Origin of the sequence: Streptomyces sp. F001 (assembly GCF_004187715.1) — a bacterium.
In the GTDB taxonomy this organism is placed as follows: domain Bacteria; phylum Actinomycetota; class Actinomycetes; order Streptomycetales; family Streptomycetaceae; genus Streptomyces; species Streptomyces flavusporus.
The window spans coordinates 54,686-112,356 of record NZ_QZWF01000017.1 but is presented as its reverse complement, the minus strand read 5'-3'; the positions used below and the strand labels follow the sequence as shown (position 1 = coordinate 112,356).

Below are 57,671 nucleotides of genomic sequence, written 5' to 3'. Positions count from 1 at the left end.
AAATCGTCTCGCGGATCGGAACGGGTGTCTCGGAATGAAAAAGGCCGTGGCAGTGTTACGGGGAGAACAATTGTAGTGATTGACCGACCAACGGAGTCCCCGTGTCGCTGCCACCCCTGGTCGAGCCGGCTTCCGAGCTCACCGTAGACGAGGTTCGCAGGTACTCCCGCCACCTGATCATCCCCGACGTCGGGATGGACGGGCAGAAGCGGCTGAAGAACGCCAAGGTGCTGTGTGTGGGCGCCGGCGGCCTGGGCTCGCCGGCCCTCATGTACCTGGCCGCGGCGGGCGTCGGCACCCTCGGCATCGTGGAGTTCGACGAGGTCGACGAGTCGAACCTGCAGCGCCAGATCATCCACAGCCAGGCGGACATCGGCCGCTCCAAGGCGGAGTCGGCCCGCGACAGCGTGCTCGGCATCAACCCGTACGTGAACGTGATCCTTCACGAGGAGCGGCTCGAGGCCGACAACGTGATGGACATCTTCAGCCAGTACGACCTGATCGTCGACGGCACCGACAACTTCGCGACCCGCTACCTCGTCAATGACGCGTGCGTGCTGCTGAACAAGCCGTACGTGTGGGGTTCGATCTACCGCTTCGACGGCCAGGCCTCGGTGTTCTGGTCCGAGCACGGCCCCTGCTACCGCTGCCTCTACCCGGAGCCCCCGCCCCCCGGCATGGTTCCCTCCTGCGCCGAGGGCGGCGTCCTGGGCGTGCTGTGCGCGTCGATCGGTTCCATCCAGGTCACCGAGGCCATCAAGGTCCTCACCGGCACGGGTGAGCCGCTGGTCGGCCGCCTGATGATCTACGACGCCCTGGAGATGCAGTACCGCCAGGTCAAGGTCCGCAAGGACCCGAACTGCGCGGTCTGCGGCGAGAACCCGACCGTCACCGAGCTCATCGACTACGAGGCCTTCTGCGGCGTCGTTTCCGAGGAGGCCCAGGCGGCGGCCGCCGACTCGACGATCACTCCCAAGCAGCTCAAGGAGTGGATCGACGACGGCGAGAACATCGACATCATCGACGTCCGTGAGATCAACGAGTACGAGATCGTCTCGATCCCGGGCGCCAGGCTCATCCCGAAGAACGAGTTCCTCATGGGCACCGCCCTGGAGAGCCTCCCGCAGGACAAGAAGATCGTCCTGCATTGCAAGACGGGTGTCCGCAGTGCGGAAGTCCTCGCGGTCCTGAAGTCCGCGGGCTTCTCCGACGCCGTCCACGTCGGCGGCGGCGTCATCGGCTGGGTCAACCAGATCGAGCCGCACAAGCCGGTCTACTGACCCGGCCCTGCTTCCCGTCCGGCGGGGGCTTCGCGCACCACGGGTGCCCGGAGCCCCCGCCGACGTCATGAGCAGACCTTGCCGTCCTTCGGTGCCGTTCCGTTCAGCACGTAGGCGTTCACCGTGGAGTCGACGCAGTCGCTCCCGCTCCCGTAGGCACCGTGCCCCTCGCCCTTCCAGGTGAGCACCACGCCGACCCCCTTGCCCAGCTCGTCCGCCATCCTGCGGGCGCCCTCGTAGGGAGTCGCCGGGTCGCCGGTGTTGCCCACCACGAGGATCGGCGCCGCACCCGGCGCGCTCACCTCCGGGCTGTCGAACTGCCCAGCCACCGGCCAGTCGTGGCACCAGCCCGCCGTGTCCCAGCCCAGGAACGTCCCGAACACCGGCGAGATCTTCTCGAACTCCGCGAGCAGCCCCTCCGCCTCGTCGGGCGTCGGCCGCTGCTTGTCGTCCAAGCACGATATGACCCGTTGTGAGTGGGTCGTCGTGGTGTAGCGGCCCGACGCGTCCCGCTCGTTGTAGGCGTCGGCGAGTGCGAGCAGCTCGGATCCGTTGCCCTGCTCGGCCGCCTCCAGGGCGCTGGTCAGAGCGGGCCAGCTGGACTTGCTGTACAGCGGGAGGATGATGCCGGTGAGCGCGAGTGCCTGGGTCAGCTTCCGATCGGTCGATGTCGGCAGCGGCTCCGCGTCGATCCGCTCCAGCAAGTCGGCGATCTTCTGCGAGCCCTGCTGTGGGTCCTGGCCCGTCGACTCGAGGTAGTCGTCGAGCGCGCGCTGGAATCCCAGGGTCTGGTTCCTGGCGTGGCCCACCGCGTCGGCGCTGGGGTCGACGACCGCGTCCAGGACCAGTCGTCCCACGTTCTTCGGGAACAGGTGGGCGTAGACGCCGCCGAGTTCGGTGCCGTACGAGATACCGAAGTAGTGCATCTTCCGGTCGCCGAGGACTTGCCGCATCAGGTCCATGTCGCGGGCGGTGTCGGTGGTGGACACATGCGACATCAGCTTCCCGGCGGACTCTTCGCAGCCCTTGCCGAAGTCAGCGGCGTCCTGGAAGTACGCCGTCTTCTCGGCCGGGGTGTCCGGGGTGGGGTCCACCGCCTCGGCGGCTTGGATCTCCTTGTCGCCGCGACAGCGGATGCCCTCGCTGCCGCCCACGCCGCGCGGGTCCCAGCTCACCAGGTCGTACCGCTCGTGGAGCACCGAGACGGTGGAGGAGTACGCCGGCAACGTCGATACGCCCGAGCCGCCGGGGCCGCCGAAGTTGAACAGGAGGGAGCCGATGCGGTCGTCACCGGTCGCCTCGGCACGGATCAGCGCCAGATCGATCGTCGTGCCCTCCGGCTTCGACCAGTCCAGGGGCACTTCGAGCGTCGCGCACTGCCAGTCGTCGCCCGGCGGAGGGGCGTCGGCGGTGGCCTTGCAGTCGCCCCAGTCGAGTTCCTGCGCGGTGAGGGACGAGGGCAGCCCGGACGTGGATTCGCCCGACGAACCGGTGGGTGAGGCGGCCGTCCCCTTTCCGTCGTCGGACGAGCCGCTGCTGCAGCCCGCCGCGAGCAGCGCGGCGGCGGCCGTCAGAGCCGTCCACCGTACGAAGCGTGCCATGAACACATCCCCCCTCCAGGGCCGCCCGCACTTCGGTCGCGAACGGCAGTCCCGCCATGGTAGGCCGACCGCGCCGCGCCCGCCGCGGCCTGTGGATAACCTTTTGACCTGCGGCTTTCCCGGGATCCGGGGCCAGGTTCAGGAGCAGACGGTCCCGGCTGCCGGCACCTTCCCGTCCAGCAGATAGGCGTTCACGGCGCCCTGCACGCATTTGTTCTTGCTGTCGTACGCACCGTGTCCCTGCCCCCGGTACGTCAGCTCCACGCCGACGCCGTTGCCCAGCGCCTGGACCATCTTCCGCGCCCCCTCGTAGGGAGTGGCCGGGTCACCGGTGTTGCCCACGACGAGGATCGGCGCCGCCCCGGACGCACTGACGTCGGGATGGTCGGCGGCGCCCTGCACCGCCCAGTCGGTGCAGCTGAGCATGCTCCAGGCCAGGAAGTCGCCGAACAGGGCGGAGGCGGCCCGGAACTCGGGCAGTTTCCGTTCCACGTACTCGGTGGTGTACCGCGGCTTGTCGTCGGCGCAGTTGATGGCGGCGTTGGCCGCGGTGAGATTGCTGTACTCGCCGTTCTGGCTGCGCCCGTTCAAGGAGTCCGACAGCCGAAGCAGGATCTGGCCGTCCCCGTCGTACGCCTGCTCGAGGCCCTCGGTGAGGTACTCCCAGAAGTCCTGCGAGTACAGCGCCTGGGCGATGCCGCTGGTCGCGGCGGTCTGGGTCAGCTCGCGGGGGAAGATGCCCGGGATCGGCTTGCTGTCCAGGTCCTTGAGCAGCTTCGCGATGCGGGCTTTGACGTCCTGGGCGCTGTTCCCGACCGGGCAGTCCTCGACCTGTGACACGCAGTGCTCGGCGAAGTTGTCGAGCGCGAGCTGGAAGCCCTCGGCCTGCCCGAGGGAGCCCTGTTCGGGGGTCTCGGTCGGATCGACGACCGCGTCGAAGACGGCCCGGCCCACGTTCTCCGGGAACAGGTGGGCGTAGACGCCGCCGAGTTCGGTGCCGTAGGAGATGCCGAAGTAGTGCAGCTTGTCGTCGCCGAGGACCTGGCGCAAGAGGTCCATGTCGCGGGCCGCGTCCGTGGTGCGCACGTGCGGCAGTATCCGCTCGGAGTTCTTCTCGCAGGCAGCGTTGAACTCCTTGACGTTGTCGACGTATTCGGTGCGCTCCGTGGCGTCGTCGGGGGTCGCGTCCTGCTGGAAGTAGACGTCGAGCTGCTGGTCGTCCTGGCACCACACCGGGGCGCTGCGGCCGACCCCGCGCGGGTCGAAGCTCACCAGGTCGTAGCGGGTGCGCAACGTCGCATAGTCCGCGCCGAACGCGGGCAGCGTGGTGACGCCCGAGCCGCCGGGGCCGCCGAAGTTGAAGATCAGTGAGCCGATGCGCCGGCTCTCCGCGCCGCTGGTCTGCGCCCGGATCAGCGCGATGTCGATGGTGTCGCCTTCTGGGTCGTCCCAGTCGAGGGGCGCCTTCATGGTCGCGCACTGCCAGTCGCCGCCGTCCGGCAGAGGCGAGGGGGCCTCGCCTCCGCCCTGGGCCTGGGCGGGCGCCGGGCAGGCCTTCCAGCTCAGCTCCTGGGCGGTGAGGTCCTCGTCCTGGGAGCCGTCGTCGCTGCATCCCGCCAGCCCCGAGGACAGCAGCACGGCGGTGGCAGTCAGAGCGGCGGCGCGCAGACGGGAAAGGTTCGGCATGCATCCATCGTGCGGTCGCGCGGGGCCGGGCGCTCGGGACGTGGGCCGAACGAGGTACGCGCGCGTGCGGATGCGTTGTGGTTCAGGTGCGTCGTTGCGGTGAGGGACGTATGCGGGTACGTCCAGTGCGATGAGGGGACCGTGCTGAGTGGGCGTTGTGGCGTACGTGCGCGTGCAGGGTCCTGCCGCGCGGACCCGCGATCTGACCTACAGCGCGCCTTTGCGTGTCAGGTGGTTGAAGGCCAGCCAGCCCGGCAGCACCGGCAGCCACAGGGTCAGCAGGCGGAACAGCAGCACGGCCGGGGCGGCGACCTCGCTGGGCAGGCCGACGGCGATCAGACCGACGGTCAGGGTCGCCTCGACGGCGCCCACACCGCCGGGTGTCGGGGCCGCGGAGCCGAGCGCGTTGCCGGCGAGGAAGACCACGGCGACGCTGGCGATGCTGAGGGACGTGGTCTCGTCGCCGAAGGCGCGGATCGACGCGTCCAGGCACATCACGAAGCACGCGGTGAGCAGCAGCATGCCGCCGATGCCGGTGACCAGCTTCTGCGGCCGCTGGAGCACGTCCAGCATGCGCGGCACGACACCGGCGAAAAGCGACCGCACGCGCGTGACGACGAATTTCCGCATGAACGGCACCGACGTCGCCACGAGCACCAGCACCGCGACCGTCAGCAGACCCGCGATGACCGTCCGGGACGGCGACAGGGACGGTGTCTTCTCGGTACCGGTCAGATAACCGAAGGCCAACAGCATGAGGATGTGACAGCCCAGCCCGAACAGCTGCGACGCGCCGACGCTGGCCACCGCCAGACCGGGCCGCACCCCCGCGCGCTGGAGGAAGCGCGTGTTGAGCGCGACACCGCCCACCGCGGCCGGCGCCACGATCTTCACGAACGACCCGGCGACCTGGGCCGCCACGGTCCGTGGGAACGGCACCCGTTCGGGCACGAACCCCAGCAGGCTCATCGCGGCGGCGACGTAGCTGAGTGCCGAGAACAACACGGCCGCGATGACCCAGCCCCACTCGGCGTTGGCCACGAGCGGCCCGAACTCGATGTGCGTGAGCTGCGTCAGCAGGAAGTACGCACCGATGGCTCCGGCGATGAAACTGATCAGCGTGCGCGGTCGCACCCGCTCCAGCCGGGCCGGCTCGACCGGTGCCTGCGGCCTGATCCGCAGCACCTCGTGCCGGATCTGGGTGAGCAGATCGTCCTCGCGCGCCTCCTCCACGGCCTCGTCCATGGCCCGCTTCTCTGCCCTGGTCTGCGCGCGTACGGCCTTCTTGTCGGGCTTTGCCGGTACGACCGCGCTGTCCTCCGCGGCCGCCCCCGCACGGGCCTGCTTGGACTGCCGCGACGCCTCCAGCACCGCCTCCCGCTCGCGCTCGGCGCGCTCCCGGGCCAGTCGCCGCAGGGTCGCGCGTGTGGAGCGGGTGAGCGCGATGGGCTGGAGCATCGGCAGGCAGTCGGCCACGGCGTCGGGGCCGAGCACCGCGACGGCGGAGGCCACTGCCCGCTCGGCGCCGACCTGCAGGGCGAGCGTCGTCATCAGTTGTGCGACGTCCATGCGCAGCAGCAGGTCCCCGGCCGCGATCTCGCCACCGCGCAGATCGGTGAGGATGACCGTGCCGGAACGATCCACCAGGATGGCGTCACCCGCGAGCCTGCGGTGTGCGATGCGCCGGGACTGCAGCGCCCGCACCTGGTGCCAGGTGCTGCGCAGCAGCTCGTCGGAGATCTCCTCCTCAGCCAGCGAGTCGAGGGTGTGGCCGCCGGTGTGCTCGTAGACGAGCATCACGGCGTCGGGGCCCAGTTCGGAGGTGGCGATCAGCTTGGGCGCGTTGGCGCCCGCCGCGATGGCCGCGTACGCCAGCAGTGCCTCCTGCTCCAGCGCCTGCCGCAGCGACTGGAGGCTGCGGCGGGTGGCGAAACCGCGCAGCGTCAGGTTGCGCCACACCCGGTAGAAGAAGCCCTGTGCCTGTTGCTCCCGGTCGACCACTGTGACGTCCAGTGGTGGCCCGGTTTCCAGGGTGACGAAATAGCGCCGGCCGCGGTCGCCGTTGTCCGCGGCATCCGGGGTCTCCTCGCGCGATGCGCTCACCGGGTGGAAGCCGACCGTCCGCAGGCCCGCCATCAGGGTCCGACCGGTGGGCCGGACGTTGGGCGAGCCGACCGCGTACAGCGTGCCGTACGCGACGGTCCAGCCGATCAACACCGTCAGGATGATCGAGAACGGTGTGGTGTAGCCGGTGACGAGCATGGAGAAGGCGTCGAGGAGCAGCACGATCCACAGCACGGCCCGCCAGCGCGGTCTGCGGGACATGCCGACGGCCGTCATGTATGCGATGACCGGGGCGAGATAGCCGTGCACCGGGTCGGTCAGGGCGTTGATGTCCCCGGGGGAGGGCTGGGTGAGCGCATCCTGGATCGAGTCGGGGGCGGCCCGGGCGACCCACAGGTCGGTGGCGAGCGTCACCCCGTGTGCGAGGACTGCCGCGAGCACGCCGTCGGCGATACGCAGTCCGTCCCGCTTGATCAGCCGTTCGATGGCGAACGCGACCGGAACCAGGAGGATCGCGATGCTGGACGCCAGTCCCGCGATCTTGATGAGCAGGTCGGGTGCCTGACCGGTGCCCTTGTTGATGTCCTGTTCGAGGCCCGAGGTGGTGCCGTGCGCGAACGCGGCGATGGCGATCAGCACAACGATGGCGAGCACGCCGACCAGGAGTCGCATCAGGTCGGAGGGGCGGTGCACGCGCGCGGGGAGCAGCGGTTCGTCGCCCTCGACCTCGTCGATCGGGGCCTCGTCGGCGCGGGCCGCGCCCTTCCCGCTCGGTGGATCGGCCTTCGTCACCGGCTTCTCGTTCGCGTCGGCGGTGTCCGGGCGCGATGACGCATCAGAGGTGCTCTCCGCGTCCTCGGGCCGCACACCCTGCTGCTTCATCGTCTCTTCTTGATCTCGTATCACCAGTCACCGCCCGCACGATGGTGGCATGCCCCACCGACACACGGGGGCATCAGGGTGCAAATGCGGGAGCGCACAGTCTGCCCGACGGGCCGCTCCACGGCGAGGGTCACGCACAGTGGCGAGCAGGTCACCTTGTCGGTGCCGTGGGGCAGGATGGGGCGAATGAGCGAGGAGAGTCTTCCTGGGGACGCCCGCCCGGAGTACACCGACGCCCTGCCGGAGTACGCCGAGCGGGTCCTCGAGGTCGCCGAACTGATCCCGGCCGGGCACGTCATGACGTACGGCGACGTTGCGGAGTGGCTGGAGCATGAGGGGGGTGAGCGCGAAGCGCTCTCCGGCAAGGGTGGTGGTGGGAGACGGGTGGGAGGCCCTCGTCAGGTCGGCCGCGTCATGGCTCTCTACGGGGGAGCTGTTCCGTGGTGGCGCGTCGTCCGCGCGGACGGCGTCCTGCTTCCCGGGCACGAGCTGGAGGCGCTCGGCCACTACCGCGCGGAGGGCACACCGCTGAAGGAGGCGAGCCGGGCCGCGGAGGGTCACCTGCCGCGCCTCGACATGAGACGCGCGCGATGGGACGGCGGCGAACGCGCGGAGGGTCACACCTGACAGCTTCCGCCATCGGACGCGTCCGCGTGTGACCCGTGATCCGTATGAGCGAAACAGGGCACATCCGTGGCATGACGTACGTTCGAGAGAGATGAGACAGGCGGGCCACGTGAGTCCCGAGGGAAGAAGCGGAAGTCCTGCTTCCGTCCCTTTCGTCGGCGTAGCGTCGGCTGCGCGTGTCTCCCTCATCCCGCGGTCACCGCCTGCCTCGCGCGGCGGACGGCCCACCCGTCACCCGACCGCCACCCCCGACGACGGCGCTCCGCGCCGACACCGAGACTGCACACCCACCAGGACCGGCGAACCACGTGAGCTCCTCTTCCTCCATCCAGCGCCCGTCGCACCCACAGGTGCGACAGGGGAGCCGTGGCGCTTACCGACTGGTGCGTACCCCGCCGGTCCGAACGGGTCCCCCTCGTCTGGACGCGGCACAGCGCGCGGTGGTTGACCATGAGGCGGGACCTCTGCTCGTCCTCGCAGGCCCGGGAACCGGCAAGACCACCACGCTCGTGGAGTCCGTCGCGGCCCGCATCGCGCGCGGAGGGGACCCCGAGCGGATCCTGGTGCTGACGTTCAGCCGCAAGGCCGCCGTGGAACTACGCGACCGCATGGCGCTGCGGATAGGAGCGGCCCGCGCGCCCCAGGCGACCACCTTCCACTCGTTCTGCTACGCCCTCGTGCGCGCCCACCAGGACAGCGACCTGTTCGTCGAGCCGCTGCGGCTGCTGTCCGGGCCCGAGCAGGACGTGACCGTCCGCGAGCTGCTCGCCGGCCAGCCGGACCTTGAGCGGCTCGGTCTCGCGCACGTGCGCTGGCCGGACGAGCTGCGCGCCTGCCTGACCACCCGCGGCTTCGCCGACGAGGTCCGTGCGGTGCTCGCCCGCAGCCGTGAGCTGGGCCTGGGACCGGACGCCCTGGACGCTTTCGCGCGGCACATCGGCCGCCCCGACTGGCGCGCCGCGGCAGCCTTCCTTGCCGAGTACCTCGATGTGCTCGACCTGCAGGGCGTGCTCGACTACGCCGAACTGGTCCACCGCGCGGTGCTCCTCGCCCGCCGCCCCGAGGTCGCCCAGCGGCTCACCGCGCAGTACGACGCCGTGTTCGTGGACGAGTACCAGGACACCGACCCCGCCCAGGTCCGTCTCCTGCACGCCCTGGCCGGCGAGGGGCGCACCCTGGTCGCCTTCGGCGATCCCGACCAGTCGATCTACGCCTTCCGGGGCGCGGACGTGAACGGCATCCTGGACTTTCCGCGCGCCTTTCCACGCGCGGACGGCCGCCCGGCCCCCGTCGAGGTGCTGCGGACCTCCCGCCGCTGCGCTGCCACCCTGCTCGCCGCGACCCGGCTGCTGACCCAACGCATGCCGCTGACCCGCCTCCCCGCGGACAAGGTGCGCGCCCACCGCGAGCCGGCTCCGGTGCGCGACGGCGGCCGCGTCGAGGTCTACATGTACCCGACGCCCGGCACCGAGCTGGACAACATCGCCGACATCCTCCGCAGGGCCCATCTCGAGGACGGCGTCCCCTGGAGCGACATGGCCGTCCTGGTGCGCGCCGGATCGCGCACCATCCCCACGGTCCGCCGCGCCCTCACAGCCGCCGGCGTGCCCCTCGACATCGACGGCGACGACATGCCGCTGCGCCACGAGCCGGCGGTGGCCCCGCTGCTGACGGCGCTCCGGGCGGTCGCCACGGCGGAGTCTGGCCGGGCAGGCAACGACCTGCGCGCCCCGGAGCGGGCGGAAACCGCGGAGCCGGCGGATCCCGAAGAACCCGAACAGCACACTCCCTGGCTCGATACCGAAACCGCCCTCACTCTCCTCACCTCCCCCCTCGCCGGCATGGACGCCGCCGATCTGCGCCGCCTCGGCCGTGCCCTGCGTGAGGAGGAGCGGGCCGCGGGCAATCCGGTGCCGCCGCCGTCGAACGAACTGCTCGCGCGAGCGCTCGCCGAACCCGAACGGCTGGTGGCACACGACCCGGCGTACGCGCGCGGTGCCCAGCGCCTCGGCGCGCTGCTGCGCACGGCGCGCGAGCGCCTCGCGGGCGGCGGTACGGCCGAGGAGGCGCTGTGGGACCTGTGGCAGGGCACGCCCTGGCCCACGCGCCTGGAGCGGGCCGCCCGGCGCGGCGGTGCCGCCGGACGCAACGCGGACCGCGACCTGGACGCCGTGTGTGCGCTGTTCGCGACCGCCGCCCGCGCCGAGGAACGCTCCGGCGGCCGCGGCGCCCTCAACTTCCTGGAGGAGCTGGAGGCCGAGGACATCGCCGCCGATACCCTCACGCGGCGTGCCGTACGCCCCGACGCCGTGCGGCTGATGACCGCGCACCGCTCCAAGGGGCTCCAGTGGCGTCTGGTCGTCGTCGCGGGCGTCCAGGAGGGCCTGTGGCCGGATCTGCGCCGCCGCGGTTCCCTCCTGGAGGCCGACCGCATCGGACGCGACGGACTTGCCGAACCACTCACCCCGGGTGCACTGCTCGCCGAGGAGCGCCGCCTGTTCTACGTCGCCGCCACACGCGCGCGTGAACGCCTCGTCGTCACCGCGGTGAAGGCCCCCGCCGACGACGGCGACCAACCCTCCCGCTTCCTGACCGAACTCGGTGTCGAACCCAAGGACGTCACGGGCCGCCCGCGTCGCCCGCTGTCCGTGGCCGCGCTCGTCGCCGAACTGCGCGCCACGACGGTCGACCCGCGAGTCTCCGACGCCCTGAGGGAGGCCGCCGCACGCCGACTGGCCCGGCTCGCCGCGCTCACCGACGAGGACGGCCGCCCACTCGTCCCATCCGCACATCCCCACCGCTGGTGGGGCCTGTTCGAGCCGACCGAGTCCAAGGTGCCGCTACGCAACCGCGACCAGCCCGTCGTACTCTCCGGAAGCGCCCTGAACCAGCTGGCCAACACCTGCGCCCTGCAGTGGTTCCTCGGCCGCGAGGTAAAAGCCGACGCGCCCGCCACCGCCGCCCAGGGCTTCGGTAACGTGGTGCACGTCCTCGCCGACGAGGTGGCCTCCGGGCGCACCCCGGCCGACCTCGCCGTCCTCATGGAACGCCTGGACTCGGTGTGGAACGCGCTCGCCTTCGACGCGCCGTGGAAGTCGGCGCAGGAGAAGGAGCACGCGCGCGTGGCGCTCGAAAGATTCCTGAAGTGGCACGTCATGGACCGCACCGGACGTACGCCGGTGGCGAGCGAGCACGACTTCGACGTCACCCTCGAAGCGGGCGACTACGAGGTACGCATCCGCGGCTCCATGGACCGCGTCGAGGCGGACGGCGAGGGCCGCGCCTACGTCGTCGACTTCAAGACCGGCAAGCAGGCGCCCAGCGCGGCCGACGTGGCCCGTCACCCCCAGCTCGCGGTCTACCAGCTGGCCGTCCGTGAAGGCGCTGTCGACGAGGCCTTCGACGGAGTGCGCCCCGAACCGGGCGGCGCCGAACTCGTCCAGCTGCGCCAGGGCGCCGCCAAGCGGGACGGCGGCGAGACACTGCCCAAGGTGCAGGCGCAGGACGCCCTTGAGGGGGAGTGGGTCGGCGAGCTCCTGGCCACCGCGGCAGGCAAGGTGCTCGACGAACGGTTCACCCCGACCACCGGCCAGCACTGCACGCACTGCACGTTCCGAGCGTCGTGCAGCGCGCGTCCCGAGGGCCGCCACGTGATCGAGTGACGTACAACACCACATGCGCTGACCTACGCTTCTCCGCTCCCGGGAGCCGATGACGGCATCTGCTGTCAGTGCCCGCCGTTAGCCTCTTGGACGTGCCCGCCCGTATCACCGATCCCGAGCAGCTCAAGGAGCTCCTCGGGATTCCGTTCACCCCGGAGCAGACGGCCTGCATCACCGCGCCGCCCGCCCCGCAGGTGATCGTGGCCGGAGCCGGATCCGGCAAGACCACAGTGATGGCGGCCCGCGTGGTGTGGCTGGTCGGTACCGGCCAGGTCGCCCCCGAACAGGTGCTCGGCCTCACCTTCACCAACAAGGCCGCAGGCGAACTCGCCGAGCGCGTCCGCAAGGCCCTCGTCGAGGCCGGTGTGACCGACCCGGACGTCATCGACCCGGACAACCCGCCCGGCGAACCGGTCATCTCCACCTACCACGCGTTCGCGGGCCGTCTGCTGACCGACCACGGCCTACGCATCGGGCTCGAACCGACCTCCCGCCTCCTCGCCGACGCCACCCGCTACCAGCTCGCCGCGCGCGTGCTGCGCGAAGCCCCGGGCCCGTACCCGGCGCTGACCCGCTCCTTCGCGGACCTCGTCAGCGACCTGCTCACCCTGGACTCCGAACTCGCCGAACACCTCGTACGCCCCGAGGACCTGCGCACCTGGGACGCCGAACTGCTGCACACCCTGCAGCGCGTCAAACTCACCAACGCCGACCTGCGCAAGGTCCCCGAGACGGCCGCCGCCCGCCGCGAACTCACCGCACTGGTCCTGCGCTACCGGGCCGCGAAACGCGAGCGCGACCTGCTCGACTTCGGCGACCAGATCGCCCTCGCCGCGCGCCTCGCCCAACTCCCCGACGTCGGCCGTATCCTGCGCGACGAGTTCCGCGTCGTCCTCCTCGACGAGTACCAGGACACATCCGTCGCCCAACGCGTCCTCCTGGCAGGCCTGTTCGGCGGCGGCACCGGCCACCCCGTGACCGCCGTCGGCGACCCCTGCCAGGCCATCTACGGCTGGCGCGGCGCCTCCGTCGCCAACCTGGACGACTTCCCCGACCACTTCGCCCACACCGACGGCCGCCCCGCCACCCGCCAGGCGCTCAGCGAGAACCGCCGCAGCGGCGGCCGCCTCCTGAACCTCGCCAACGGCCTCGCCGAGCCGCTGCGCGCCATGCACGCGGGCGTGGAGGCCCTCCGCCCCGCTCCTGGCGCCGAACACGACGGCATCGTCCGCTGCGCCCTGCTGCCCACCCACGCCGAGGAGATCGACTGGATCGCCGACTCCCTCGCCCACCTCGTCCGCACCGGCAAGGAACCCGGCGAGATCGCCGTCCTGTGCCGTACGGCCACCGACTTCGCCGAAATCCAGAGCGCGCTCGTCGCCCGCGACATCCCCGTGGAGGTCGTCGGCCTCTCCGGACTGCTGCACCTGCCTGAGGTGGCCGACCTGGTCGCCGTCTGCGAGGTGCTCCAGGACCCGGGCGCCAACGCCTCCCTGGTCCGCCTGCTGACCGGCCCCCGCTGGCGCATCGGCCCGCGCGACCTCGCCCTCCTGGGCAGGCGCGCCCGGCTACTCGTGTCCCACGCGCGCGTGGACACGGACGACGCCCCCGACCGCCGGCTCGCAGAAGCAGTCGAAGGTGTCGACCCGGCCGAGGTGATTTCCCTCGCCGACGCCCTCGACACGTTCCTGGAGACCCCACTGGAAGGCGGCGGGGACGACGACGGGCTGCCCTTCTCGCCGGACGCGCGCGTACGGTTCGCGCGCCTCGCCGCCGAACTGCGCGACCTGCGCCGCTCCCTGTCCGACCCACTCATGGACGTACTCCACCGCGTCCTCGCCGTCACCGGCCTGGAGGTCGAACTCTCGGCGTCCCCGCACGCCCTGGCCGCCCGCCGCCGCGAAACCCTCTCCAATTTCCTGGACATCGCCGCCTCCTTCGCCGCGAACGAGAACGAGGCGAGCCTGCTCGCCTTCCTGGGCTTCCTGCGCACCGCCGCCCAGTACGAAAAGGGCCTCGACAACGCCCTCCCCGGCGGCGAGAACACCGTCAAGGTGCTCACCGCGCACAAGTCCAAGGGCCTGGAATGGGACGTCGTCGCCGTGCCCGGCCTGGTCACCGGCACCTTCCCCAGCAGCCAGGGCCGCGAGAAATGGACAGCCCAGGCCAAGGTGCTGCCCCACGAACTGCGCGGCGACGTCGACACACTGCCCGACATCCAGACCTGGGACTCACGCGGCATGAAGGCCTTCCACGAGGCCATGAAGGACCACCAGCACATCGAGGAACTCCGTCTCGGTTACGTCACCTTCACCCGCCCCCGCTCCCTGCTGCTCGGCTCCGGCCACTGGTGGGGCCCCACGCAGAAGAAGCCCCGCGGACCGTCCGACTTCCTCCTAGCCCTCCACGACCACTGCGCCGCCGGTCACGGCGAGATCGAGGCATGGGCGGAGGAACCCGCCGAGGACGAGGAGAACCCGGCCCTGCACCAGGCCACCGCCGAGCAGCGCTGGCCACTGCCCCTGGACGACACGGCACTGGCCCGACGCCGCGCGGCCGCCGCGACGGTCCTCGCCCACCTCGACGACCTCGCCTCCCACGACAGTGGCCACCCCGCCGCCGTACAAGACCCCGGCACCCACGACGACCCGGACTGGCCCCCGCCATCGGACGACGAGATCCCCCATGGACACGAGATCCCCTATGAGGACGAGATCCCATACGCGGATGAAACCGAGGAGGACCCGGCCGACTGGGACTCCTGGGCCACGCAGCGCCCGACGGAGCAGCACCGTCCGACCGTCCCGCACCAGGCGACGTCCCCGGACCTCCACACCACGCACGGCGCACGCCCACACCCCCCGGAGCCCGAGCCGAGCCCGCTCACCCCCGAAGAGGCCCGCACCATCGCCTCCTGGGACCGCGACCTCGACGCCCTCACCGGGGAACTCCTCCGCGCGCGCGAGTCCGTCACCGAGGTCCCCCTGCCGGCATCGCTGACCACCACCCAACTGCTGCGCCTCGCCGCCGACCCGGACGGCTTCGCCCAGGAGCTGGCCCGCCCCATGCCACATCCACCCCAGCCCGCCGCCCGCCGCGGCACCCGCTTCCACGCCTGGGTCGAGGCACGCTTCGAAGAACTGACCCTGCCCATGCTGGAGCCGGAAGAGCTGCCCGGCACCGAAGCCGAGATCGCCGACGAACGCGATCTGGAGGACCTCAAGGAAGCCTTCGAACGCACCGAGTACGCCCACCGCACGCCCTCCCGCGTCGAAGCCCCCTTCCAGCTCGCCATCGCCGGCCGCGTCGTACGGGGCCGTATCGACGCCGTCTACCAGAACGGCGACGGCGAGCAGGCGACGTACGAGATCGTCGACTGGAAGACCGGCCGCACCCCGACCGCCGACCCCCTCCAGCTCGCCGTGTACCGACTCGCCTGGGCCGAGCAGCAGGGGGTGCCCCTGGAATCGGTCACCGCCTCCTTCGTGCACGTACGCACCGGCGAGGTCGTACGCCCCGACGACCTCCCGGACCGCGCCGCACTGGAACAGCTGCTGTTGGACGAGCCGCCCGGTGACGAACCGCACGACCGGACTGTCACTGTGGGCCGATAGGCTCGTGACCATGAGCCAGACCCCGGACAGCGCCGTCCGCACGTACATCGACCAGCACGCTGGCGCCTTCCTCGACGACCTCGCCGAGTGGCTGCGCATCCCGTCGGTGTCCGCCCAACCCCACCACGCGCCCGACGTACGGCGCAGCGCCGACTGGCTCGCCGGCAAGCTCAAGGAGACCGGCTTCCCGACCGCCGAGATCTGGCAGACGCAGGGCGCACCCGCCGTCTACGCCGAGTGGCCCTCCGACGACCCCACCGCACCCACCGTCCTCGTCTACGGCCACCACGACGTGCAGCCCGCCGCCCGCGAGGACGGCTGGGACAGCGAGCCCTTCCACCCCGTCGTCCGGGAAAACCGCCTCTACGCGCGCGGGGCCGCCGACGACAAGGGCCAGGTGTTCTTCCACACACTCGGCATCCGCGCCCACCTCGCCGCCACCGGCCGCACCACCCCGGCCGTCAACCTCAAACTGCTGATCGAAGGCGAGGAGGAGTCCGGCTCCCCGCACTTCCGGGCCCTCGTCCAGGAGCACGCCCACCGGCTCACCACCGACGCGGTGATCGTCTCCGACACCGGCATGTGGTCCGAGGACACCCCCACCGTGTGCACCGGCATGCGCGGCCTCGCCGAGTGCGAGCTCCGGCTGCACGGCCCCGACCAGGACATCCACTCCGGCTCCTTCGGCGGCGCCGTCCCCAACCCGGCGACCGCCGTCGCCCGCCTCGTCGCCGCCCTGCACGACGAGCACGCGCGCGTGGCGATCCCCGGCTTCTACGACGGCGTCGTCGACCTCACCGACCGGGAGCGCGCACTCCTCGCCGAACTGCCCTTCGACGAGCAGCAGTGGCTCCGCACCGCCAAGTCGTACGCCACCCAGGGCGAGGCCGGATACACCACCCTGGAGCGCATATGGGCCCGCCCCACGGCCGAGGTCAACGGCATCGGCAGCGGCTACCAGGGCCCCGGCAGCAAGACGATCATCCCGTCCACGGCCATGGTGAAGCTGTCCTTCCGCCTGGTCGCGGGCCAGGACCCCGACCACATCGAGAAAGCCTTCCGCGCCTGGGCGGCCGACCAGATCCCCGCCGGCATCCGACACGACATCACCTTCTCCGCGGCCACACGCCCCTGCCTGACGCCACTGGACCACCCGGCCCTGCAGTCCGTCGCCCGCGCCATGAACCGAGCCTTCGAAAAACCAGTCCGCTACACCCGCGAAGGTGGCTCCGGACCCGCCGCCGACCTCCAGGAAATCCTCCGCGCACCCGTCCTCTTCCTGGGCATCTCCGTCCCCTCCGACGGCTGGCACGCCCCCAACGAGAAAGTCGAGCTCGACCTGCTCCTCAAGGGCGTCGAGACCACCGCATACCTGTGGGGCGACCTCGCAGAACACTGGCGTCATGAGCCCTGACCGATCCACGCCGCACGGAGCCCCACCCCGCACGGGGCACACTGGAAGAGCCGCGCCGCACCACGGAGCCCCGCCGCACCCGGTCGCCTCCTGCCGTACGTCCCGCTGAACCGCCGCCGCATCAACCGTTCCACCGGGGGAGTTGGAAGCACCTGTGACCACCTGGACCGACCACACCGCCGACCGACCCATCTCGCTCACCGCCCCCAGCGGAATCGACCGTGCCGCACACCACCGCCTCGACGAGGCCTGGCTCGCGGCGGCGTGGAGCCACCCCACAACCCGCTGCTTCGTGGTCTCCGGCGGTCAGGTCCTCATCGACGAGACAGCCGACGGCCGCACCGAACTCGTCATGAGCCCGTCCTTCGAAGCCCCGCTCACCGAGGCCCACCGCTACTTCCTCGGCATAGACGAAGACGGCGTCTCCTACTTCGCCCTCCAGAAGGACGCCCTGCCCGGCCGCATGGACCAGTCCGCGCGCCCCGCCGGCCTGCGCGAGGCGGGCCTGCTGCTCTCCCCCCGCGACGCCGGCCTCATGGTGCACGCGGTCGGCCTGGAGAACTGGCAGCGCACACACCGCTTCTGCTCCCGCTGCGGCGAACGCACCGTCATCGCAGCGGCCGGCCACATCCGCCGCTGCCCTGCCTGCGGCGCCGAGCACTACCCCCGCACCGACCCCGCCGTGATCATGGCCGTCACCGACGAGGACGACCGCATCCTGCTCGGCCGCCAGGTCCACTGGCCCGAAGGCCGCTTCTCCACGCTCGCCGGCTTCGTCGAGCCCGGCGAGTCCATCGAGCAGTCCGTACGCCGTGAGGTCCACGAAGAGGCCGGCATCACCGTCGGCCAGGTCGAGTACGTCGCCAGCCAGCCCTGGCCCTTCCCATCCAGCCTCATGCTCGGCTTCATGGCCCGCGCCACCTCCACCGACATCACCGTCGACGGCGACGAGATCCACGAGGCCCGCTGGTTCTCCCGCGACGAACTGCGCGCCGCCTTCGACTCCGGAGAAGTGCTGCCGCCCTACGGCATCTCCATCGCGGCCCGCCTGATCGAACTCTGGTACGGCAAGCCACTGCCGACCCGCACCGCCTTCTGACCACACAACGAAGGGGTGGCCGCCCCCGATGAGGGACGGCCACCCCTCCGAGTGAGCCGGTTACGCGCCGATCTTCTGCTTGACCTGTGCCAGCGACGGGTTCGTCAACGTCGACCCGTCTGGGAACAACATGGTCGGCACCGTCTGGTTACCACCGTTCGCCTTCTCCACGAACGCCGCGGACTCCGGGTCCTGCTCGATGTTGATCTCGGTGTACGCGATGCCCTCGCGGTCCAGCTGGCTCTTCAGCCGACGGCAGTAGCCGCACCATGTGGTGCTGTACATCGTCACAGTGCCCGGCATGTCTCTCGCGCTCCTCGGCGGGTCGGGGACGGATGGTCGCAGAGGGGGAACGTACGCGAACGGTCCGCCATTCCCGCCGGGGGTATACGGCAGGACGTGACGCCTGCCGCATTAGTACGACTGCAGGGAGCCGCCTGTGGACAACCGGCTCACCCGCCTCCGGCGACCTGGCAGCATGGCCGTGTGACAGCAGCAACGCACTCCACCCTCTTCCCGCAGCACCCCAGCAGTGCTCAGTACTCGGCTCCGCCGAGCGGAGCCGACGCGGTGCTCGAAGGGCTCGACCCCGAGCAGCGCGAAGTCGCCACCGCGCTGCACGGCCCGGTGTGCGTGCTTGCAGGCGCAGGCACCGGCAAGACCCGGGCCATCACCCACCGCATCGCCTACGGCGTACGCGCCGGCATCCTGCAGCCCTCCAGCGTGCTCGCCGTCACCTTCACCAACCGCGCCGCCGGCGAGATGCGCGGCCGCCTTCGCCAACTCGGCGCCACCGGCGTCCAAGCCCGCACGTTCCACTCGGCCGCACTGCGCCAGCTCCAGTACTTCTGGCCGAAAGCAGTCGGCGGCTCCATGCCCCGGCTCGTCGACCGCAAGTTCCAACTCGTCGCCGACGCGGCCGCCGCCTGCCGTATCCGCCTCGACCGAGGCGAGCTGCGGGACATCACTGCCGAGATCGAGTGGTCCAAGGTCACCCAGACGGTCCCCGCCGACTACCCGCTCGCAGCCGCGAAGGTCGGCCGTGAGGCTCCACGCGACCCGGCCGAGATCGTCCAGCTCTATTCCACCTACGAAGACCTCAAACGCGACCGCGGCGTCATCGACTTCGAGGACGTCCTGCTGCTGACCGTCGCCATCCTTCAGGACCGGCACGACATCGCCGAACAGGTCCGCGCCCAGTACCAGCACTTCGTCGTCGACGAATACCAGGACGTCAGCCCCCTCCAGCAGCGCCTGCTGGAACTCTGGCTCGGCGACCGGGACAACCTGTGCGTCGTCGGCGACGCCAGCCAGACGATCTACTCGTTCACCGGAGCAACCCCCGACCACCTGCTTGACTTCCGCACCCGCCATCCCGGCGCCACCGTCGTCAAACTGGTCCGCGACTACCGCTCCACACCCCAGGTCGTCCATCTCGCCAACGGACTGCTTGCCCAGGCCCGCGGCCGCGCCGCCGACCACCGGCTGGAACTCGTCTCCCAGCGCCCCCCGGGCCCTGAGCCTGTCTACACCGAACACACCGACGAGCCCGCCGAGGCCGAGGGCGCCGCCCGCCGTATCCGCGAGCTCCTCGACGCCGGCGTCCCGGCCGGTGAGATCGCCATCCTGTTCCGCACCAACGCCCAGTCCGAGACCTACGAGCAGGCCCTCGCCGACGCGGGGATCCCCTACCAGCTGCGCGGCGCCGAACGGTTCTTCGACCGCCCCGAAGTGCGCAAGGCAGGCATCGCCCTGCGCGGAGCGGCCCGCTTCGGCGGTAACGACTCGCTCCTCGACGAGGCCGTCGACCTGCCCTCCCAGGTCCGGGCAGTGCTGTCCGGCGAGGGCTGGACGACCACGCCCCCCGCCGGATCCGGCGCCGTCAGAGAGCGCTGGGAGTCCCTCGCCGCGCTCGTGAACCTCGCGCAGGACTTCGCGGCAGCCCGGCCCGGCGCCACTCTGAGCGACCTCGTCGCAGAGCTCGACGAACGTGCGAACGCCCAGCACGCACCCACCGTGCAGGGCGTCACCCTCGCCTCCCTGCACTCCGCCAAGGGCCTGGAATGGGAGGTCGTCTTCCTCGTCGGAGTCGCCGAGGGCATGATGCCGATCACCTACGCGAAGACCGACGAACAGATCGAGGAGGAGCGCCGCCTCCTCTACGTCGGCGTCACCCGCGCACGCTCCCATCTCCACGTCTCCTGGTCTCTCGCCCGCTCACCCGGCGGCCGCCCCAATCGGCGCCCCAGCCGCTTCCTCGACGGACTGCGTCCGGGATCGGCCGCGACCGGGGGCCGCAGCGGGGCCGGGGCCTCTGGTGGCATCGAGCGCGGTCACGGCGGCAGCGGCACAGGTCCCGCCGCGCCGAGACGGACCCAGCGCACCCCGGCCCGCTGCCGGGTCTGCGGACGCACCCTCACCGACGCCGGCGAGATGAAGCTGATGCGCTGTGAGGAGTGCCCCTCCGACATGGACGAGGGGCTCTACGAGCGGCTGCGGCAGTGGCGCGAGGTCCAGGCACGGCGCAGCGGCCAGCCGGCGTTCTGCGTCTTCACCGACAAGACGCTGATGGCGATCGCCGAGGCCGCCCCTGACGACGAGGGCGAACTGGCTCGAATCCCAGGGGTCGGAGTGCGCAAGCTCAACCGCTACGGGACCGACGTCCTGGCCATCTGCGCAGGCCACGAGCCAGAGGGAGAGGAAGACGGGGACTGATACCAACTCGTCGAAAAAATAGTTTGCGCATGCCCCAGCAATCCCCATAGGTTCTTAGCCACGGGAACAGCGGCCTTCTCGGAGGCCCTGATTCCGTGTTGTACTTGCATATCCGTCGGACTGGCTCACCCCAGTCCCCCGAGACGCCGAGAGGAGGCGAGTCCAGTGATCAGCATCAAGAACAGCACCACCAGCATCGTCAAAATGACCGATCGCTCGGTCGCCTCCGTGTGCATGCTCGGCGTCTCCAACCTGGGCACCGGTCTGTCCGGCATTCGTGCCGTCCGTCCGGCGTCCTCCCTGTCTCTCGCGGGACTTCCCGTCCGCGAGCGTAATGAGCGACCGACCAAGGCACTGGAAGCGGCAGTAGTGGCACAGGCCAAGGCCTATGCCTTTACGGCGACCGGTGCCGGATTCCGGAAGCAGACGACGCAGCACCACCTGATGTGGGCCTTCCGTGGGCCAGAACCCTGGAGTGATCCAGCCTGATCGGCGATCAGGCTGGCGCCTTCAGGGCCGCGGAACCCCACTCGGGATCCGCGGCCCTTCTGTTTGTCCCGAACGGGATGACAGAGCGAAGGGGCCTCGGGACAAGAAAAGAACCCGGTACCAGCCGCTACCCGGTCCAACAGGACCGGAACGACCAGACGAGGAAGACGACACCGTGCAACTCGAAGCGCACGCCCCGTCCGTACCGCCTTCCGAAACGATCCCCCCGCCCGGCCTCACGGAGGACTCCACCTTGACCCCGCTCACCGCGCTCACCGCGCTCGACGACGCCATCGAGAACCTCGGCGTCCCCGTCCCCTGCCGCTCCTACGACCCGGAGGTCTTCTTCGCCGAGTCGCCGGCGGACGTGGAGTACGCCAAGTCCCTCTGCCGTACCTGCCCGCTGATCGAGGCCTGCCTCGCCGGCGCCAAGGAACGGCGTGAGCCCTGGGGCGTCTGGGGTGGCGAGCTGTTCGTCCAGGGTGTCGTCGTCGCCCGGAAGCGGCCGCGTGGCCGCCCGCGCAAGAACCCGGTCACGGCATGAACACCGCAGGAACGATCGACCGCCCCCTCACGCACGACCCTCAGAAGCAGGCCCCGATGAAGCCGTCCACCAACGAGCCCACCGGCTCCGCGACACCAGACGTCACCACCACCGGCGCGAACGACTCGCGCCAGAACAGGACCCGCGAGATGCAACTCATCCCAGAAGCCCTGGCTCGTGCGCATATGCACGACCGGCTGCACGAGGCGCACCAGGAGCGCCGGGCCCTGCGCCTGGTGGCTGCTCGCCGGATGCAGCGCCGGGCCGAGCGGGCCTCGAGGCGCGCCCGCCGCGCGCTCGCCATGGCCGTCATGCAGTAACCCGGAACACCTGAAGCGGTGGCCTCCCGACCTGAGGAGGCAAGAGCTCCCCGCGGGGGCCGGTCCGTCCGAGCGGACCGGCCCCCGCGGTGCGTTGTGTCCGGCGAACCGTCGGGTACGGCGATATCGTCGCCGGGTGACGAGTCTTCCCGGAGGCAGTGACGACGGCGGCTCCGCCCCGGAGCCCCGACCCATCGTCTGCGCCCGCTGCGGTGCCCAGGCCCGCGGCCCGCAGCCCACCTGGACGTGCTCTGTGGAGCACGGCACTCGCCGCTATTTCTGCGACTTCTGCTCGCGGGAGAACCTCAGGGCGATTGAGGGGCGGTTGGATTCGGCGTGGTGGTAGGGGAGACTCTGGGCCCTCTCTGGGGGCCCTCCCCCTCCCCCCACCCACCCTTCAAGAAGCCGAAAACGGCAGCCCAACAGCCCGGCTCACGCCTCCGCCGCAGCCTCCTCCTCGCCCATGCCGTCCTCCTCGTCCACGCCTTCCTCCGCCAAGAACCCCGGCAGCCACTCCTCCAGTTCCTTGCGCAGCCTTACCGTCGCGCCGAGTTGGCACAGCACCCCGATGGTGCTGAGGGTCACCCGGTGTATCAGGAGGTACGCGGGCGGCAGGTTGAGCTGCTTGCCGAGCTGGTAGGCGGGGGAGCGGGGGTCGGCGACGCGGGCTGCCTGGCTGCGCATCCAGCCGCGGGTGAAGGTGAACTCCTCGACCTGGGCGGGCTCGATGATGGGCAGCAGGTAGTCGAGGACCGCGTCGGGGTCCAGCTCGATGGACTGTTTGACGAAGCCCTCCTCACAGAGCAGGTCGTAGACGGCCTGTGCGTCGCCGTCGAGGGTCATCCGCAGGGAGTGGCCTATGGGCGTGGGCAGGCCGCCCGGGAGGCGGTCGACCGTGCCGAAGTCCAGGACTCCGAGGTGCCAGTCGTCGTCCCCGCCCGGACCGCCGGGCAGGAGGCGGAAGTTGCCGGGGTGCGGGTCGGCGTGCAGGAGGCCGGTGCGGGCCGGGCCGGAGAAGAGGAAACGGGCGAGGAGCTGACCGGCCCGGTCGCGCTGTTCCTGGGTGCCGTCCCTGATGATCTCTGACATCGGAATGCCGTCGATCCACTCGGTGATCAGGACCTCGTCGCACTGGTGGACCACGGCCGGCACCAGGACGTCCGGGTCGTCGGCGAACTCCTCTGCGTGGGTTTGCTGGGCCTGAGCTTCCAGGCCGTAGTCCAGCTCCTCGGAGACGCGGTCCCTCAGCTCCGCGATCAGCGGTTTGATGTCCATGCCGGGAATGAGGGGACCCAACAGGCGGGAGAAACGGCTCAGTTGGTTCAGGTCGGACAGCAGGGCCTCGCCTGCTCCCGGGTACTGCACTTTGACCGCGACCTCACGTCCGTCGTGCCACACGCCCCGGTGCACCTGGCCGATCGAGGCCGCCGCGGACGGCTTGTCCTCGAACTCCAGGAACAGCTCCCGCCAGTCCTCGCCGAGCCGCTCGCCGAGGACGGTGTGCACGGTGCGCGTCGGCATCGGGGGCGCCGCTTCCTGGAGCTTGGTGAGGGCCACCCGGTAGGGGCCGGCGATCTCCTCGGGCAGGGCCGACTCGAAGACGGACAGGGCCTGCCCGAACTTCATCGCGCCGCCCTTGAGCTCTCCGAGTACTTTGAAGAGCTGTTCGGCCGTCCGCTGCTGCAGTTCGCGGCCGACTATCTCCGCGGATTCGCCGACGATCCGCTTGCCCAGGCCCCAGGTGGCCCGCCCGGCGAAGCCGAGCGGGAGCGCGGCGAGCTTGGCGGTACGGGTGACCGCCTTGCGGGGAAGATCAGACATGCGCCCTCCAGGTCCCAGCCGGTCGCGCCGCGCCCGCCGTACGGCGTAACTCCCTCGGCGACCGTTCCACCGCCATTGTCTCGTGTGCCTCCGCATCCTCCGAGGCGTGTTCCCCCTTTCCTCTCTCCGCAGCCCCGCACGGGCATGCGGGATGGGCCCAGACCGGCCGTGTATGCCACTGAAGACCCGGCAGCGAGACCTCCCAGCGTGCGCCCGTGCTGGAGGGCACCTGGCCGTCCAGGAAGGTGAGTGTGTGCGCGGCCGCCAGCCCGGCGACGGTGGTGGCCAGGGCCAGGTCGCAGGGGCGGACATGGGACTGTCTGCCCGAGCGCCACTGGGCGACCAGGCGGGGCCAGGTCGGGTCCCGGTCGGTGCGGTCCTCGTGCAGACAGCGGGCGCAGCCCGTCTCGCCGGGCAGGACGAGCGGGCCGACCACGCCGGTTCCCTCGACGACTCCGGCATACAGGTGGGGCGTACCCGAAGTGATGAGTGGTTCTGCGGTGTCCGGGGCGGGGGCGTGCACGACGACATCGTCGCGTGGGGCGAGGATCACCAGTGAGTAGCCGGGGTCGGCCGCCTCGATCCGTGGTCTGGGGCCGCGGCGGGGTGGGCGGTCCGGTGCGGCGCGGCGCACGGCACGGCGGGCGGCTTCGTCGCGGCGCTCGCCGACGGACTCGGCGGGCAGCCCGCCCGGCGCGATGTCCCACGGTTCGACCTGGCCGCAGTCGCGCACGTCCACCTCGCCGACTCCGGCGCCCGACAGCAGGGAGGCCAGGACGGTGCCCACCCGGCCGGCTCCGCGCACCTGTACGCGGAGGGAGCGACGGGCGGCCAGGCGGCTGATCGCGTCGCCGGGTCGGGAGGTGGTCAGGGACAGCGAGGCCAGGTCGGGGCGGAGCCGGTCGAGGACCTCTTTCTTCGTGCGTAGTGCGTCGGCGGCCGGGCTGCCTCCCTTGGCGTCGTCGAGCAGTCCGGACCGGGCCAGCCGCTCGACCAGCGCGTCGACATGACCGTCCGGCAGGTCCATGCGCCGTCCCTCTTCGCGCAGGAGCGGCAGGCCGCGAGTGCCGTTGAGCAGTTCGAGGAAGTGTCCCGTGGCCGAATCCATCGGACCCAGCGTCATCGCGTGCGCCGGTGTCATGCCGAACTGCACGGTGTTGAGGTCGCGCCAGCCGCGCCTGAGCGCGGGCTTCACTTTCGGATGCATGTCAGGCCCCCGTAGCCCCTGGAAGGTCGCGGTCAGGTCCCGGTCCTGGTCCCTGTCCTGCCTCTTCTTGTCCCGTTTGTTGCTCTTTAGTGCGGTTCGTCGATGGAGGTGGTCTGTGCTCCGCCGACGAGTGCCAGCATGCCTGGCGCGGCCGTTCGGTGCCGAAAGTTGTCCACAGGCGGTGCATGTTTGTCGTACAAATCAAACGCTCGGTGGGGGATCGGAATCGAACCGTCCCGGAGTCGGGACTTCCCCTGTGTGCAGCGGGTAACGTCGGGGCGTGTCCGCCGACCCACTGCACCGCGCCGGAAAGCCACAGCGCAGCACGACGAGTCCGCCGTCGAGCGGCTCGGGGGCGAGCCCGATCGAGGTGCGCCGGAGTGCCCGTCGACGCAGGACGGTCTCCGCGTACCGCGAGGGCGATCGCACCGTCGTGCTCATCCCAGCCCGGATGTCCGAGGCTGAGGAGCAGCGCTGGGTGACCGTCATGCTCGACAAACTGGCCGCCCAGGAGAGCAAGCGGGTGCTCGGCGACGCCGAACTGGCCGAGCGTGCCGAGCGACTGTCCGCCCAGTACTTCGACGGCCGTGCCCGGCCCGCCTCGGTGCGCTGGGTCACCAACCAGAACACGCGCTGGGGCTCGTGCACCCCGTCCGAGGGCAGCATCCGGCTGTCGCACCGTCTGCAGGGCATGCCCGAATACGTCCTCGACTACGTCCTCCTCCACGAGTTGGCGCATCTGCTGGTGCCCGGACACGGGCCCCGCTTCTGGCGGCTGCTGGAGGCGTATCCGCGCACCGAGCGGGCGCGGGGCTACCTGGAAGGCGTGGTCGCCGCCGAGCGGTTGCCGCATCTGCCCGGCGCGCGCGGTGAGTGACCCCCGCCCTGCAACGGGCTGACCTGCCCTCAGCCACCGCTGAGCAGTGGTTCTGTACCGGGTCTGTACCGACTTCGTCCGGTGTCTGCGTTTGCCGTTAGCCTGGCGCGACGCACTCGCATTCCGGATGGGGGACGGTCGTTACGCATGGCCAGGGAATTCCAACGCGGCCACAAGGCCAGGATCAGTGACCTCACCGCGGGCACGGATCTGTACGTAGGCGTGCAGATCTCGGGTCCCGGACTGAGCTTCGACATCAGTTGCTTCGGTCTGGACGCCGACGAACGGCTGTCGGACGACCGGTACTTCGTCTTCTTCAACCAGCCGAAGTCTCCCGAGGAGGCCCTTCAGCTGCTCGGTGCCCAGGCGGGCGACACGGAGTCCTTCCGGGTCACGCTCGACCGGATCCCGCCGCAGATCCAGAAGCTGTCGTTCACGGCGACGATCGACGGCGCCGGGCAGATGTCGCAGATCAACCCCGGATACATCCGCATCGTCGCGGGCGGTGAGGAGGTGGCCCGGTACTCGTTCAACGGCTCGGAGTTCTCCACCGAACGGGCCGTCATGCTGGGCGACTTCTACCTGAAGGACGTGTGGCGGTTCGCGGCCGTCGGACAGGGCTTCGACGGCGGGCTGGACGCGCTGCTGAAGAACTTCGGTGGTGAGGTCGCCGAGGAGGAGGCGCCGGCCGAGCCTCAGCCGCCCGCCGGTGCCGCTCCTGGCTTCGCCCCGCCCGCCCAGGCCGCCGTGCCGCCCGCGTTCGGAGCCCCGGCCGCACCCGCCTCCACCCCGGCACCCGCCCCGGCTCCCACGCCGCAGCCCGCAGCGCAGGATTCGCGCCCCCGCGGGAGCCACCCCGCCCCCGGCGTCCGCACCTCAGGTACACACTGCGCCGACCGTCGTCGCGCCCATGACCCGCCCGGCGGCGCCGTACCACCGCCCGCCCGGCGCCCGCGCCGCCCTACGGCCAGCCCCCAGCAGCAACCCGCGTACGGCCAGCCGGGCCAGCAGCCGCCCCAGGCCTCGTACGGCCAGAGCGCCCCGCTGCCCCCCGGCTACGCACAGCCGCAGGCCCCGCAGGCCCCCACGCCGCCCCCGGTTACGGACAGCCGACCCCGCCCCCGGGCTACGGGCAGCAGCCCCCGCCGGGCAGGTCCCCGGTCAGCCGACGGCCCCCTACGGCGCCCCCCAGGGAGGCGCCCCGCAGGCGCCCGGTGTGGCCGGCGCACTCCAGCAGTTCAAGGAGACGCCCACCGGGCAGCGCTGGACGCAGCAGAACAGGAAGCTCGTCCGCGTCGACCTCGGCATCGGCGGCCAGCCCGTGCTTGCCCGGCAGGGCAGCATGGTGCTCTACCAGGGCAAGGTCGACTTCAGCTACAAGGGCGCCGGATTCGCCGGCCGGATCGTGGGCAACGCGACCGGCCAGGAGATGCAGCTGATGCGCTGTACCGGCCAGGGCCAGGTGTTCCTCGCCGAGAACTCCACGATGCTGCACCCCATCGAGCTCCAGGGCGACGGGATCTGCGTCTCCGCCGAGAACGTCCTCGCCTTCGACGAGAGCCTGCAGTACGAGGTCCGCCGCATCGAGGGGCACGGCATCCCGGGCGGCGCGCTGTTCACGATGCAGTTCACCGGCACCGGCACGATCGTCGTCAAGACGCACGGCACGCCCGTCGTGCTGCCGGTCACGCCGACCACGTTCGCCGACTGCAACGCCGTGGTCGCCTGGTCGGCCGCCGCCCAGGTGGTCGTCTCCAGCCAGGTCCGGATGCGCCGCAACTCCTACCCCGGCGACACCGGAGAGAGCGTCAACCTCCAGTTCCGGGGCGCGCCCGGAAACTTCATCGTCGTCCAGCCGTACGAGATCTAAAGGGAGAGCCCGTCATGAACCAGCCGCTCGCGGGCTACGCCCCCGCACCCGTCACCGCCCGCATGGAGAACCACGGCAACCACATGCTGAAAGTCGCCATGCAGACCGGAAACGACCTCCTCGCGCGCGTGGGGTCGATGGTCGCCTACGAAGGCTTCGTCCAGTACGAGCCCAACCCGCCGGCCGTCCGGCAGATCGCGAAGGACTGGCTCACCGGTGAGGGCGCGCCCCTGATGAAGTGCTCCGGGGACGGCCTGCTCTACCTCGCCGACTACGGCGCCAACGTCGTCGTGATCAACCTCAACGGCGACGGGATCTCCGTCAACGCCACCAACCTGCTCGCCTTCGACGCGCACCTCACGTGGGGCGTGGAGCGGGTCAAGGGGCTGGCGAAGTTCGCCGGACAGGGCCTGTGGAACACCAGGATCTCCGGGCAGGGCTGGGTCGCGCTGACCTCCCGGGGCAAGCCGATCGTCGTCGACTGCGGCGGCGGCGAGGACGAGACCTACGTCGACCCGGACGCGCTCGTCGCCTGGTCGCCGAACCTCAAGGTGAAGGGCAAGCGCAGCTTCAGGGCGCAGTCGCTCATCGGCCGCGGCAGCGGTGAGGCCTACCAGATGGCCTTCTCCGGCCAGGGCATCGTCGTTGTCCAGCCCAGCGAGGACAGCACCGACCGTCTCCGGGTCCGGGGCTGAGGGGGAGCACCACACCATGCAGAGTCCGCTTTTCGCCCACAACGACCAGCAGACCCAGGAACGCTGGAGCCTGCAGAACAAGCAGATGCTGCGCGTCGCCCTGGAGGGCCACGACGACATCCTGGCCCGCAAGGGCACCATGGTCGCCTATCAGGGGCTCGTCGAGTTCGACGCCGAGTACCAGGGCAACAGCCGGTCACGCGCGCGTGCGCACACCGGCGAGGGCTTGGACCTGATGCGCTGCCACGGGCAGGGCACGGTCTACTTCGCCAACCTCGCCCAGCACATCCATGTGATGGAGGTGGACCAGGAGGGCCTCACCGTCGACAGCAGCTACGTGCTGGCCATGGACTCCTCGCTGCACCACGAGGTCATCGCCGTCGACAGCCTGTACGGCATCTCCGGGTCCGGGAAGTACCAGCTCAACATCACCGGCCGCGGCCAGGTCGCCCTCATGACCTCGGGCGCGCCGCTGCTGATGCAGGTCACCCCGGACAAGTACGTCAACTGCGACGCCGACGCGATCGTCGCCTGGTCCACCGGGCTGCGCGTGCAGATGCAGGCACAGACGCACTCCTCCGGCGTGTGGCGGCGCCGCGGCAACACCGGAGAGGGCTGGGAGCTCAGCTTCATGGGCACCGGCTACGCGCTGATCCAGCCCAGCGAACTGCTGCCGCCGCAGAACGCCCAGATCGGGCAGGGTGCGGCCGCGCAGTTCGGCATGGGGCAGCACGGGGCGCGCGGGCAGAACCAGGGGAACGTCTGGAGCTGAGCCGACGTGACGATCGGTAAGGGGTGACTGCAAGAGCAGTCACCCCTTACGCGTTCGCAGCCTGGCGCGGGTCGCCTCCAGCAGTCGTACGACGGACTCGTCGGCGACCTCAGGCACCTCGTCGTAGGCGAACCAGCGCACGTCGAGGGACTCGTCACTGACCTCGTGCACCGCGTCCGGCGGGGCCAGGACCGCGTACTGGACGTCGAAGTGGCAGTGGCACGGGGGCGGGATCGGATGCCGGTCGAGCCGCACAGGGCCGCCCGGCAGCAGCGTCAGCCCGCCGACGCCGGACTCTTCCGTGGCCTCGCGCAGGGCCGCAGCCGCCAGGGTGGCGTCACCCGGCTCGCAGTGGCCGCCCATCTGCAGCCACATCCGCAATTTCTTGTGCAGGGTCAGCAGCACACGCCCGCGTGAGGGGTCGATCACCAGGGCGCTCGCTGTGATGTGCCCGTCCTGGCACGCCTTCCACATGCCGTCCGGGTGCTCCGCGAGGTGGTCCAGGTAGGCCTGGCGCAACTCTTCCTGGTCCTCGTACTCCTTCAGTGCGAGGACCGCGTTGTCGTACAGGCTCACTCGGTGTCGTCGCCCTTGGAGTCGTCGTCCTTCTTCAGGTTCGGCTTCCCGGCGGAGCCATCCGCCGCCTCGCCGAGCATCTTGTCCAGCTCGGAGAAGTCGATCTGCTCCCGGTGCACGAAGCCGTCCGGGTCGTCCAGGTCGGAGGCCGTCGGCAGCATGTCCGGGTGGGCCCACAGGGCGTCCCGGCCGTCGACACCGCGCGCGTCCGTGAGGGACGCCCACAGACGGGAGGCGTCGCGCAGCCGGCGCGGGCGCAGCTCCAGGCCGATCAGCGTGGCGAAGGTCTGCTCGGCCGGGCCACCCGAGGCGCGCCGGCGACGCAGCGTCTCACGCAGGGCGTCGGCGGACGACAGACGCGGCTTCGCCGCCGCGTGGACCACCGCGTCCACCCAGCCCTCCACGAGCGCCAGAGCGGTCTCCAGACGGGCCAGGGCGGCCTTCTGCTCCGGGGTGTCCTCCGGCTGGAACATGCCCTGCTGGAGGGCGTCCTGCAGCTGCTCGGGGTTCTGCGGATCGAACTGGCCGACCACGTCCTCCAGCTTGGCCGTGTCGACCTTGATCCCGCGCGCGTACCCGTCGACCGCGCCGAACAGGTGCGAGCGCAGCCACGGCACATGCGCGAACAGGCGCTGGTGGGCGGCCTCACGCAGGGCGAGATACAGCCGCACCTCCTCCTTCGGTACGCCCAGGTCCTTGCCGAACGCCTCGATGTTGACCGGCAGCAGCGCGGCCTTGCCGGACGGGCCGAGCGGCAGGCCGATGTCGGTCGAGCCGATCACCTCGCCCGCGAGCACGCCCACGGCCTGCCCGATCTGCGTACCGAACATCGCGCCGCCCATCGAGCGCATCATGCCGATCAGCGGGCCCGCCATGGCCTGCATCTCCTCCGGCAGGACATCGCCCATGGCCGCGCCGACGCGCTCGGCGACCGGGTCGACGAGCTCCTGCCACGCGGGCAGGGTCGCCTCGACCCACTCCGCGCGGCTCCAGGCCACCGCGGAGGCGGCGCCCGACGGCAGGGACGTGGCATCGTCCAGCCACAGGTCGGCCAGGCGGACGGCCTCCTGGACCGCGGTGCGCTCGGCGGGGCCGACGCTCGCGTCCTTCGAGCCGTCCGACGTGCCCTGGGAGACCGTCTGGCGGGCGATCTGCTTGGCCATGTCCCAGTTCACCGGGCCGCCCTCATAGGAGAGCATCTGGCCCAGCTGCTGGAACGCGGCGCCCAGATCGGTGGGGTTCAGCGAACCGAACATGGCAGCGAGCGGATTGTCCGCACCGGAGCCGCCAAAGCCTCCGGCGCCGGGCAGCCCGAAACCGAACGGGTTGGCCGGTCCCTGCCCACCACCGCTCTGCTGGTCGTCCTTCTTCTTGCCCTCGTCGCCGTTCTCCGGCTCCTCCGGCGGAAGGCCGAATCCGAATGGGGTGTCACTCACGGGAATCCTCGGCTGGTAAGGCCGCCGGTTCTTTCCGACGGCACGACTGCCCGACAACACCACCCAGCGTAGACACCCGGGGCGGTTCGGGCCTCGGTGCTCCGCCGACTCACGGCCTGCGGCAGGATGGATGCCACCTGGTACGTACGCGTCACTCGCGCTCGTATGTGAAGACAACCGCTGGAGACACCCGGTGAGTTCCCCAGATCCGCAGGTTCGCGCAGCGCGAAACCACTCAACCCCGTCGGCCCCGCGCGGGCCCGTCGTCGCGGTCACCGGCGCCGCGTCCGGCGTCGGCGCGCTGCTCACCGCGCGGCTGGCTGCGTCGGAGGAGATCAAGCAGGTCATCGCCATCGACGAGCGGCGCGGCGAGTGTGCGGCGGCGCAGTGGCACATCCTCGACGTGCGGGACCCGGCGATCGCGGAGAAGCTGCGGGGCGCGGACGTGGTGGTGCACCTGGCGCTCGACCTCGACCTGGAGACCGACGCGGCCGCCCGGACGGCGTACAACGTGCGCGGCACGCAGACCGTGCTGACCGCTGCCGCCGCGGCCGGGGTCCACCGGGCCGTGCTCTGCACATCGGCGATGGTCTACGGAGCGCTGCCGGACAACGAGCTGCCGCTGTCCGAGGACGCCGAACTGCGCGCCACCGCGGAGGCCACGGGGGTGGGGGACCTGCTGGAGATCGAGCGGCTCGCGCGGCGCGCTCCGCGGGCACATCCGGGACTCAATGTGACCGTGGTACGGCCCGCCGTGCTGGTCGGCGGCACCGATACCGCGCTGACCAGGTACTTCGAGTCCCCTCGGCTGCTGGTCGCCGCCGGTTCGCGGCCCGCCTGGCAGTTCTGCCATGTCGAGGACCTGTGCAGTGCTCTGGAGTACACCGTCCTGGAGAAGGCCGACGGGGAACTGGCCGTCGGCTGTGACGGGTGGCTGGAGCAGGAGGAGGTCGAGGAGCTGAGCGGGATCCGGCGCATGGAACTGCCCTCGGCGGTCGCGCTCGGGGCGGCGGCCCGGCTGCACCGGATCGGGCTCACACCGTCTCCGGCGGGGGATCTGGCGTACACGATGTACCCGTGGGTGGTGAGCGGGAGCCGGCTGCATGACGCCGGGTGGCGGCCGCAGTGGACCAATGAGGAGGTGCTTGCGGAACTGCTGGAGGAGGTTTCCGGGCGGCACACCGTGGTCGGACGGCGGCTGGGGCGCAAGGACGCCACTGCGGCTGGGGCTGCGGGCGCGACGGTGGCGCTGCTGGGTGCGGCGGCCGTGGTGCGGCGGGCTCGGAAGGCTCGGCGGCGGATCTGAGGCGTGGGGTGGGCGGGTGGGCTGCGCAGCCCGGCGCTGGCCGGGTGCCGCTGCGCCCACCCTCCCCCACTCTCGGCTTCGCTCGAGCGGGGGACCCCCATGAGCGGGGATCCCATCGCCCCAGCGGCACGACTGCCCGCAGCTACGTGACCGTAGGAGACTCCGATCAGCACACGCGCGTGCCGGGTGCAATCCCCGTTTCCCGGTGTCCGACGCGTGAGGCACGATGGAGCCATGGTCTGCCATGAACGATCATTCCGGTGAGCAGGGCGCGCAGGATCCCATCAAGCTGATCGGTATCCGTGAGACACCGCTCTCCCTCGACGAGGTCTTCCGAGCCGTCGGGGACGACGCCGCCGGCGGGACCGCGCTGTTCGTGGGGACCGTGCGGAACCACGACGGGGGAGCCGACGTGGACGAGCTCGGATACTCCTGCCACCCGACGGCCGAGGCCGAGATGCGGCGGATCGCCGAGAAGGTCGTCGCCGAGTTCCCGGTGCGGGCGCTGGCGGCCGTGCACCGTGTGGGGATCTGAAGGTCGGGGACCTCGCCGTCGTCGTCGGCGTGTCGTGTCCGCACCGCGGGAGGCCTTCGAGGCCTGCCGCAAGCTCATCGACGACCTCAAGCACGAGGTGCCGATCTGGAAGCACCAGAAGTTCTCGGACGGGACCGAAGAATGGGTCGGCGCGTAGCGCCGTCGTTGAGGGTGGTGGCCGGGCGACGGGTGGGCGGGTGGGCGCCTGCTGAAATCTGTGGGGCTCCGTTAACCCTTCCGGTTGCGTAACCGCACCCCTGACGTGAGCGTTGTCGGTGCAGACGGTTAATCTGCTGATCGGTCAGTCGCAGACGCTCATCGGGTTGGGAGGTCGGCATGGCGGCGCTCGCCTGGTTGCTGATTCCGCTTGTGGCTGCGATCGCCGCAGGCTTGTGGGGCAGTTGGGCCAACCGGACCCGCAGGGCGCGAAGCGACGGCCCCGAGCTGGACGGGTACGCGCGCTTCCGTGAGGCCATGGAGAAGTCCCGCACCAGCCCGTGACCGCCGGGCTGCCCTGACGGTGCGCTGACAGAAACGTCCCGTACTGTCGTTCCATGCCACGCCGCACCGCGACGATGCTCGCCTCCACCCTGATGCTGATCGCGCTCCTGTGCGCGGGAGTACTCATCCCCGTGCCGTACTCGGAGATGTCCCCGGGGCCCACGGTGAACACCCTCGGGGACCACGACGGCGAGCCGGTGCTGCAGATCTCCGGTCGCAAGACCTATCCGACGAGCGGCAACCTCAACATGACCACCGTCCGCGTCACCAGCGCCGACTACCGTATGAACCTCGTCGAGGCCGTCTACGGCTGGCTCGCGCACGACAACAAGGTCGTCCCGCACGACACGCTCTACCCGGACGGCAAGACCGAGGAGCAGTCCACCCAGGAGAACGCCGAGGAGTTCAGCCAGTCCCAGGAGAGCGCCAAGGTCGCCGCCCTGAAGGAACTGGACGTACCGGTGAAGTCATGGGTGATCGTCTCCACCGTGGTCAAGGACTCCCCGGCCGAGGGCAGACTGCACGCCGGTGACGTGATCAAGGCCGTCGACAGTACGACGGTGAAGGCGCCCGCCGACGTCGCCGAACTGGTGACCAGGCACAAGCCCGGCGAGGACGTCGTCTTCACGATCGTGCCCGCCAAGGAGCAGGCCGCCGCCGAGAAGGAGAACCGGACGGCGACGAAGACCGAGAAGGTCACGATCACCACCACGACCTCCGACGACACCGGCGAGAAGCGCGCCATCGTCGGCATCTCCGCGGGCACGGACCACACGTTCCCGTTCACCATCGACATCAAGCTCGCCGACGTCGGCGGCCCCAGCGCCGGCCTGATGTTCGCGCTCGGCATCTACGACAAGCTCACCCCGGGCAACCTCACCGGCGGCTCGTTCGTCGCCGGCACCGGCACCATCGACGACGAAGGCGAGGTGGGCCCCATCGGCGGCATCGAGATGAAGACCGTCGGCGCACGCAGCAAGGGCGCCCAGTACTTCCTGACGCCCGCCGACAACTGCGCGTCCGCCGCCAAGGACACCCCCAGCGGTCTCACGCTCGTCAAGGTGAACACCATCGACGACGCGCTCGACGCCCTCGAGGACATCCGCAGCGGCGACACCGCCGACCTGCCGAAGTGCACCACCAAGGGCTGAGCAACAGGGATCACGCGCGGCCAGGGGCGCCCGCACGGTCAAGGGCGCCCCAGTGCCGTACCGGTAGACCTCAGTCCTCGAACGTCGCCGCCAGCGCCTGCGCCAGACCCGGCACCAGCTCCGAGCCGGTGAGGACCTCCGTCGGCGAGTCCTTCTCCCGCAGCCGCAGCGCCGACTCCCGCGCGCCGTCCCGCAGGACGGCGACCGTCATCCGGACCTCCTGGCGCTCCGGGTGCCGCGCCACCCACTTCGTGAGCGCGGCCTCGTCCAGGTCCTCCGGAACCTGCGCCTCCGCTGACGGCGGCAGCATCAGCCGCTCCACCGTCAGCGCACAGCCGGCCACCGCATCGGGCCAGGCGATCGTGCCGAGGAACTCATCCAGCGGCTTGTCCGTTGGAACCTCGTCCTGCTCGATCGGGGTGAGACCGGCGGCCTCCTGCTCGTCCCCCAGGCCGAGCTGCGCCGCCAGCGCGGGTTCCTGGGCCCGCAGCTGCGCGGTGTCTACGAGGGCGAAGAGGCGGGCGGGCTGGTCCCAGCCGAGACCGGAGGCGTACTCGTCGATCTCGAGTACGGCCCGGGTGAGCGGGCTCGCCGCCATGGGTGTGTTGGACATGGTCACAATCCTGCCTCGTTCCCGCCCGGAATCGGGAACCGAGTAAAGCGTGAGTAAGTTGCATAGGTGAGGGCCTACGATCACGGGGCTCACGGACGGCCCGCGACAACGGGGGCCTGACAGACAAACAGCGATTTTTCGAGGTGCCACCTTGGCTTTCCAGATGCCGGACCGCGGCGGAGGCCCGACGGGGCCACGGATCAGAGTGGGCCGCCCGTCCCGGCGAGTCCGGACCCTGCTCATGACACTGGGCGTCCTTGCCGTACTCGGCATGGCGTTCACCATGTTCGCGGGCTTCTGGACTGACTGGCTCTGGTACCGGTCGGTGAACTACTCGTCCGTCTTCACCACCACCTTGTGGACCAAGATCGGACTCTTCTTCGTCTTCGGCCTGCTCATGGCCGTCGCCGTCGGATTCAACATCTGGCTGGCCCACCGGCTGCGCCCGCCGCTGAGCGCGATGTCGATGGAGCAGCAGAGCCTCGACCGCTACCGGATGGGCATCGCGCCCTACAAGAAGTGGCTGCTGTTCGGGATCACCGCCCTGGTGGGCCTGATCGCGGGCGCGTCCGCATCCAGCCAGTGGCGCACCTGGCTGATGTGGGTCAACGGCGTGCCCTTCGGGCAGAAGGACCCCCAGTTCCAGCTGGACGTCGCCTTCTACGCCTTCGACCTGCCCTGGTACCGGTTCCTGCTCGGCTTCGGCTTCGCCGCCGCGATCCTCTCCGTGATCGCCGCCGCACTCACCCACTACCTGTACGGCGGGCTGCGCATCACCAGCCCCGGGGCGCGCGCCACGGCTGCCGCGACCGGACACCTGTCGGTGCTCATCGGTATCTTCGTCGCCCTGAAGGCGGTCGCGTACTGGCTCGACCGGTACGGCCTCGCGGTCAAGTCCAGCGACTTCAAGGCGACGGACAACTGGACGGGCCTGCGGTACGTCGACGCCAACGCCTATCTGCCGGCCAAGACGATCCTGTTCTGCATCGCCGTCATCTGCGCTCTGCTGTTCTTCGCCACCATCTGGCGGCGCACCTGGCAGCTGCCCCTCATCGGCTTCGGCCTGTTGGTGCTCTCCGCGATCCTCATCGGCGGGCTGTACCCGGCGATCGTGCAGAAGTTCCAGGTCCAGCCGAACGAGCAGGCCAAGGAAGCCCCGTACGTCGCGAAGAACCTCAAGGCGACGCGTGACGCGTACGGCATCGAGGGCACCCAGGTCACCGAGTACTCGGGCACGAGCAACACCGAGGACGCGGCCAAGCTGCGCAACGACGTCGACTCGACGGCCAGCATCCGCATCATGGACCCGAACATCGTCTCGCCGACGTTCCAGCAGCTCCAACAGATGCGGAAGTACTACGCGTTCCCGACCAATCTGGACGTCGACCGCTACAGTGCGGAAGGCAAGGACCAGGACACGGTCATCGGTCTGCGCGAGCTGAACTACGCGGGCATCGACAAGCAGAACTGGATCAACAACCACTTCCGCTACACCCACGGATACGGTGTGGTCGCCGCCAAGGGCACCACCGCCGACTCCGAGGGCCGCCCGGTCTTCACCGAGTCCGACCTGCCGTCCAAGGGTCAGCTGGGCAAGTACGAGCAGCGGATCTACTACGGCGAGAAGACCAACACCTACTCGATCGTCGGCGGTCCCCAGAAGGAGATCGACTACTCCGACGACAGCGGTGAGAAGACCTACAGCTACGAGGGCAAGGGCGGGATCAACCTCGCCAACCCGATAAACCGGGCCGCGTACGCGGTGGCGCTCAACGAGCCGCAGATCCTGTACTCCGGCGCGATCGGCGAGGGTTCGCGGATCCTGTACAACCGCACCCCCAAGGAGCGCGTCGAGGCGGTCGCGCCGTGGCTGACCATCGACGGCGACGCCTACCCGGCGGTGGTGGACGGCAAGATCCAGTGGATCGTCGACGCGTACACGACGACGAACGGATACCCGTACGCCTCCCGTACGACCCTCGGTACCACCACGGCGGACTCGCTGACCGCGACCAACGACCAGCGCGCGGTGGTGGCCCAGCAGAACCAGGTCAACTACATCCGCAACTCGGTGAAGGCGACCGTCGACGCGTACACCGGCGAGGTCAAGCTCTACCAGTGGGACACCCAGGACCCGGTCCTGAAGACCTGGATGAAGGCGTTCCCCGACACGGTGGAGCCACGGAGCGAGATCGGCAACTCGCTGATGGCCCATCTCCGCTACCCGCAGGACCTGTTCAAGGTCCAGCGCGAGCTGCTCACCCGCTACCACGTCAAGGACGCTGACACGTTCCTGAGCGGCAGCGAGGTGTGGCAGGTGCCGGACGACCCGACCAACAAGTCGGGCGACGCGGTGCCGCCGTACTACCTGAGCATGAAGATGCCCGACCAGAAGGAACAGGCGTTCTCGCTGACGACGACGTTCACGCCCAACGGCCGTGACAACCTCAGCGCGTTCATGTCGGTCGACGCCGAGGCGGGCACCAGCGGCTACGGCAAGATCAGAATCCTGAAACTGCCCACCAGTACGACGGTCAACGGACCCAAACAGGTCCAGAGCCAGTTCAACTCCGAACAGGACATCGCCGAGTCCATCCGGCTGCTGAGAGGCGGCGACTCGGAAGTGGAGTACGGCAACCTGCTGACGGTGCCACTGAACGGCGGACTGCTGTACGTGGAGCCGGTCTACGTACGCGGTGGCGGACTGAAGTACCCGCTGCTGCGCAAGGTGTTGGTCTCCTACGGCGGCAACACCGCCTTCGAGGACACTCTCGACCAGGCCCTCAACAAGGTCTTCGGGGCGGAGGCGGCGCCCCCGACACCACCGGACGAGGGCGAGGACACGACACCGCCGCCGACATCGGACAACCCCACGGTCCAGGAAGCGCTCAGCGACGCCCAGAAGGCCTTCGAGGCCGGCCAGGAAGCCCTGAAGAACAACGACTGGGAGGCCTATGGCAGGGCCCAGGAGGACCTGGAGGAGGCGCTGAAGCGGGCCGAGGAGGCGCAGTCGCAGGCCGGTAACACGGGCGGTGGCGGTGGCAACAGCAGCCCCAAGCCCACCAAGAGTCCCAGCCCCTCTGGCAGTCCCAGCCCCACCAGCAGTCCGAACAGCAGCTGATCGAAAAGCTCTCCCCGCGTCGTGATACTGTTGCAGAACAACGACGCGGGGTGGAGCAGCTCGGTAGCTCGCTGGGCTCATAACCCAGAGGTCGCAGGTTCAAATCCTGTCCCCGCTACTGAAGTCGAAGGCCCGGATCCTCCAAGGATCCGGGCCTTCGTGGTGTGCGAACGCATGTGCCGACGTGTCGTATCGCCGTGCCGCCGTGGGGAGTTGGCAGAACTGTGTTTGACTTATCTCTCTGTGGGCATGTCGACAAAACGCTGAAGTGACCTCACTGGCTGCGGTATACCAGGTGTACCCAGGTTGCAGGTGGTGCGACGATGGACGTTATGGGGGACAAGGCAACTCTGTTCGAGACAGGGCGATTTGTGCAGCCTTCCGGCCAGGAGGAGACCCGGGACGAAACCGGCGAAGCGGTCGAGGAGGCGCGTCAGCGGCTCGCCGCCGAGGCCGGTGACGTCGAGGCGATGAGTGTCCTCGGCGCCATGCTGCTGCGCCGCGGCGATCTCGACGGAGCCGAACCCCATCTGCGCGCCGCGACCGCCGAGGGCGACCGCGCCGCCGCCAACAACCTGGGCGTCCTGCTGCACCAGCGTGGGTACGCCGACGAAGCCGCCGGGTGGTGGCGGATCGCCGCCGTCGCCGGCAGCGCGGCCGCCGCGCACGCCCTCGGGCGGCACCACCGCGAACGCGGTGACGAACCCGCCGCCGAGTACTGGCTGCGCCAGTCCGCCGAACAGGGACACGTCCTGGGCGCCTACGTCCTCGCCGACCTGCTGGAGCACCGCGCCGACGCCGACGCCGAGCAGTGGATGCGGGTCGCCGCCGAGCGGGGGCACCGGGAAGCGGCGTACCGGCTGGCGCGCACGCTTGATCGCCGGGCGGCGCAGGAGGGCGGGGCCGGGCCTGACAACGGTGTCGAGCCGCCTGCGGAGGCGGAGGCCGAACAGTGGTACCGGCAGGCCGCCGCACGCGGCCACCGCCGGGCCGCGCTGCACCTCGGGGCGATCCTCGAGAGGCGCGGCGAGCTGAAGGAGGCCGGGCGCTGGTATCTGACGTCCGCCAAGGACGGCGAGGCGCGCGCCGCCTGCGCGCTCGGGTTCCTGCTCCGGGACGCCGGGGACGAGGAGAGCGCCGCCGTCTGGTGGCTGCGCGCCGCGCAGGAGGGCGACGGCAACGCGGCCAACGCACTGGGCGCGCTGCACGCCGAGCGCGGGCAGACCCAGACCGCCGAGCGCTGGTACCGGGCCGCGATGGACGCCGGGGACGTCAACGGGGCCTACAACCTCGGGCTGCTCTGCGCCGAGCAGGGGCGGACCACACAGGCCGAGCAGTGGTACCGGCGCGCGGCGTACGCCGGGCATCGGGAGGCGGCGAACGCGCTGGCGATCCTGCTGCTCCAGGGCGGGGACCAGACCGGGGCCGAGCCGTGGTTCTCCAAGGCGGCGGAGGCGGGGAGCGTGGACGCCGCGTTCAACCTGGGGATTCTGTATGCCGGGCGGGGCGAGGCCGCGGCCGCGCTGCGGTGGTACGAGCGGGCCGCTGCCGCCGGGCACATCGAAGCCGCGCTGCAGGTCGGGATCGCGCGACTGCGGGACGGGGACGAGCTGGACGCCGAGCGGCATCTTCGGCGCGCGGCCGGTGGAGGGAGTGCGGAAGCCGCCTACCGGCTGGCGGCCCTGCTCGACGCTCGGCGGCCGCCGGCTCCTCAGCACGAGCTGGGGGAGTCGGTGCATGAGAAGTCCGAGTGCGAGGAGTGGTACGAGCGGGCGGCTCATCAAGGGCATCGCAGAGCGCAGGTGCGGGTCGGGATGCTGGCCGCGGCGCGCGGTGATGTGGTCGAGGCGGCTCGGTGGTACCGGGAGGCGGCCGAGGCCGGATCGCGGAACGGAGCGTTCAATCTCGGGCTGCTGCTGGCTCGGGAGGGGAGCGAGCCGGAGGCTGCCGTGTGGTGGACACGGGCTGCTGACGCGGGGCACGGGCGGGCGGCGCTGCGGCTGGCCCTCGTCTACGCGCGTCGGGGGAGCTGGCGGAGGGCAGCGGTGGGCCGACCGTGCCGTGAACCTGGGGCGCGGAGGTTGCGGAGCGGGCGGCACGGTTGCGGGATGCCTTGCGGGAGGAGCTGTCGGCGTGACGCCGGCCCGTGCTGGAGCTGGTCGGGTGCGTGCCCGGCGTTGTGGCTGAGGCCGGGTGGGAGCGCAGCCCGGCGTGACGGGTGCCTCCCCCAAAGGGGGGACCCCAGCGCCCGCCCGTGCCGCCCCACGTCGGTGTGGGTAACTGATTTGCTTCCTTCCTCGTCCTTGACGTAACGTTGCGTTCATCGACGCGGGGTGGAGCAGCTCGGTAGCTCGCTGGGCTCATAACCCAGAGGTCGCAGGTTCAAATCCTGTCCCCGCTACTGAAGACTGAAGGGCTCGGATCATTCGATCCGAGCCCTTCAGTGCGTTTGAGTGTCCGTACGCAGCAGAAAACCCCGGCACCGTATCGATGCCGGGGCTGGCTGGAAGGCTGTCTTTACGCGCTCGCGCAGTTCGGGCAGACGCCGCGGTACGTCACCTCGACGTCCGAGACCGTGAAGCCGAAGCGCTCCGAGTCCGGGAGATCGGCCAGCGGGTTGCCGTTCGGGTGGACGTCGCGGATCGCGCCGCACTGGGCGCACACCAGGTGGTGGTGGGGCCGGTGGGCGTTCGGGTCGTACCGCTTGGCGCGCTTGTCGGTGGCGACCTCGAGCACCTCACCGAGGGACACCAGCTCGCCCAGCGTGTTGTAGACGGTCGCCCGGGAGATCTCGGGCAGCTTGGCGACAGCCCGCGCGTGGACCTCGTCGGCCGTCAGGTGGACGTGTTCGCCGTCGAGGACCTCGGCCACGACGCGCCGCTGCGCGGTCATCCGCCATCCACGTCCGCGCAGTCGTTCCAGAAGGTCACTCATAAAGCTCAGCTTAGCAGCTGGTAACCAGTTTACGAATAGGTGTGGCTTTGGAGCTCTACTTGACTTAGACAATGTCCATTGTAGGATCGAGCCAGGCTTTGGCCGAGGGACAGGAACGGTCAGGAATGACGCAGGAGGAGCACGTGACGCAGGGACCGCTTACGACGGAGGCCGGTGCTCCGGTCGCCGACAACCAGAACAGCGAGACCGCGGGCGTCGGCGGCCCGGTGCTCGTCCAGGACCAGCTCCTGCTCGAGAAGCTCGCCCACTTCAACCGTGAGCGCATCCCGGAGCGGGTCGTGCACGCCCGTGGCGCCGGTGCCTACGGCACCTTCACGGTGACCGCCGATGTGACCAAGTACACCCGGGCCGGGTTCCTCTCCGAGATCGGCAAGCAGACCGAGGTCTTCCTGCGCTTCTCGACCGTGGCCGGCAACCTGGGTGCGGCGGACGCCGTCCGTGACCCGCGTGGCTTCGCGCTGAAGTTCTACACCGAGGAGGGCAACTACGACCTCGTCGGCAACAACACCCCGGTGTTCTTCATCAAGGACGCCATCAAGTTCCCCGACTTCATCCACACCCAGAAGCGCGACCCGTACACCGGCTCGCAGGAAGCCGACAACGTGTGGGACTTCTGGGGGCTCAGCCCGGAGAGCACCCACCAGGTGACCTGGCTGTTCGGGGACCGCGGCATCCCCGCCTCGTACCGCCACCTGAACGGCTACGGCTCGCACACATTCCAGTGGAACAACGAGGCCGGCGAGGCCTTCTGGGTCAAGTACCACTTCAAGACCGACCAGGGCATCAAGAACCTGACCGCCGAGGAGGCGGAGATCCTGGCGGGCAAGGACCCCGACTCGCACCAGCGTGACCTGCGCGAGGCCATCGAGCGCGGCGAGTTCCCGAGCTGGACCGTCCAGGTGCAGATCATGCCGGCGGCGGACGCGGCGACGTACCGCTTCAACCCGTTCGACCTCACCAAGGTGTGGCCGCACGAGGACTACCCGCCGATCGAGATCGGGAAGCTGGAGCTCAACCGCAACCCGGAGAACGTCTTCGCCGAGGTCGAGCAGTCGATCTTCTCCCCGGCGCACTTCGTGCCCGGCATCGGCCCGTCCCCGGACAAGATGCTCCAGGGCCGCCTCTTCGCATACGGCGACGCCCACCGCTACCGCGTCGGCATCAACGCCGACCACCTGCCGGTGAACCGCCCGCACGCCACCGAGGCGCGCACCAACTCCCGTGACGGTTATCTGTACGACGGCCGCCACAAGGGCGCGAAGAACTACGAGCCGAACAGCTTCGGCGGTCCGTTCCAGACGGACCGGCCGCTGTGGGCCTCCACCTCGGACTTCACGGCCGGTACGGGCAACCACCCGGCGCCGGTGCACGCCGAGGACGACGACTTCGTCCAGGCGGGCAACCTCTATCGCCTGATGTCCGAGGACGAGAAGGAGCGCCTGATCAACAACCTGGCGGGCAGCATCGCCGGGGTGTCGCGCGACGACATCGCCGAGCGGGCGATCAACAACTTCCGCCAGGCGGACGGTGACTTCGGCAAGCGGCTGGAAGCCGCAGTCCAGGCCCTGCGCGGCTGACACCGACCAGCACTGGATCGCTTGCCGTGGCGGCGGGCCGGGTTCCTCGGGGAGCCCGGCCCGTTCCGTGTCTGCGGGGACTGTCCGGAGGGTCAGGCCGGTACCTGCTGCCGGACCGGTACCCAGCAGCGGATGATGTCGCGGACCGAGACGATGCCGATGGGTTCGCCGCGGTCGAGGACGATGAGATGGCGGAAACCGCCGTGCGTCATGGCACGGGCCGCCTCCTGAAGGGTCCAGGCCGGGGCGGCGAAGACGACGTCGGTGGTCGTGTGGGCATGGGACAGCTCCGTGTCCGGGTCCTGGCCCAGGCCCACGGAGTTGAGGATGTCCCGCTCGGTGAGGATGCCGATGCCGCCGGCGTCGGGGTCGAGGACCACGGCCGCGCCGACCTTGCGGGCGGACATCAGGGCGGCTGCCTGGCGAAGCGTGTGGGTGGGGCCGATGGTGAGGACCACCGTGCTCATGGCGTCGCGGACGAGCATGGGATGGAGCCACCTCCTGAGGAAGCCCCGGCTTCGGTCATCGCACTTTGTTCACCGTTTCACAAGTTCACAAGGCCGGGGATTCTCAGAGTGACAGGCAAAGAGAGGGTCAACAAGGGGGCGTTCAGTAGCGCTGGTTGAGGTAGCCGAGCAACTCGTCGTGGAGCAGGCCGTTCGACGCGGCCGCGTTGCCGCTGTGGGGGCCCGGACGGCCGTCGAGACCCGTGAAGGTGCCGCCGGCCTCCGTCACGATGATCGCGTTCGCGGCCATGTCCCAGAGCGAGAGCTCGGGCTCGGCGCACATGTCGACCGAGCCCTCGGCGACCATCATGTACGGCCAGAAATCGCCGTACGCGCGTGTGCGCCAGACCTCGCGGGTGAGATCCAGGAAGCCGTTCAGACGGTCCTGCTCCTCCCAGCCGGACAGGGAGGAGTACGCGAACGAGGCGTCCGACAGCTTGGAGACACGGGAGACGTGCAGCCGGGTGGCGGAGGACAGGCTGCGCCCGGTGAAGGCGCCGTGGCCCTTCGCGGCCCACCAGCGGCGGTTCAGGGCGGGGGCGGAGACGACGCCCACGACGGGCTGGTAGCCGCCCTCCGCCGCCTCCATCAGCGAGATGAGGGTGGCCCAGACGGGGACGCCGCGTACGTAGTTCTTGGTGCCGTCGATCGGGTCGATGACCCAGCGGCGCGGGCCGGTGCCCTCGATGCCGTACTCCTCGCCGAGGATCGCGTCGCGGGGGCGGGCGCGTTGCAGCTGGCCGCGGATGAGCTCCTCGGCCGCCCGGTCGGCCTCGGACACCGGCGTCATGTCGGGCTTCGTCTCGACCTTGAGGTCGAGGGCCTTGAAGCGGTCCGTCGTCGCGGCGTCGGCGGCGTCCGCGAGGACGTGGGCGAGACGCAGGTCGTCGAGATAGTCGGGCATGGGCGAACGGTATCTGGATCTGTCGGTACGGGGCTATGGGGGGCGGCGTGGGAGGGGTGCCCTGGTGCGCTCCCTCCGCGCCTGTACGAACCCTTGACAGTGCCCCCGGGCGCGTCAAATCTGGGCAGGAATTCGTTGTCCCGGGAGGCGATGATGCCTGCAGCGCGGGAGTCCCTGCTGGATGCCGCTTACACGGCGCTCGCCCGTCGGCCGTGGGCCGCGGTGCGGATGGTGGACGTGGCCGCGGCGGCCGGGGTGTCCCGGCAGACGCTGTACAACGAGTTCGGCAGCAAGGAGGGGCTGGCCCGGGCGCTGGTACGCAGGGAGGCCGACGGGTATCTCGCCGGCGTCGAACGCGCGCTGGCCACCCACAGCGACGCCCGTGAGCGGCTCACCGCCACCGCGGAGTGGACCACGTCGGCCGCCCGGCAGAACGCGCTGGTACGGGCCATGCTCACCGGCTGCTGGAACGAACGGCTGCCCGCACCGAGGCTGTCGGCGGTGCCGTCCTCCTCCGCCGTACCCGCGCAGCGGCGCGCCGACGGGCCGCTGCCCTCGCCCGGCGACTTCGTGGCGCTCGTCCGCGACCGCGCGGTGGGGGTGCTGGCCGGTCCCGGCGCGCAGCAGACGGACACCGCCGATCTGGCCCGCTCCTGCGAACTGGTCGTCCGCCTCGCGCTGTCCTGCGTGGCCGCACCGCCTGTCGAGGGCGGGGTCGCCGCCCTGGTGCGCCGGGCCCTGTACCGGCAGCCGGTGTGAGCCCTCGGGTCAGTGGGCCGAGCCGGACAGCTGGAGGCCGATGATGCCGATGATCACCAGGCTGATCGAGACGATCTTCAACGTGGACACGATGTCGCCGAGGAAGATCATGCCGTAGATGGCGGTGCCGGCCGCGCCGATGCCGGTCCACACCGCGTAGGCGGGGCCCACGTCGAGCTTTTTCAGGGACAGCGTCAGCAGGCCGAAGCTGCCCAGTGCGAAGATGCAGAAGGCGACGGTCGGCCACAGCCGCGTGAAGCCGTGGGACAGCTTCAGGCAGACGGCGAAGCCGGTTTCGAGCAACCCGGCCACGATGACCAGCAGCCACGCCATGTACTGTCCTCCCCGTACGTCCACGTCCTGTGACCGCTTGTCAGGCTCTGCTCACCCTTGGGATCCGGCCTGGGGCCTGTCCGGCGGATCAGGTCGCAGACGCGGGGTCTGATGCGCCCAGCTGCGGCGTTGTCGTCGGTTGTCGACGCTCCGCGTCGCCGCCCTCCTCCGCCTTGCAGCTGGACGCATCAGACCCCGCTCACCAGCGCTGACAGGGCGCTGCCGATTTCCTGCGACCTGATCCGCCGGACAGGTCCTAGCGATTATGCCCTTACCGGACCCGCCGGGAGGCAAACCCCGCGTGAAGAGAAACAACGCGCGGGTCAGTCGCCTTCCTTGCGCTCCCGCGTGGCCAGCAGCCGGCGCAGCGAGTACAGGCGGGCGGGGTCGGCATGGTCCTCGGCCACCCAGGCGTCCAGCGCACAGTCCGGCTCGTCGTGACTGCACGCGCGCGGGCAGCCCTCCGTGCCCGGTTCCAGGTCGGGGAAGGCGTGGATCACCCGGGACGGGTCGACGTGGGCGAGGCCGAAGGACCGTACGCCCGGGGTGTCGATCACCCAGCCGTCCGTGCCGGACAGCGGGAGCGCCAGGGCCGACGTCGTGGTGTGCCGGCCGCGGCCCGTCACCACGTTCACATGCCCGGTCAGGCGGCGGCGCTCCTTGGGCACCAGCGCGTTGACCAGAGTCGTCTTGCCGACGCCGGAGTGGCCGACGAAGGCCGTGATCTTGCCGTCCAGCTGGTCCCGCACACGGTCCGCCGCCTCGCCGCTGTCCAGTTCCTCGCGGCTGGTGACGACGTACGGGATGTCCAGGTGGCCGTAGAGCTCCAGGAGCTTGTCGGGCGGGGCGAGGTCCGACTTGGTCATGACCAGGAGGGGCTCGAGTCCGCCGTCGTACGCCGCCACCAGACAGCGGTCGATCAGACGCGGGCGCGGCTCCGGGTCGGCGAGGGCGGTGACGATGGCCAGCTGGTCGGCGTTGGCGACGACCACCCGCTCGTACGGGTCGTCGTCGTCCGCGGTGCGGCGCAGCACCGACGTACGCTCCTCGATGCGCACGATCCGGGCGAGCGTGTCCTTCTTGCCGGACAGATCGCCGACGAGGGCCACCCGGTCGCCGACCACCGCCGCCTTGCGCCCCAGTTCGCGGGCCTTCATCGCCAGCACGATCCGGTCCTCGACGAGGCAGGTGAGCCGGCCGCGGTCGACGGTGAGGACCATGCCCTCGGCAGCGTCCTCGTGCTTGGGCCGGATGTTCGTCCGCGGCCGGTTGCCCTTGCGGTTGGGGCGGGAGCGGATGTCGTCCTCGTCGGTGTGCTTGCCGTAGCGGCGCATGATCCTGGTCCGCCCGTCAGTCCCCGAGCATCCCGGTCCACAGGTCGGGGAAGTCCGGCAGGGTCTTCGCCGTCGTCGCCACGTTCTCGATCTGCACGCCCTCCACTGCGAGGCCGATGATCGCGCCGGCGGTGGCCATCCGGTGGTCCTCGTACGTGTGGAAGATCCCGCCGTGCAGGGGGCGCGGGCGGATGTGCAGGCCGTCGGCCGTCTCCGTCACGTCACCGCCGAGTTCGTTGATCTCCTTGGTGAGGGCGGCCAGCCGGTCCGTCTCGTGCAGGCGCAGATGGGCCACCCCGCGCAGGGTGGACGGGGAGTCGGCGAGGGCGGCGACCGCCGCGATGCCAGGGGTCAGCTCGCCCACGTCCCCGAGGTCCACGTCGATGCCGTGGACCGAGCCCGAGCCGGTGAACTCCAGGCCGTAGTCGGTCAGTTCGCAGGAACCGCCCATCTCGGTGAAGATCTCGCGCAGCCGGTCGCCGGGCTGGGTGGTGCGCGACGGCCAGTCCGGGATCAGCACCTTGCCGCCGGTCACCAGCGCCGCCGCCAGGAACGGCTGCGCGTTGGACAGATCCGGCTCGATGGTCAGGTCACGACCGAGCAGGGCGCCCGGCGTGACCCGCCAGACGTTCGGCTCGCCGCCCGACTCCGGGGTGTCGACCTGGGCGCCGACCGCGCGCAGCATGTCGACGGTCATGCGGATGTGCGGCATCGAGGGGAGCGTCGAGCCGGTGTGGCGGACCTCGACGCCCTGGTTGAAACGCGGGCCGGACAGCAGCAGGGCCGACACGAACTGGGACGAGGAGGAGGCGTCGATCTCGACCGGGCCGCCGTCCAGGGCGCCCCCGCCGTGCACCGTCAGCGGCAGCGCGCCGCGAGAGTCGTCGTCGATCCGGGCGCCGAGGACGCGCAGGGCGTCGATCACGCCGTTCAGCGGGCGCTCGTACGACCTCGGGTCCCCGTCGAAGCGGATGGGGCCGTCGGCGAGCGCGGCGACCGGCGGCAGGAACCGCATCACCGTGCCGGCGTTTCCGACGTCGACCGTGGCCGGGCCGCGCAGACCGGCCGGGAGCACCCGCCAGGCCTCGCCGGTGCCGTCCGGACCCACGCCCTCCTCGATGGCGACGCCCATCGCACGCAGGGCACCCGCCATCAGGAGCGTGTCACGGGAACGCAGCGGACGGCGCAGCCAGCCGGGCTCGGAGGCGAGGGCGGCGAGCACCAGGGCGCGGTTGGTGACCGACTTGGACCCGGGCACGTGGACCGTGGCATCGACGGCTCCGCTCGCGTGCGGGGCGGGCCAGAGGGTGGTGTGTGCGGGGGTTCGGGCCATAGGGCCCACTCTATAAGGAGGGTCGACTTCGGTGCGGCGCCGTCGTGGCTGGTCGCGCAGTTCCCCGCGCCCCTATGACGCGCCCCTTCGGGGCGGCGTCATACCCCCAGCAGCCAACGACCTCCGCCTATCAGCGAGCACAGCGACACCGCGTGGAACAGAAACAGCCACAGGCCCGCCGGCGCGTGTGTCAGGCGGGACAGCTGGTCCGCGTCCGAGTCTCCCGCGCCTCCGCGTGAGCGCTTCGCCTGGAGTTCGAACGCCGGGCGTACGCCTCCCAGCAGCAGGAACCACACCACCGCGTACGCGAACGCCGCCTGCACCTGTGGCCCGGTCAGCCAGGACACCATCAGGAACAGGCCGCCGGTCAGGATCACGGTGAGTGCCCCGTACGCGTTGCGGATCATCACCAGCATGGCCACCAGCAGTGCCGTGGCCAGCCACAGCAGCAGTGTGATGCGGCCCGTGGCGAGCAGCGCGGCGCCGCCGAGGCCGAGCAGCGGGGGAGCGGTGTAGCCGGCGGCGGCCGTGAGGATCATGCCGAGGCCGTACGGCTTGCCGCGGCTGACGGTGAGGCCGCTGGTGTCGGAGTGCAGCCGTATACCGGTCAGGGTCCGGCCGGTCAGCAGGGCGACCAGGCCGTGGCCGCCCTCGTGGGCGATGGTGATGGCGTTGCGGAAGACGCGCCACAGGCCGTGCGGGACGATCACCGCGAGGGCGGCGACCAGGGTGGCGATCACCACCCACACGTCGGGGTCGGGCTGGGTGCCGATGAGCTCGTCCCACAGAGAGGTGGCTGTAGTGCTGTCCATGTTTGTGGGGCGCTCCCTCTGGTCGGCGGAGTCTGGCAGTGTGGCACGTATGTGCGGACGGTATGCATCGAGTCGTGGGCCCGAGGATCTCGCAGGAATCTTTGAGATCGAGAAGTGGGAGTCAGAGGAGACCCTGGAGCCCGACTACAACGTGGCGCCGACCAAAGAGGTCCACGCGGTCCTCGACCGTCCTCTGAAGGACGTCGACGACCGGCGCCCGGTTCGCCAGCTGCGCAAGCTGAAGTGGGGACTGGTCCCGTCCTGGGCCAAGACGCCCGAGGGCGGCGCCCGGATGATCAACGCGCGCGCGGAGACGGTCCACGAGAAGCCGGCCTACCGCCGCGCCTTCACCACCCGGCGCTGCATCCTGCCCGCCGACGGCTACTACGAGTGGGTCACCGGCAAGCAGGAGCGGGACCTGGAGGTCGAGGGCAAGAAGAAGCGGCCGCGCAAGCAGCCGTACTTCGTGCTCCCCGCCGACGGGTCGGTGTTCGCGATGGCCGGGCTGTACGAGTTCTGGCGGGACCGGACGCTGCCCGACGATCACCCGCAGGCCTGGTGGGTCACCTGCTCCGTCATCACCACGGAGGCCGAGAAGAGCCCGCTGGCGGTGGCCCCCGCCGACGGCCCGTACACCCTCGCCGACATCCACCCCCGGATGCCGCTGATGCTCACCCCGGACCGCTGGGACGCCTGGCTCGACCCCTCCCGCACCGGCCCCGACGACCTGCGGGAGCTGCTCGCCCCGCCCCCGCCCGGCCTGATGCGCGCCTACCCGGTGACCACGGCCGTCAGCAGCGTCCGCAACAACGGCCCGGAGTTGCTCAAGGAGCTCGAAGGCCCCGAAGAGGGCACACTCTTCTGATGTGAGCGAGATCATCGAGACGGACGCCGGTACCGCCCGCATCACCTGGCACAAGGCGCGGGGGGCCAGGCTCGTTCTGGCCCTCGGCCACGGCGCCGGCGGTGGCATCGAGGCACGCGACCTCGAGGCGGTCGCGGACGTGCTGCCCGGGCACGGGGTGAGCGTCGCCCGCGTCGAGCAGCCCTGGCGGGTCGCCGGGAAGAAGATGGCCCCCGCGCCGAAGACGCTGGACGCGGGCTGGCGCGGGATCTGGCCGGCCCTGGCCAAGCCCGGACTGCCGGTCGTCGCGGGCGGGCGCAGCGCGGGCGCCCGGGTCGCCTGCCGTACGGCGACGGAGCTCGGGGCGGCGGCGGTCCTCGCCCTCGCCTTCCCGCTCCACCCGCCGGGCAAGCCGGAGAAGTCCCGCGCCGAGGAGCTGCTCGGGGCCGGGGTGCCGACCCTCGTCGTCCAGGGCGGGAACGACCCGTGGGGCAAGCCCGCGGAGTTCCCCGAGGGTTCCCACGAGCTGGTCGAGGTGCCGTACGGCGATCATGGCTTCGCCGTGCCGAAGCGGGCGGAGATCACGCAGGAGCAGGCTCTGGGGGTCCTCACGGACGCGGTGGTGCAGTGGACCGGGTCACTCGGGTAAAGCTTCGGGAATGTCGGGGCCCCGACCACTGTTGAGGCGGACAGAAGTGCTGATGACCAGCACCGACGTCGTAGGAGAGGAAGTCCGCCGCATGGGTTCGATCTACTGCCCGAGCCGCAGCAGCCGCACTGACCTGGACTGGACGGTGCTGCACGCGGCCAAGGCCGCTCCTTTTCGAGCGGCGGCGGGTGCGGATCGTCGTCTATCCTCCGATTCTGGTGGGACCGCATTCGGTCTCGCCCGGAATCTTGAGGAGGTGGGTCCGGTCACCGGTACCGACGCAGGGGCCGACAACGGTCAGGCGGAGCTGCCCGAGGGCCAGGGCATCAGCGCGGACTCGAGCACGGAGTCGACCGCTCAGCGCAGTGCGCGCTTCGAGCGGGACGCGCTCGAATTCCTCGACCAGATGTACTCGGCCGCGCTGCGTATGACGCGCAACCCGGCCGACGCCGAGGACCTGGTGCAGGAGACGTACGCCAAGGCGTACGCGTCCTTCCACCAGTTCCGCGAGGGCACCAACCTGAAGGCGTGGCTGTACCGGATCCTGACCAACACCTTCATCAACTCGTACCGCAAGAAGCAGCGCGAACCCCAGCGCAGCGCGGCCGAGGAGATCGAGGACTGGCAGCTCGCCCGTGCCGAGTCGCACATGTCGACGGGCTTGCGCTCCGCGGAGTCGCAGGCGCTCGACCACCTGCCCGACTCGGACGTGAAGGAAGCGTTGCAGGCGATCCCCGAGGAATTCCGCATCGCCGTCTATCTCGCGGACGTAGAGGGCTTTGCGTACAAGGAGATCGCGGACATCATGGGGACACCCATCGGTACGGTGATGTCCCGGCTGCACCGGGGCCGCCGTCAACTGCGCGGCATGCTCGAGGACTACGCCCGTGAGCGGGGGCTGGTCCCGGCGGGCGCCGGAGAGTCGAACGAAGCGAAAGGCTCGGGCTCATGAGCTGCGGAGAGCCGCACGAGACGGACTGCAGTGAAGTCCTGGACCATCTGTACGAGTTCCTCGACAGTGAGATGCCGGACATCGATCGCGAGAAGATCCAGCACCACTTCGAGGAATGCTCGCCGTGCCTGGAGAAGTACGGCCTGGAGCAGGCCGTGAAGAAGCTGGTCAAGCGGTGCTGCGGGCATGACGACGTGCCCACCGACCTGCGGGCCAAGGTCATGGGGCGGATCGATCTGATCCGCTCCGGGCAGACCGTGCCCGAGCACGACGTGACGGCCACGCCCCAGGCGACCCCGCAGGAATCCTGAAACTCAGGGACGGGATTCCACTACGGGATCCCGCTATGGGGTCCCGTCACCCGAACGTGCTAATCGGCCGTCCGTCGGCCGCGCCCTCCCCCTCACCGCCCTAAGCTCCGGAGCCTGGACAGGCACGGTCGGGGGACCGGGGGAGGGGCGTCGTCATGGAGACGGTTCCGGCGCGCGCACGTGTGTACGTCGCCTGCGTCGCCCTGGGTGCCCTGGTCTGCCTGCTGCCGCTGCCGACGGTACGTGCGTCGTGGTGGGCGACGACCCTGCTGGCCGTTCTGTACGCCGGTGGTGAGCGGCTCGCCCGCAGACGCATCGCCGGCGCCTTCCACCCCGTCCTGCTCGCCGGGGCGTTTCTGCTGCCGCCGGCCGCCGCCGCGCTCGTCGCCCTGCCGGGGGCGCTGCTGTCGCCGGTGGAGCGGCGTCCTGCGGGGCTGCGGCGGATCTGGCGGGCCGCCCAGCTCGCCCTCGCGGTGTGGACCGCCGCCCGTGTCCATGGTGCGCTCGGCGGGCGGGACGCCGTGGTGGCGCCCGACTTCCCCTACGCCCTGGTGCCGGCAGGGGCCGCCGTGCTGGCGTTCTGCCTGGTGCTGACCGTGCTGGACGGGGGGATTCTCGCGCTCGCCGAGCATGTGCCCGTGCGGGCCGCCTGGCGGGGGCTCTTCCTCCGGTCACTGGCGCCGCTCGCGGTGCACGGCCTCGCCGGACTGATGATGGCCGTGCTGTGGCGCAGCCCGTACGGGCCGCCCGCCTCCCTGCTCGTCCTGCTGCCCATGTGCGTGTCCTGGTGGGCGTTCGCGCAGTACCACCGGGAGCGGGGGGCCCACCAGGCGACGATCCGTGCGCTGGTGCAGGCCGTCGACATCAAGGACGAGTACACGCGCGGGCACAGCGAGCGTGTCGGGCAGGCCTCGATGATGATCGCGCGCGAACTGGGCATGGACGACGAGCGGGTGGAGGTCCTGAGGTTCGCCGGGATTCTGCACGACGTGGGGAAGCTGGGGGTTTCCACGCGGCTGCTGCGCAAGGACGGGCCGTTGACGCCCGAGGAGCGGCAGGTGATCGAGCTGCATCCCGAGTACGGGCACGAGATAGTGCGGGGGATCTCGTTTCTGGGAGAGGCCCGGGCGGCCGTACTGCACCATCACGAGCGGTTGGACGGGAGCGGGTATCCGTACGGGCTCACGGGGAGCCAGATTCCTGAGTCCGCTCGGGTGGTTGCCGTGGCGGATGCGTTTGATGCGATGACGTCCACGCGGTCCTATCGGCGGGGGCGGCCTGTTGCGGCCGCGCTGGAGGAACTCGAGCGGTGTGCGGGAACGCAGTTCGATCCTCGGATGGTTGCGGCGTTGGTGCGAGGGATCGAGCGGTGTGGGTGGCACCCGGCGGTAACGGCTGACGGCGTGCAGTCCCGTCGCGTTCACCCATCCGCTCCGCCTGTTTCCAGTCGGACAGGGGCGCACCGTTGACCTCTCCCCGTCCGCGCTTCCTCCTCACCCTCATCCACGCCTCCGCAGCCCTCCTCGCCTGCGCCTGCCTTCTTCTCACCCTCTGGACCGGCCTCGAAGAGCGCGGTGTCGCCCTTGCCTTCGGGGTGCTCGTCACCGTCGGGGAGCTGGCCCGATGGACGGGGCCGCAGGTCAGGGAGGCGGCGCCACTCGGGGCCGCGGGAGCGCTGTCGTACGCCCTGCTCGGCGAGGACGCCGGGAACCCCACCGCACACGGCGTCGCCCAGGTCGTCAGTGTCGTGCTCGCCGCCTCACTGGCCGGATGCGTGCCGCACATCGCGCGCGGGCGGGGGCCCGTGGTCGATCATCTGGCCCGGCGGGTACTCACCGTGGGGTTCGCCGCCCTGTGTTTCCAACCCCTGTACCAGCAGGGGCTGTTCGGGGACTGGAGCGGGCCCGCCTACGCGCTGCTGCTGATCGCCCTGCTCACGGTGAGCGTGCTGTGCGACGCCATGCTCGCCGCGGCACTGGCGCACTCCCGGACCGGGTGGCCGTTCGGGCCGCTGCTGCGGGACGAGCTGCGGGCCATGCCCGGCATCGGGTCGGCCGTGTGCGCGACCGGGGCGGTGATGGCGCTCGCGGTCGCCGTCGTCGGGCTGTGGGCGCTGCCCGTGTTCTGTCTGCCGCTGCTGCTTGCGCAAGTGTCCCTGCGGCGGTACGCGGCCGTGCGGACCACCTACCGGCAGACCATCGCCTCCCTCGCCCGGGCCACCGAGATAGCGGGGTACACGCCGGCCGGGCATGCTCGCAGGGTGGCCGCGCTCAGCCGGGCCGTCGGGCGGGACCTGGGGCTGAGCGAGCCCGAGCTCACCGTGCTCGAGTACGCGGCCCTCATGCACGACATCGGGCAGCTCAGCCTGGTCGATCCGGTGCCGGCCGGGGCCACGGCCGCGCTGCCCGCTGCCGAGCAGCGGCGGATCGCGCTGCTGGGCGGGGCCGTGGTACGGCAGACCGGGGTCGACCCCTCGGTCGCGGTCGTCGTGGAGCGGCAGGCCGATCCCTACCCGGAGCAGCCGGTCGCCGCCCGGATCGTACGGGCCGTGAACGCGTACGAGGAGAAGGTGCGCGACGCCGGGCCCGGCGGACCCCTGACGGCGCTGGAGGAGCTGCGGCTGGGGACCGCCGGGGACTACGCTCCCGACGTCGTCGAGGCGCTGGCCCGGGTGCTGTGGAACCAAAGGGGCGGCGCGATGGAGGTCCCCCCGGGTGTTTAGCCCCGGGGGAGCCTCAGGCAGGGTGGTGGCGGGCGACGGGCGGGATGGTCTGACCCTCCCTGTGGCTGGGTAACCCATGGGTAATGAGCGTCCTTCCAGCCGCACGTGGTTGGATGCGAAGGGAAGGGTGTCCGGGGGCACAGGCCAGCCCACCGAACGGAACTGGCAGGCGGGAATCGTGAGGATCTTCGGCAAGGGACGGCACCGGCCCTCCGCCTCCTGGCGGCAGGCCACCGACCGCGCGTTCACGCTGATCGGGGACGGCCGGTACGAGGACGCGGGCGCGCTGCTGACCCGGGCCGCCGACCTGGAGCCCTGGCTGTCGGAGTCCTGGTTCAACCTCGCCCTGCTGCACAAGTTCCGGCACGACTGGGAGCAGGCCAGGGCGGCGGGCCTCAGGGCCGTGGCCCTGCTCGACCGGGAGACCGGCGCACCCGACTGGTGGAACGTCGGCATCGCCGCCACCGCCTTGCAGGACTGGCCGCTGGCCCGGCGCGCCTGGCAGGCCTACGGGCTGCATGTGCCCGGCGGTGCCACGGCGTCCGGCGAGCCCGTCGGCATGGACCTCGGCAGCGCGGCCGTACGGCTGTCGCCGGAGGGCGAGGCCGAGGTGGTGTGGGGGAAGCGGCTGGATCCCGCGCGGATCGAGGTGCAGTCCATTCCACTGCCGTCCTCCGGGCGGCGCTGGGGCGAGGTCGTACTGCACGACGGCGTGCCGCACGGAGAGCGGACGACAGCCGCGGGGCACTCCTATCCGGTCTTCGACGAGATCGAGCTGTGGGCGCCCTCGCCGGTGCCGACCTGGGTGGTCCTCCTGGAGGCCGACACCGAGGCCGACCGGGACGCCCTGGAGCAGCTGGCGGCCGACGCCGGGTTCGCCGCGGAGGACTGGTCGTCGTCCGTGCGGCTGCTGTGCCGGCTGTGCTCGGAGTCGCGGATGCCGGCGGACGAGGGGGACGGGGAGCACCTGGATCCGCACGATCACAGCGAGCCCGGTCATCCGGGGCCGCTCGGCCATCGCACGGACGGGCAGCTGTGGGTGCCCGAGCGCGAGTGCGGGGTGGCTGCGCCGGCTTCGCTGGTACGGGGGTTGCTGGACGGGTGGGTTGCTGACTCGCCTGACTCTCGGGACTGGCGGGATCTGGAAGAGGTCTGCTGAGGACTGAGTCCCGCTGCGGTCCGTTGTGGCTGGTCGCTCCCCCACTCTCGGCTTCTCCCCCACGCTCGGCTTCGCTCGCGCGGGGGGACCCCCATGAGCGGGGGGGACCCCCATCGCGGCGGAGCCGCATATTGACACTGCCCGCGCCCCTGACGGGGCGCTCCCCGTACCCTGTATCAGCATCACACCCCAGTTTTTGCAGGAAGGCGTACGTCGGTCATGGCGCAGCAGGACACCGATCAGCAGCACGCGGGCGTGCTCCCCGTGGACGACGAGGGCTTCGTCATCGACACGGAGGACTGCGAGGAGCGCGAGCAGGCATACCGCGCGCGCGGCACCTCGCGCCCCATCACGGTCGTGGGCAACCCGGTCCTGCACAAGGAGTGCAAGGACGTCACCACCTTCGACGACGAACTGCTGAAGCTGGTCGACGACATGTTCGCCAGCCAGCGCACCGCCGAGGGCGTGGGCCTCGCCGCCAACCAGATCGGCGTCGATCTGAAGGTCTTCGTCTACGACTGCCAGGACGACGCGGGCGTCCGGCACGTCGGCGTCGTGTGCAACCCCGAGCTGGTGGAGCTGCCCGCCGAAAAGCGCCGGCTGGACGACAGCAACGAGGGCTGTCTGTCGGTGCCCACCGCTTACGCGCCGCTCGCGCGGCCGGACTACGCCGAGGTGACCGGGCAGGACGAGCGGGGCAACCCGATCAAGGTACGCGGCACCGGCTACTTCGCTCGGTGTCTGCAGCACGAGACGGACCACCTGTACGGATACCTCTACATCGACCGGCTCTCCAAGCGTGAACGCAAGGACGCGCTGCGGCAGATGGCCGAGAACGAGCCTCGCTATCCCGTGGTCGCGAACGGCTGACCGACCTCACGACTCTCCTGCGCACGGCGTCTGATCAGGGTTCCCTCCCCGATCAGGCGCCGTTCGTCTGTCCGTCGCACGTTCGAGCGCATACGGTCTGCCGGTGATCCAGAATCAGTCAGGAGAGAGGAGGATCTCGGCACTGTGGGGTAGTGAATGAAGCAAATCCGTTCCCAGAACGGTCAGTTGTAGTGCTGAATGGAAGTGCGGGGATATGCAACGGCGCACGCCCGGCACAGCGGGAGGGGCGTGCCCAACTGGCGGCTGAGAGGGGTTTGTTCGTGCCTGCTTTCTCACACAGCACCACATCGACCGCAACAGCGATCGCCATCCCACCGTCGCTGTCTCTCCCGATGATCGAGGCAGCGTTTCCCAGGCAATTGCACCCGTATTGGCCCAGGCTCCAAGAGAAGACCCGCACCTGGCTCCTGGAAAAACGGCTCATGCCGGCGGACAAGGTTGAGGAATATGCCGACGGCCTGTGCTACACCGATCTCATGGCGGGGTACTACCTGGGTGCCCCGGACGAGGTGCTCCAGGCGATAGCGGACTACAGCGCGTGGTTCTTCGTCTGGGACGACCGCCACGACCGTGACATCGTCCACCGCCGGCCGGCGGCCTGGCGCCGGCTGCGCGGCCGCTTGCACGAGGCGCTCGATTCTCCCCGGAACCATCTGCACCACGAGGATCCCGTGGTCGCGGGGCTCGCGGACAGTGTGCTGCGGCTGTACTCGTTCCTGCCCCGCACCTGGAACGAGCGGTTCGCCCGGCACTTCCACGAGGTGATCGAGGCGTACGACCGGGAATTCCGCAACCGCACCGAGGGAATCGTGCCCACGGTCGAGGAATATCTCGCGCTGCGCCGGCTCACGTTCGCGCACTGGATCTGGACCGACCTGCTGGAGCCGAGCGCCGGACAGGAACTCCCGGACGGCGTGCGGAAACATCCGGCATTTCGGAGGGCGGCGCTGCTGAGTCAGGAATTCGCCGCCTGGTACAACGACCTCTGTTCGCTGCCCAAGGAAATCGCGGGCGATGAGGTCCACAATCTCGGAATCAGCCTCGTCACTCATGAGGGGCTGACACTGGAAGAGGCAGTGGTGGAAGTGCGGCGGCGGGTCGAGGAATGCATCACCGAATTCCTCACCGCCGAACGGGAGGCCATGTGGTTCG

The 57,671-nt window shown here is 70.4% G+C and carries 45 protein-coding genes, 2 tRNA genes and 4 pseudogenes (2 of these 51 running past the window's edge); 35 read left to right on the top strand and 16 right to left on the bottom strand.

What is annotated here, in order from left to right:
• A pseudogene (locus StrepF001_RS35440) lies at nt 1-38 on the top strand (spherulation-specific family 4 protein); it begins 708 nt to the left of the window's first position.
• A 63-nt stretch (nt 39-101) separates the two neighbouring features.
• Nucleotides 102-1,280 (top strand): adenylyltransferase/sulfurtransferase MoeZ, encoded by a 1,179-nt coding sequence (gene moeZ, locus StrepF001_RS35435; protein ID WP_129802271.1) that lies wholly within the window; start codon nt 102-104, stop codon nt 1,278-1,280.
• 65 nt (nt 1,281-1,345) lie between these two features.
• Here moeZ and StrepF001_RS35430 read toward each other — a convergent pair whose 3' ends face one another.
• The 3 genes from StrepF001_RS35430 to StrepF001_RS35420 all read right to left on the bottom strand — a co-directional run bounded on the left by StrepF001_RS35430 (nt 1,346) and on the right by StrepF001_RS35420 (nt 7,513).
• Nucleotides 1,346-2,881 carry an alpha/beta hydrolase gene (locus StrepF001_RS35430; RefSeq protein WP_129802270.1) on the bottom strand — a complete coding sequence of 512 codons (1,536 nt, stop codon included), beginning with the start codon at nt 2,879-2,881 and terminating at the stop codon, nt 1,346-1,348.
• A 138-nt stretch (nt 2,882-3,019) separates the two neighbouring features.
• Nucleotides 3,020-4,567, bottom strand: coding sequence for an alpha/beta fold hydrolase (locus StrepF001_RS35425; protein WP_129802269.1), 1,548 nt, complete (start codon nt 4,565-4,567; stop codon nt 3,020-3,022).
• Between the two features lie 207 nt (nt 4,568-4,774).
• Nucleotides 4,775-7,513, bottom strand: coding sequence for a lysylphosphatidylglycerol synthase transmembrane domain-containing protein (locus tag StrepF001_RS35420; RefSeq protein WP_206307033.1), 2,739 nt, complete (start codon nt 7,511-7,513; stop codon nt 4,775-4,777).
• Nucleotides 7,514-7,699: 186 nt separating this feature from the next.
• Between StrepF001_RS35420 and StrepF001_RS35415 the strand changes: the two genes are divergently transcribed.
• From StrepF001_RS35415 to nudC, 5 genes are all read left to right on the top strand, one after another.
• A complete protein-coding gene (locus StrepF001_RS35415; RefSeq protein ID WP_129802267.1) occupies nt 7,700-8,140 on the top strand; it encodes an MGMT family protein in 441 nt (146 codons plus the stop codon).
• A gap of 308 nt (nt 8,141-8,448) precedes the next feature.
• On the top strand, nt 8,449-11,802 hold the full coding sequence (locus StrepF001_RS35410) for an ATP-dependent DNA helicase (protein WP_129802266.1): 3,354 nt from the start codon (nt 8,449-8,451) through the stop codon (nt 11,800-11,802).
• Between the two features lie 92 nt (nt 11,803-11,894).
• Nucleotides 11,895-15,416, top strand: a complete 3,522-nt coding sequence (locus tag StrepF001_RS35405; RefSeq protein WP_165396466.1) for an ATP-dependent DNA helicase — start codon at nt 11,895-11,897, stop codon at nt 15,414-15,416.
• Between the two features lie 10 nt (nt 15,417-15,426).
• Nucleotides 15,427-16,830: a dipeptidase gene (locus tag StrepF001_RS35400; protein WP_129802264.1), complete on the top strand. Its 1,404-nt coding sequence runs from the start codon at nt 15,427-15,429 to the stop codon at nt 16,828-16,830.
• A gap of 154 nt (nt 16,831-16,984) precedes the next feature.
• Nucleotides 16,985-17,929: an NAD(+) diphosphatase gene (gene nudC, locus StrepF001_RS35395; protein ID WP_165396465.1), complete on the top strand. Its 945-nt coding sequence runs from the start codon at nt 16,985-16,987 to the stop codon at nt 17,927-17,929.
• Between the two features lie 60 nt (nt 17,930-17,989).
• On the opposite strand, the gene StrepF001_RS35390 is transcribed toward nudC, so the two are convergent.
• Nucleotides 17,990-18,232: a mycoredoxin gene (locus StrepF001_RS35390; protein ID WP_129802290.1), complete on the bottom strand. Its 243-nt coding sequence runs from the start codon at nt 18,230-18,232 to the stop codon at nt 17,990-17,992.
• A gap of 183 nt (nt 18,233-18,415) precedes the next feature.
• On the opposite strand from StrepF001_RS35390, the gene StrepF001_RS35385 reads away from it, so the two are divergent.
• From StrepF001_RS35385 to StrepF001_RS48635, 5 genes are all read left to right on the top strand, one after another.
• Nucleotides 18,416-20,644 carry an ATP-dependent DNA helicase UvrD2 gene (locus StrepF001_RS35385; RefSeq protein WP_276322866.1) on the top strand — a complete coding sequence of 743 codons (2,229 nt, stop codon included), beginning with the start codon at nt 18,416-18,418 and terminating at the stop codon, nt 20,642-20,644.
• 165 nt (nt 20,645-20,809) lie between these two features.
• The gene (locus StrepF001_RS35380) at nt 20,810-21,133 is read left to right on the top strand and encodes a hypothetical protein (protein ID WP_129802263.1); all 324 of its coding nucleotides are present in this window, start codon (nt 20,810-20,812) and stop codon (nt 21,131-21,133) included.
• Between the two features lie 175 nt (nt 21,134-21,308).
• On the top strand, nt 21,309-21,677 hold the full coding sequence (locus StrepF001_RS35375; RefSeq protein ID WP_019072119.1) for a WhiB family transcriptional regulator: 369 nt from the start codon (nt 21,309-21,311) through the stop codon (nt 21,675-21,677).
• The gene (locus tag StrepF001_RS35370) at nt 21,674-21,997 is read left to right on the top strand and encodes a hypothetical protein (RefSeq protein WP_129802262.1); all 324 of its coding nucleotides are present in this window, start codon (nt 21,674-21,676) and stop codon (nt 21,995-21,997) included. Before StrepF001_RS35375 ends, StrepF001_RS35370 begins: the two co-directional genes overlap by 4 nt.
• A 136-nt stretch (nt 21,998-22,133) precedes the next feature.
• On the top strand, nt 22,134-22,343 hold the full coding sequence (locus StrepF001_RS48635; RefSeq protein ID WP_129802261.1) for a hypothetical protein: 210 nt from the start codon (nt 22,134-22,136) through the stop codon (nt 22,341-22,343).
• A gap of 86 nt (nt 22,344-22,429) precedes the next feature.
• Here the strand turns inward: StrepF001_RS48635 and StrepF001_RS35360 are convergent, their stop codons facing one another.
• Nucleotides 22,430-23,818: an AarF/ABC1/UbiB kinase family protein gene (locus tag StrepF001_RS35360; RefSeq protein WP_129802260.1), complete on the bottom strand. Its 1,389-nt coding sequence runs from the start codon at nt 23,816-23,818 to the stop codon at nt 22,430-22,432.
• The gene (locus tag StrepF001_RS35355; protein WP_129802259.1) at nt 23,811-25,025 is read right to left on the bottom strand and encodes a TOMM precursor leader peptide-binding protein; all 1,215 of its coding nucleotides are present in this window, start codon (nt 25,023-25,025) and stop codon (nt 23,811-23,813) included. Before StrepF001_RS35355 ends, StrepF001_RS35360 begins: the two co-directional genes overlap by 8 nt.
• Nucleotides 25,026-25,305: 280 nt before the next feature.
• Between StrepF001_RS35355 and StrepF001_RS35350 the strand changes: the two genes are divergently transcribed.
• The 4 genes and pseudogenes from StrepF001_RS35350 (at nt 25,306) to StrepF001_RS35335 (ending at nt 29,239) form a co-directional block, all read left to right on the top strand.
• Nucleotides 25,306-25,902: a M48 family metallopeptidase gene (locus tag StrepF001_RS35350; protein WP_129802258.1), complete on the top strand. Its 597-nt coding sequence runs from the start codon at nt 25,306-25,308 to the stop codon at nt 25,900-25,902.
• Nucleotides 25,903-26,049: 147 nt separating this feature from the next.
• A pseudogene (locus StrepF001_RS35345) lies at nt 26,050-27,772 on the top strand (TerD family protein).
• 14 nt (nt 27,773-27,786) lie between these two features.
• The gene (locus StrepF001_RS35340; protein ID WP_129802257.1) at nt 27,787-28,467 is read left to right on the top strand and encodes an AIM24 family protein; all 681 of its coding nucleotides are present in this window, start codon (nt 27,787-27,789) and stop codon (nt 28,465-28,467) included.
• 16 nt (nt 28,468-28,483) lie between these two features.
• Nucleotides 28,484-29,239 carry an AIM24 family protein gene (locus StrepF001_RS35335; protein WP_129802256.1) on the top strand — a complete coding sequence of 252 codons (756 nt, stop codon included), beginning with the start codon at nt 28,484-28,486 and terminating at the stop codon, nt 29,237-29,239.
• Between the two features lie 39 nt (nt 29,240-29,278).
• On the opposite strand, the gene StrepF001_RS35330 is transcribed toward StrepF001_RS35335, so the two are convergent.
• The gene (locus StrepF001_RS35330; RefSeq protein ID WP_129802255.1) at nt 29,279-29,815 is read right to left on the bottom strand and encodes an NUDIX hydrolase; all 537 of its coding nucleotides are present in this window, start codon (nt 29,813-29,815) and stop codon (nt 29,279-29,281) included.
• On the bottom strand, nt 29,812-31,251 hold the full coding sequence (locus StrepF001_RS35325) for a zinc-dependent metalloprotease (protein WP_129802254.1): 1,440 nt from the start codon (nt 31,249-31,251) through the stop codon (nt 29,812-29,814). The genes StrepF001_RS35330 and StrepF001_RS35325 overlap by 4 nt, the downstream gene beginning before the upstream one ends.
• Nucleotides 31,252-31,444: 193 nt before the next feature.
• On the opposite strand from StrepF001_RS35325, the gene StrepF001_RS35320 reads away from it, so the two are divergent.
• The 4 genes and pseudogenes from StrepF001_RS35320 to StrepF001_RS35310 all read left to right on the top strand — a co-directional run bounded on the left by StrepF001_RS35320 (nt 31,445) and on the right by StrepF001_RS35310 (nt 34,744).
• On the top strand, nt 31,445-32,557 hold the full coding sequence (locus StrepF001_RS35320; protein WP_129802253.1) for an SDR family oxidoreductase: 1,113 nt from the start codon (nt 31,445-31,447) through the stop codon (nt 32,555-32,557).
• A gap of 234 nt (nt 32,558-32,791) precedes the next feature.
• Nucleotides 32,792-33,249, top strand: a pseudogene (locus StrepF001_RS35315) (molybdenum cofactor biosynthesis protein MoaE).
• Nucleotides 33,250-33,428: 179 nt separating this feature from the next.
• Nucleotides 33,429-33,593 carry a hypothetical protein gene (locus StrepF001_RS45890; protein ID WP_165396464.1) on the top strand — a complete coding sequence of 55 codons (165 nt, stop codon included), beginning with the start codon at nt 33,429-33,431 and terminating at the stop codon, nt 33,591-33,593.
• A 53-nt stretch (nt 33,594-33,646) separates the two neighbouring features.
• Nucleotides 33,647-34,744 (top strand): PDZ domain-containing protein, encoded by a 1,098-nt coding sequence (locus StrepF001_RS35310; RefSeq protein WP_129802252.1) that lies wholly within the window; start codon nt 33,647-33,649, stop codon nt 34,742-34,744.
• Nucleotides 34,745-34,814: 70 nt separating this feature from the next.
• On the opposite strand, the gene StrepF001_RS35305 is transcribed toward StrepF001_RS35310, so the two are convergent.
• Nucleotides 34,815-35,357 (bottom strand): PPA1309 family protein, encoded by a 543-nt coding sequence (locus StrepF001_RS35305; RefSeq protein WP_129802251.1) that lies wholly within the window; start codon nt 35,355-35,357, stop codon nt 34,815-34,817.
• Nucleotides 35,358-35,520: 163 nt separating this feature from the next.
• Between StrepF001_RS35305 and StrepF001_RS35300 the strand changes: the two genes are divergently transcribed.
• The 4 genes and pseudogenes from StrepF001_RS35300 to StrepF001_RS35285 all read left to right on the top strand — a co-directional run bounded on the left by StrepF001_RS35300 (nt 35,521) and on the right by StrepF001_RS35285 (nt 40,879).
• Entirely contained in the window at nt 35,521-38,478 is a 2,958-nt protein-coding gene (locus StrepF001_RS35300; protein ID WP_129802288.1) for a UPF0182 family protein, read from the top strand.
• A 44-nt stretch (nt 38,479-38,522) separates the two neighbouring features.
• Nucleotides 38,523-38,596 (top strand) — tRNA-Met (locus StrepF001_RS35295).
• A gap of 205 nt (nt 38,597-38,801) precedes the next feature.
• Nucleotides 38,802-40,615: pseudogene (locus StrepF001_RS35290) on the top strand (tetratricopeptide repeat protein).
• A gap of 190 nt (nt 40,616-40,805) precedes the next feature.
• Nucleotides 40,806-40,879 (top strand) — tRNA-Met (locus StrepF001_RS35285).
• Between the two features lie 116 nt (nt 40,880-40,995).
• Here the strand turns inward: StrepF001_RS35285 and StrepF001_RS35280 are convergent.
• Nucleotides 40,996-41,412 carry a Fur family transcriptional regulator gene (locus StrepF001_RS35280; protein WP_129802250.1) on the bottom strand — a complete coding sequence of 139 codons (417 nt, stop codon included), beginning with the start codon at nt 41,410-41,412 and terminating at the stop codon, nt 40,996-40,998.
• Between the two features lie 125 nt (nt 41,413-41,537).
• Here StrepF001_RS35280 and StrepF001_RS35275 point away from each other — a divergent pair, with 125 nt between their 5' ends.
• Nucleotides 41,538-43,010, top strand: coding sequence for a catalase (locus tag StrepF001_RS35275; protein ID WP_129802249.1), 1,473 nt, complete (start codon nt 41,538-41,540; stop codon nt 43,008-43,010).
• Between the two features lie 92 nt (nt 43,011-43,102).
• Here the strand turns inward: StrepF001_RS35275 and StrepF001_RS35270 are convergent, their stop codons facing one another.
• Together StrepF001_RS35270 and hisN are read right to left on the bottom strand one after the other, a co-directional pair.
• The gene (locus StrepF001_RS35270; protein ID WP_129802248.1) at nt 43,103-43,495 is read right to left on the bottom strand and encodes a CBS domain-containing protein; all 393 of its coding nucleotides are present in this window, start codon (nt 43,493-43,495) and stop codon (nt 43,103-43,105) included.
• Between the two features lie 124 nt (nt 43,496-43,619).
• Complete coding sequence (gene hisN / locus StrepF001_RS35265; protein WP_129802247.1) at nt 43,620-44,420, bottom strand: histidinol-phosphatase; 801 nt, start codon at nt 44,418-44,420, stop codon at nt 43,620-43,622.
• Nucleotides 44,421-44,570: 150 nt separating this feature from the next.
• Here hisN and StrepF001_RS35260 point away from each other — a divergent pair, with 150 nt between their 5' ends.
• Complete coding sequence (locus StrepF001_RS35260) at nt 44,571-45,179, top strand: TetR/AcrR family transcriptional regulator (protein ID WP_129802246.1); 609 nt, start codon at nt 44,571-44,573, stop codon at nt 45,177-45,179.
• 9 nt (nt 45,180-45,188) lie between these two features.
• On the opposite strand, the gene StrepF001_RS35255 is transcribed toward StrepF001_RS35260, so the two are convergent.
• From StrepF001_RS35255 to StrepF001_RS35240, 4 genes are all read right to left on the bottom strand, one after another.
• Entirely contained in the window at nt 45,189-45,512 is a 324-nt protein-coding gene (locus tag StrepF001_RS35255; RefSeq protein ID WP_129802245.1) for a multidrug efflux SMR transporter, read from the bottom strand.
• 323 nt (nt 45,513-45,835) lie between these two features.
• Complete coding sequence (gene rsgA / locus StrepF001_RS35250; protein ID WP_129802244.1) at nt 45,836-46,846, bottom strand: ribosome small subunit-dependent GTPase A; 1,011 nt, start codon at nt 46,844-46,846, stop codon at nt 45,836-45,838.
• A 16-nt stretch (nt 46,847-46,862) separates the two neighbouring features.
• Nucleotides 46,863-48,179 (bottom strand): 3-phosphoshikimate 1-carboxyvinyltransferase, encoded by a 1,317-nt coding sequence (aroA, locus tag StrepF001_RS35245; protein WP_129802243.1) that lies wholly within the window; start codon nt 48,177-48,179, stop codon nt 46,863-46,865.
• A 98-nt stretch (nt 48,180-48,277) separates the two neighbouring features.
• On the bottom strand, nt 48,278-48,991 hold the full coding sequence (locus StrepF001_RS35240) for a M50 family metallopeptidase (protein WP_129802242.1): 714 nt from the start codon (nt 48,989-48,991) through the stop codon (nt 48,278-48,280).
• A 49-nt stretch (nt 48,992-49,040) separates the two neighbouring features.
• On the opposite strand from StrepF001_RS35240, the gene StrepF001_RS35235 reads away from it, so the two are divergent.
• The 9 genes from StrepF001_RS35235 to cyc1 form a co-directional block, all read left to right on the top strand.
• Complete coding sequence (locus StrepF001_RS35235) at nt 49,041-49,856, top strand: SOS response-associated peptidase (protein WP_129802241.1); 816 nt, start codon at nt 49,041-49,043, stop codon at nt 49,854-49,856.
• Nucleotide 49,857: 1 nt separating this feature from the next.
• Complete coding sequence (locus tag StrepF001_RS35230) at nt 49,858-50,484, top strand: alpha/beta family hydrolase (protein ID WP_129802240.1); 627 nt, start codon at nt 49,858-49,860, stop codon at nt 50,482-50,484.
• A 256-nt stretch (nt 50,485-50,740) separates the two neighbouring features.
• Nucleotides 50,741-51,436 (top strand): sigma-70 family RNA polymerase sigma factor, encoded by a 696-nt coding sequence (locus tag StrepF001_RS35225; protein WP_206307036.1) that lies wholly within the window; start codon nt 50,741-50,743, stop codon nt 51,434-51,436.
• Nucleotides 51,433-51,747 (top strand): mycothiol system anti-sigma-R factor, encoded by a 315-nt coding sequence (gene rsrA, locus StrepF001_RS35220; RefSeq protein ID WP_129802239.1) that lies wholly within the window; start codon nt 51,433-51,435, stop codon nt 51,745-51,747. The genes StrepF001_RS35225 and rsrA overlap by 4 nt, the downstream gene beginning before the upstream one ends.
• Nucleotides 51,748-51,902: 155 nt before the next feature.
• Nucleotides 51,903-53,216, top strand: a complete 1,314-nt coding sequence (locus StrepF001_RS35215) for an HD-GYP domain-containing protein (RefSeq protein ID WP_129802238.1) — start codon at nt 51,903-51,905, stop codon at nt 53,214-53,216.
• Nucleotides 53,213-54,469: an HD domain-containing protein gene (locus tag StrepF001_RS35210; RefSeq protein WP_206307032.1), complete on the top strand. Its 1,257-nt coding sequence runs from the start codon at nt 53,213-53,215 to the stop codon at nt 54,467-54,469. Before StrepF001_RS35215 ends, StrepF001_RS35210 begins: the two co-directional genes overlap by 4 nt.
• A 178-nt stretch (nt 54,470-54,647) precedes the next feature.
• The gene (locus tag StrepF001_RS35205; RefSeq protein WP_129802236.1) at nt 54,648-55,628 is read left to right on the top strand and encodes a hypothetical protein; all 981 of its coding nucleotides are present in this window, start codon (nt 54,648-54,650) and stop codon (nt 55,626-55,628) included.
• Nucleotides 55,629-55,847: 219 nt separating this feature from the next.
• On the top strand, nt 55,848-56,498 hold the full coding sequence (def, locus tag StrepF001_RS35200) for a peptide deformylase (protein WP_129802235.1): 651 nt from the start codon (nt 55,848-55,850) through the stop codon (nt 56,496-56,498).
• 281 nt (nt 56,499-56,779) lie between these two features.
• A protein-coding gene (gene cyc1 / locus StrepF001_RS35195) for an epi-isozizaene synthase (RefSeq protein ID WP_129802286.1) crosses the window boundary here: on the top strand, nt 56,780-57,671 show its 5' portion. 194 nt of this gene lie beyond the right edge of the window; 892 of the gene's 1,086 nt are visible here — the first part of the coding sequence; it begins with the start codon at nt 56,780-56,782; its stop codon lies off the right edge, out of view.

Coding starts and splice junctions, on each gene's coding strand:
- StrepF001_RS35430 (WP_129802270.1), bottom strand. CDS start 2,881: ATGGCACGCTTCGTACGGTGGACGGCTCTGACGGCCGCCGCCGCGCTG.
- StrepF001_RS35425 (WP_129802269.1), bottom strand. CDS start 4,567: ATGCCGAACCTTTCCCGTCTGCGCGCCGCCGCTCTGACTGCCACCGCC.
- StrepF001_RS35420 (WP_206307033.1), bottom strand. CDS start 7,513: ATGAAGCAGCAGGGTGTGCGGCCCGAGGACGCGGAGAGCACCTCTGAT.
- StrepF001_RS35415 (WP_129802267.1), top strand. CDS start 7,700: ATGAGCGAGGAGAGTCTTCCTGGGGACGCCCGCCCGGAGTACACCGAC.
- StrepF001_RS35400 (WP_129802264.1), top strand. CDS start 15,427: ATGAGCCAGACCCCGGACAGCGCCGTCCGCACGTACATCGACCAGCAC.
- StrepF001_RS35390 (WP_129802290.1), bottom strand. CDS start 18,232: ATGCCGGGCACTGTGACGATGTACAGCACCACATGGTGCGGCTACTGC.
- StrepF001_RS35370 (WP_129802262.1), top strand. CDS start 21,674: ATGAACACCGCAGGAACGATCGACCGCCCCCTCACGCACGACCCTCAG.
- StrepF001_RS35360 (WP_129802260.1), bottom strand. CDS start 23,818: ATGTCTGATCTTCCCCGCAAGGCGGTCACCCGTACCGCCAAGCTCGCC.
- StrepF001_RS35355 (WP_129802259.1), bottom strand. CDS start 25,025: ATGCATCCGAAAGTGAAGCCCGCGCTCAGGCGCGGCTGGCGCGACCTC.
- StrepF001_RS35340 (WP_129802257.1), top strand. CDS start 27,787: ATGAACCAGCCGCTCGCGGGCTACGCCCCCGCACCCGTCACCGCCCGC.
- StrepF001_RS35335 (WP_129802256.1), top strand. CDS start 28,484: ATGCAGAGTCCGCTTTTCGCCCACAACGACCAGCAGACCCAGGAACGC.
- StrepF001_RS45890 (WP_165396464.1), top strand. CDS start 33,429: ATGGCGGCGCTCGCCTGGTTGCTGATTCCGCTTGTGGCTGCGATCGCC.
- StrepF001_RS35310 (WP_129802252.1), top strand. CDS start 33,647: ATGCCACGCCGCACCGCGACGATGCTCGCCTCCACCCTGATGCTGATC.
- StrepF001_RS35305 (WP_129802251.1), bottom strand. CDS start 35,357: ATGTCCAACACACCCATGGCGGCGAGCCCGCTCACCCGGGCCGTACTC.
- StrepF001_RS35300 (WP_129802288.1), top strand. CDS start 35,521: ATGCCGGACCGCGGCGGAGGCCCGACGGGGCCACGGATCAGAGTGGGC.
- StrepF001_RS35280 (WP_129802250.1), bottom strand. CDS start 41,412: ATGAGTGACCTTCTGGAACGACTGCGCGGACGTGGATGGCGGATGACC.
- StrepF001_RS35275 (WP_129802249.1), top strand. CDS start 41,538: ATGACGCAGGAGGAGCACGTGACGCAGGGACCGCTTACGACGGAGGCC.
- StrepF001_RS35270 (WP_129802248.1), bottom strand. CDS start 43,495: ATGCTCGTCCGCGACGCCATGAGCACGGTGGTCCTCACCATCGGCCCC.
- hisN (WP_129802247.1), bottom strand. CDS start 44,420: ATGCCCGACTATCTCGACGACCTGCGTCTCGCCCACGTCCTCGCGGAC.
- StrepF001_RS35260 (WP_129802246.1), top strand. CDS start 44,571: ATGATGCCTGCAGCGCGGGAGTCCCTGCTGGATGCCGCTTACACGGCG.
- StrepF001_RS35255 (WP_129802245.1), bottom strand. CDS start 45,512: ATGGCGTGGCTGCTGGTCATCGTGGCCGGGTTGCTCGAAACCGGCTTC.
- rsgA (WP_129802244.1), bottom strand. CDS start 46,846: ATGCGCCGCTACGGCAAGCACACCGACGAGGACGACATCCGCTCCCGC.
- aroA (WP_129802243.1), bottom strand. CDS start 48,179: ATGGCCCGAACCCCCGCACACACCACCCTCTGGCCCGCCCCGCACGCG.
- StrepF001_RS35240 (WP_129802242.1), bottom strand. CDS start 48,991: ATGGACAGCACTACAGCCACCTCTCTGTGGGACGAGCTCATCGGCACC.
- StrepF001_RS35235 (WP_129802241.1), top strand. CDS start 49,041: ATGTGCGGACGGTATGCATCGAGTCGTGGGCCCGAGGATCTCGCAGGA.
- rsrA (WP_129802239.1), top strand. CDS start 51,433: ATGAGCTGCGGAGAGCCGCACGAGACGGACTGCAGTGAAGTCCTGGAC.
- StrepF001_RS35215 (WP_129802238.1), top strand. CDS start 51,903: ATGGAGACGGTTCCGGCGCGCGCACGTGTGTACGTCGCCTGCGTCGCC.
- def (WP_129802235.1), top strand. CDS start 55,848: ATGGCGCAGCAGGACACCGATCAGCAGCACGCGGGCGTGCTCCCCGTG.